50 protein-coding genes and 1 pseudogene are annotated in these 57671 nt (G+C 43.2%); 43 read left to right on the top strand and 8 right to left on the bottom strand.

The window, feature by feature from the left end; all coding sequences use genetic code 11:
* Positions 1-92 precede the first annotated feature (92 nt).
* From KGF65_RS11370 to KGF65_RS11235, 28 genes are all read left to right on the top strand, one after another.
* Positions 93-1166 (top strand): AI-2E family transporter, encoded by a 1074-nt coding sequence (locus KGF65_RS11370; protein ID WP_003639809.1) that lies wholly within the window; start codon positions 93-95, stop codon positions 1164-1166.
* 75 nt (positions 1167-1241) lie between these two features.
* On the top strand, positions 1242-1934 hold the full coding sequence (locus tag KGF65_RS11365) for a 2,3-diphosphoglycerate-dependent phosphoglycerate mutase (protein WP_003639808.1): 693 nt from the start codon (positions 1242-1244) through the stop codon (positions 1932-1934).
* Between the two features lie 248 nt (positions 1935-2182).
* On the top strand, positions 2183-2920 hold the full coding sequence (locus tag KGF65_RS11360) for a class I SAM-dependent methyltransferase (RefSeq protein WP_158296956.1): 738 nt from the start codon (positions 2183-2185) through the stop codon (positions 2918-2920).
* A gap of 200 nt (positions 2921-3120) precedes the next feature.
* Positions 3121-3366, top strand: coding sequence for a hypothetical protein (locus tag KGF65_RS11355; RefSeq protein WP_031267586.1), 246 nt, complete (start codon positions 3121-3123; stop codon positions 3364-3366).
* Positions 3367-3547: 181 nt separating this feature from the next.
* Positions 3548-4312 carry an HAD family hydrolase gene (locus tag KGF65_RS11350; protein WP_216748497.1) on the top strand — a complete coding sequence of 255 codons (765 nt, stop codon included), beginning with the start codon at positions 3548-3550 and terminating at the stop codon, positions 4310-4312.
* Between the two features lie 67 nt (positions 4313-4379).
* Entirely contained in the window at positions 4380-4541 is a 162-nt protein-coding gene (locus tag KGF65_RS11345; protein ID WP_225083042.1) for a hypothetical protein, read from the top strand.
* Positions 4542-5365: 824 nt separating this feature from the next.
* Entirely contained in the window at positions 5366-6361 is a 996-nt protein-coding gene (gene galE / locus KGF65_RS11340) for a UDP-glucose 4-epimerase GalE (protein ID WP_050339830.1), read from the top strand.
* 327 nt (positions 6362-6688) lie between these two features.
* Positions 6689-7924 carry an MFS transporter gene (locus tag KGF65_RS11335; protein WP_101872791.1) on the top strand — a complete coding sequence of 412 codons (1236 nt, stop codon included), beginning with the start codon at positions 6689-6691 and terminating at the stop codon, positions 7922-7924.
* A gap of 4 nt (positions 7925-7928) precedes the next feature.
* Positions 7929-9134: an ATP-grasp domain-containing protein gene (locus KGF65_RS11330; protein WP_181185312.1), complete on the top strand. Its 1206-nt coding sequence runs from the start codon at positions 7929-7931 to the stop codon at positions 9132-9134.
* Between the two features lie 4 nt (positions 9135-9138).
* On the top strand, positions 9139-10344 hold the full coding sequence (locus KGF65_RS11325; RefSeq protein ID WP_216748498.1) for an acetyl-CoA carboxylase biotin carboxylase subunit family protein: 1206 nt from the start codon (positions 9139-9141) through the stop codon (positions 10342-10344).
* A 441-nt stretch (positions 10345-10785) separates the two neighbouring features.
* Entirely contained in the window at positions 10786-11247 is a 462-nt protein-coding gene (locus KGF65_RS11320; RefSeq protein ID WP_216748499.1) for a helix-turn-helix transcriptional regulator, read from the top strand.
* A gap of 463 nt (positions 11248-11710) precedes the next feature.
* A complete protein-coding gene (locus KGF65_RS11315) occupies positions 11711-12283 on the top strand; it encodes a helix-turn-helix transcriptional regulator (protein WP_101872795.1) in 573 nt (190 codons plus the stop codon).
* The gene (locus tag KGF65_RS11310) at positions 12261-12974 is read left to right on the top strand and encodes an ABC transporter ATP-binding protein (RefSeq protein WP_101872796.1); all 714 of its coding nucleotides are present in this window, start codon (positions 12261-12263) and stop codon (positions 12972-12974) included. The genes KGF65_RS11315 and KGF65_RS11310 overlap by 23 nt, the downstream gene beginning before the upstream one ends.
* 5 nt (positions 12975-12979) lie before the next feature.
* Positions 12980-14248: an FtsX-like permease family protein gene (locus tag KGF65_RS11305; protein WP_101872797.1), complete on the top strand. Its 1269-nt coding sequence runs from the start codon at positions 12980-12982 to the stop codon at positions 14246-14248.
* 251 nt (positions 14249-14499) lie between these two features.
* Positions 14500-15258: an aminoglycoside adenylyltransferase domain-containing protein gene (locus KGF65_RS11300; protein WP_225083040.1), complete on the top strand. Its 759-nt coding sequence runs from the start codon at positions 14500-14502 to the stop codon at positions 15256-15258.
* Positions 15259-15702: 444 nt separating this feature from the next.
* Positions 15703-16488, top strand: a complete 786-nt coding sequence (locus tag KGF65_RS11295; protein ID WP_216748500.1) for a glucose-1-dehydrogenase — start codon at positions 15703-15705, stop codon at positions 16486-16488.
* Between the two features lie 123 nt (positions 16489-16611).
* Positions 16612-17463 (top strand): GRP family sugar transporter, encoded by an 852-nt coding sequence (locus tag KGF65_RS11290; RefSeq protein ID WP_105923509.1) that lies wholly within the window; start codon positions 16612-16614, stop codon positions 17461-17463.
* Positions 17464-17488: 25 nt separating this feature from the next.
* Positions 17489-18055: a sugar O-acetyltransferase gene (locus tag KGF65_RS11285; RefSeq protein ID WP_101872798.1), complete on the top strand. Its 567-nt coding sequence runs from the start codon at positions 17489-17491 to the stop codon at positions 18053-18055.
* A gap of 27 nt (positions 18056-18082) precedes the next feature.
* A complete protein-coding gene (locus KGF65_RS11280; protein ID WP_056952613.1) occupies positions 18083-18514 on the top strand; it encodes a cupin domain-containing protein in 432 nt (143 codons plus the stop codon).
* A 44-nt stretch (positions 18515-18558) separates the two neighbouring features.
* Entirely contained in the window at positions 18559-19218 is a 660-nt protein-coding gene (locus tag KGF65_RS11275) for a flavodoxin (protein WP_162937043.1), read from the top strand.
* A 23-nt stretch (positions 19219-19241) separates the two neighbouring features.
* Positions 19242-19889: an NAD(P)H-binding protein gene (locus KGF65_RS11270; protein ID WP_101872800.1), complete on the top strand. Its 648-nt coding sequence runs from the start codon at positions 19242-19244 to the stop codon at positions 19887-19889.
* A gap of 148 nt (positions 19890-20037) precedes the next feature.
* Positions 20038-21621, top strand: a complete 1584-nt coding sequence (locus tag KGF65_RS11265; RefSeq protein ID WP_050339820.1) for a sodium:proton antiporter — start codon at positions 20038-20040, stop codon at positions 21619-21621.
* A 63-nt stretch (positions 21622-21684) separates the two neighbouring features.
* Positions 21685-22731 (top strand): NAD(P)-dependent alcohol dehydrogenase, encoded by a 1047-nt coding sequence (locus KGF65_RS11260; RefSeq protein WP_105923512.1) that lies wholly within the window; start codon positions 21685-21687, stop codon positions 22729-22731.
* 1284 nt (positions 22732-24015) lie between these two features.
* On the top strand, positions 24016-24774 hold the full coding sequence (locus KGF65_RS11255; protein ID WP_101872801.1) for a carboxymuconolactone decarboxylase family protein: 759 nt from the start codon (positions 24016-24018) through the stop codon (positions 24772-24774).
* A 20-nt stretch (positions 24775-24794) separates the two neighbouring features.
* Positions 24795-25634, top strand: a complete 840-nt coding sequence (locus tag KGF65_RS11250; RefSeq protein WP_101872802.1) for an SDR family oxidoreductase — start codon at positions 24795-24797, stop codon at positions 25632-25634.
* Between the two features lie 30 nt (positions 25635-25664).
* Entirely contained in the window at positions 25665-26261 is a 597-nt protein-coding gene (locus tag KGF65_RS11245) for an NAD(P)H-binding protein (RefSeq protein ID WP_088770651.1), read from the top strand.
* A gap of 89 nt (positions 26262-26350) precedes the next feature.
* A complete protein-coding gene (locus tag KGF65_RS11240) occupies positions 26351-27229 on the top strand; it encodes a LysR family transcriptional regulator (protein WP_101872803.1) in 879 nt (292 codons plus the stop codon).
* Positions 27230-27324: 95 nt separating this feature from the next.
* Positions 27325-27696 (top strand): nuclear transport factor 2 family protein, encoded by a 372-nt coding sequence (locus KGF65_RS11235; protein ID WP_088770653.1) that lies wholly within the window; start codon positions 27325-27327, stop codon positions 27694-27696.
* Positions 27697-27897: 201 nt separating this feature from the next.
* Here the strand turns inward: KGF65_RS11235 and KGF65_RS17435 are convergent, their stop codons facing one another.
* The 3 genes from KGF65_RS17435 to KGF65_RS11225 form a co-directional block, all read right to left on the bottom strand.
* Positions 27898-27963, bottom strand: a complete 66-nt coding sequence (locus tag KGF65_RS17435; protein ID WP_367114411.1) for a hypothetical protein — start codon at positions 27961-27963, stop codon at positions 27898-27900.
* Positions 27951-29039, bottom strand: a complete 1089-nt coding sequence (locus KGF65_RS11230; protein WP_216748501.1) for an Ldh family oxidoreductase — start codon at positions 29037-29039, stop codon at positions 27951-27953. Before KGF65_RS11230 ends, KGF65_RS17435 begins: the two co-directional genes overlap by 13 nt.
* A 356-nt stretch (positions 29040-29395) precedes the next feature.
* Positions 29396-30031 (bottom strand): Crp/Fnr family transcriptional regulator, encoded by a 636-nt coding sequence (locus KGF65_RS11225; protein ID WP_101872805.1) that lies wholly within the window; start codon positions 30029-30031, stop codon positions 29396-29398.
* A 95-nt stretch (positions 30032-30126) separates the two neighbouring features.
* On the opposite strand from KGF65_RS11225, the gene KGF65_RS11220 reads away from it, so the two are divergent.
* The 11 genes from KGF65_RS11220 (at position 30127) to KGF65_RS11170 (ending at position 46057) form a co-directional block, all read left to right on the top strand.
* The gene (locus tag KGF65_RS11220) at positions 30127-30924 is read left to right on the top strand and encodes a phloretin hydrolase (protein ID WP_101872806.1); all 798 of its coding nucleotides are present in this window, start codon (positions 30127-30129) and stop codon (positions 30922-30924) included.
* Positions 30925-30939: 15 nt separating this feature from the next.
* Positions 30940-31461 (top strand): DUF1097 domain-containing protein, encoded by a 522-nt coding sequence (locus KGF65_RS11215; RefSeq protein ID WP_216748502.1) that lies wholly within the window; start codon positions 30940-30942, stop codon positions 31459-31461.
* 215 nt (positions 31462-31676) lie between these two features.
* Positions 31677-32000, top strand: coding sequence for a hypothetical protein (locus KGF65_RS11210; RefSeq protein ID WP_101872808.1), 324 nt, complete (start codon positions 31677-31679; stop codon positions 31998-32000).
* A 194-nt stretch (positions 32001-32194) separates the two neighbouring features.
* Positions 32195-32509 (top strand): MazG-like protein, encoded by a 315-nt coding sequence (locus KGF65_RS11205; RefSeq protein WP_101872809.1) that lies wholly within the window; start codon positions 32195-32197, stop codon positions 32507-32509.
* Between the two features lie 387 nt (positions 32510-32896).
* The gene (locus KGF65_RS11200; RefSeq protein WP_101872810.1) at positions 32897-33394 is read left to right on the top strand and encodes a hypothetical protein; all 498 of its coding nucleotides are present in this window, start codon (positions 32897-32899) and stop codon (positions 33392-33394) included.
* Between the two features lie 20 nt (positions 33395-33414).
* The gene (gene celB / locus KGF65_RS11195) at positions 33415-34773 is read left to right on the top strand and encodes a PTS cellobiose transporter subunit IIC (protein ID WP_003639776.1); all 1359 of its coding nucleotides are present in this window, start codon (positions 33415-33417) and stop codon (positions 34771-34773) included.
* A gap of 62 nt (positions 34774-34835) precedes the next feature.
* Positions 34836-36269 carry a 6-phospho-beta-glucosidase gene (locus KGF65_RS11190; protein ID WP_101872812.1) on the top strand — a complete coding sequence of 478 codons (1434 nt, stop codon included), beginning with the start codon at positions 34836-34838 and terminating at the stop codon, positions 36267-36269.
* Between the two features lie 73 nt (positions 36270-36342).
* Complete coding sequence (locus KGF65_RS11185; RefSeq protein ID WP_101872813.1) at positions 36343-37068, top strand: GntR family transcriptional regulator; 726 nt, start codon at positions 36343-36345, stop codon at positions 37066-37068.
* Between the two features lie 256 nt (positions 37069-37324).
* Positions 37325-39475 (top strand): DNA phosphorothioation-dependent restriction protein DptF, encoded by a 2151-nt coding sequence (dptF, locus tag KGF65_RS11180; RefSeq protein WP_216748503.1) that lies wholly within the window; start codon positions 37325-37327, stop codon positions 39473-39475.
* Complete coding sequence (gene dptG / locus KGF65_RS11175; RefSeq protein WP_101872814.1) at positions 39475-40803, top strand: DNA phosphorothioation-dependent restriction protein DptG; 1329 nt, start codon at positions 39475-39477, stop codon at positions 40801-40803. Before dptF ends, dptG begins: the two co-directional genes overlap by 1 nt.
* Positions 40784-46057 (top strand): DUF87 domain-containing protein, encoded by a 5274-nt coding sequence (locus KGF65_RS11170; protein ID WP_181185306.1) that lies wholly within the window; start codon positions 40784-40786, stop codon positions 46055-46057. Before dptG ends, KGF65_RS11170 begins: the two co-directional genes overlap by 20 nt.
* Before the next feature lie 202 nt (positions 46058-46259).
* Here KGF65_RS11170 and KGF65_RS11165 read toward each other — a convergent pair whose 3' ends face one another.
* Positions 46260-47543 (bottom strand): DUF805 domain-containing protein, encoded by a 1284-nt coding sequence (locus tag KGF65_RS11165; RefSeq protein WP_216748504.1) that lies wholly within the window; start codon positions 47541-47543, stop codon positions 46260-46262.
* 479 nt (positions 47544-48022) lie between these two features.
* On the opposite strand from KGF65_RS11165, the gene KGF65_RS11160 reads away from it, so the two are divergent.
* Positions 48023-48244 carry a hypothetical protein gene (locus KGF65_RS11160; RefSeq protein ID WP_225083036.1) on the top strand — a complete coding sequence of 74 codons (222 nt, stop codon included), beginning with the start codon at positions 48023-48025 and terminating at the stop codon, positions 48242-48244.
* A 181-nt stretch (positions 48245-48425) separates the two neighbouring features.
* Here the strand turns inward: KGF65_RS11160 and KGF65_RS11155 are convergent, their stop codons facing one another.
* The 4 genes from KGF65_RS11155 to KGF65_RS11140 form a co-directional block, all read right to left on the bottom strand.
* On the bottom strand, positions 48426-48893 hold the full coding sequence (locus KGF65_RS11155; RefSeq protein WP_105923429.1) for a hypothetical protein: 468 nt from the start codon (positions 48891-48893) through the stop codon (positions 48426-48428).
* A gap of 172 nt (positions 48894-49065) precedes the next feature.
* Positions 49066-49533, bottom strand: coding sequence for a DNA starvation/stationary phase protection protein (locus tag KGF65_RS11150; RefSeq protein ID WP_050339800.1), 468 nt, complete (start codon positions 49531-49533; stop codon positions 49066-49068).
* Positions 49534-49820: 287 nt separating this feature from the next.
* Positions 49821-53333 carry a MucBP domain-containing protein gene (locus tag KGF65_RS11145; protein WP_216748505.1) on the bottom strand — a complete coding sequence of 1171 codons (3513 nt, stop codon included), beginning with the start codon at positions 53331-53333 and terminating at the stop codon, positions 49821-49823.
* A gap of 395 nt (positions 53334-53728) precedes the next feature.
* Entirely contained in the window at positions 53729-55210 is a 1482-nt protein-coding gene (locus tag KGF65_RS11140) for an FAD-dependent oxidoreductase (RefSeq protein ID WP_101872821.1), read from the bottom strand.
* A gap of 170 nt (positions 55211-55380) precedes the next feature.
* Between KGF65_RS11140 and KGF65_RS11135 the strand changes: the two genes are divergently transcribed.
* From KGF65_RS11135 to KGF65_RS11125, 3 genes and pseudogenes are all read left to right on the top strand, one after another.
* Positions 55381-56280 (top strand): LysR family transcriptional regulator, encoded by a 900-nt coding sequence (locus KGF65_RS11135; RefSeq protein ID WP_101872822.1) that lies wholly within the window; start codon positions 55381-55383, stop codon positions 56278-56280.
* A gap of 101 nt (positions 56281-56381) precedes the next feature.
* On the top strand, positions 56382-57206 hold the full coding sequence (gene nudC, locus KGF65_RS11130) for an NAD(+) diphosphatase (RefSeq protein WP_216748506.1): 825 nt from the start codon (positions 56382-56384) through the stop codon (positions 57204-57206).
* A 250-nt stretch (positions 57207-57456) separates the two neighbouring features.
* Positions 57457-57671, top strand: a pseudogene (locus KGF65_RS11125) (sodium:proton antiporter); the annotation flags it as partial.

The following is a 57671-nucleotide window of genomic DNA, read 5'->3' as shown; positions in this document are numbered from 1 at the left end:
GCGTTTTTTATCGGAACGTTACAGCCTTTTGATGTTTATTAGGGCCGCTTTCCGTTAAAATGGACGTATGGGATAGCAGAGGGGTGGATTTTGTGGAATTTTGGTCGCAACTAATTCGAAATGTGCGTTGGCGGCGTGCATTCGTATTAGCGCTGATTGTGTTAACACTGTACTTAGCTTCAAGTATGATGAGTATCATACTATTAACGTTTATCTTTACTTTTTTGGTGACGCGACTCGTTCGGGCCATTCGGCGATGGGTCAAACTACCGCCGACGCTGATCGTGATCGTCATCTATGCGCTCGTGATATTGGGGATTTATTTTGCGGTATCGATCTATTTGCCGCAATTGATCAAGCAGACTTTTTTGACCTTTGAATCGGTCTACCGTTTCTATCAGAATCCGTCACATGACACGAACCAATTGTTGACGTGGGTGACGTCGTATTTCCAAGAATCTGACTTACTTAAACAACTGAAGGGTGGAATCTCAGTTGTTTTCCAGTACATTACCAATATCGGTAACATGGGATTGACGTTCTTCTTGTCCTTTATTCTGAGCTTCTTCTTTACAATTGAAGATCACCAGATGCGGGTCTTTACAAAGCGTTTTTTGACGAGCACGTTTGGCTGGTTCTTCCAGGATGTCTATTTCTTCGCCAAAAAGTTCGTGAACAGCTTTGGCGTCGTCTTGGAAGCACAGTTCCTGATTGCCATCGTGAATACAGTGATTACCGTGGCGTTCATGGCAATCTTGAAAATGCCGCAATTGATTAGTTTAGGTTTGATGATTTTTATTCTCAGCCTGATTCCGGTCGCCGGTGTGATCATCTCAGTCGTCCCACTGAGCCTGATTGCATATTCAGTCGGCGGTTTACGCTACGTTGTCTACATGTTACTGATGATTCTCGTGGTGCACGCGCTGGAAGCCTACGTGTTGAATCCAAAATTCATGTCGAGTCGGACGGAATTACCGATTTTTTACACGTTCGTCGTCTTACTGGTGAGTGAACGCTTATTCGGAGTCTGGGGACTGATTGTCGGTGTGCCGATTTTTAACTTTATTTTAGATATTATCGGTGTGAAACCGGTTCACCGGCCGCGCCCCAATATTAATCTGAAAAAAACGATTACTTTCCACCCGGATTCTGAAAATAAGCACTGATATTGTTTTGATTTTTCGCTTTTTCAGTGTAAAATAGGGTGAGTAAATAACTTAAGAAAGAGGTCATTAACTGCTATGGCAAAATTAGTATTGATTCGTCACGGTCAAAGTGAATGGAACTTATCTAACCAATTTACTGGTTGGGTTGACGTTGATTTAAGCGAAAAGGGTGTTGAAGAAGCTAAGGCTGCTGGTCAAAAAGTTAAAGAAGCAGGCTTACAATTCGATTACGCCTTCACTTCAGTTTTGACTCGTGCCATCAAGACTTTGCACTATGTTCTTGAAGAATCCGACCAACTTTGGATTCCTGAAACCAAGACTTGGCGTTTAAACGAACGTCATTATGGTGCATTACAAGGATTGAACAAGAAGGAAACCGCTGAAAAATACGGTGATGACCAAGTTCATATCTGGCGTCGTTCATACGATGTTTTACCTCCATTATTGAGTGCCGATGATGAAGGTTCAGCTGTTAACGATCGTCGTTACGCTGACTTAGACCCTAACATCGTCCCTGGTGGTGAAAACTTGAAGGTTACCTTGGAACGCGTTATGCCTTTCTGGGAAGACCAAATCGCACCTAAGTTATTAGATGGCAAGAATGTAATCATTGCTGCCCACGGTAACTCATTACGTGCTTTGAGCAAGTATATCGAACAAATCAGTGATGATGATATCATGAACCTTGAAATGGCTACTGGTGAACCAGTTGTCTATGACTTTGATGAAAAGTTAAAGGTTCTTGGCAAGGAAAAGTTAGGCAAATAATTTAAATAGTTATTTACTGATTTTGGAGCACTCCGCTGTCTCAGGGGAGTGCTTTTTTGGGCGCTGAGGTCGGATAACGTGTGATGGGGTTGGCAGTTGGTGGCAAATGGACGCTGAGTGCTGAATTGAAAACTAAACTTTTTGTTTCAGAAAGTAACCGGCCTTATATATTTAGATAAAATCAATTATGATCAATGATGGTGGCGTATTGCTTGAAGGTTTGGGGATTTAAAGGGGGACAAAGCTGGATGAATATTAAAAGGTACGGGGTCGATGCGCCGTTTGCACTACTGATCTATACCGTTTTTGGTGTGGGACTACTGTTGCATGCCTACGTAAATCGGTTGAACTATCCGATTGGCATTGAAATGACGCTAGGAATTATATTATTGTTGGGTGCGTTGATTTTTTTGCATACCACGGCACAAGGGAAGTACCGGTTGTTTGATGAGGCGATGCACCGCTTAAATCTAAAACCGGACAGTCAGGTCTTAGATTTAGGCTGTGGTCGGGGAGCACTATTGACTCGGATTGCACAGCGGTTAGGCCCAGCCGGGAAAGTAACGGGCTTGGATTTGTGGTTGTCGCGGGACCAATCACATAATAAGATGGCCGTGACGCAAAAAAACGTGGAGGACCTTGGCCTAGCCAATCGAGTTGATTTGGTGACTGGGGACATGGCTAAACTAGACTTTCCAAACGCGAGCTTTGATGTGGTAACGTCCAGCTTTGCCATCCATAATATTAAGAATGAACAAGCTCGGATCAATGCTGTCAAGGAAGCCATTCGGGTTCTAAAACCGGGTGGTCATCTGATGATCATTGATACGGGTCGCAATATCAACGAGTACGGTCAGGTCTTTCAAGACGCTGGCTTGCAAATCACCCAGTCAATGAGTTTGGGATTTAACGGTTGGTGGGCGACCCCGCTAACTGATAGTTACGTGGTCGCTGGCAATAAGCCAACAAGTGACACGGCAAAATAGAGATTAAAAAGAGAATAAGAATAATTGTTAATAACACCGCTTATTTGTGGGTAAGTTAATCATTATCTGGGGATAAGCGGTGAAAAAGATGAAAATTGTGGTTAATTAAATTATCCACAGTGCATAACTTTTACGGCATAGAAGTTATCAACAAGTTTGTTAGTAAAGAAGAGAAATTGATTGCGGGGTTAAGTGGAAAAATGAGTGAAGCAACAAGTGAAGTAACACAACGTGAAATGGTTCGGATTATCAGTCAGTTCCGGAAGCAAGGTTTCAAAGGAAACTATCTGAGTTTTCAACATGTCGCTGACGAAGGCGCATCGTACTTCGTTGTGATGGGTGATGAAAATAACGGTAATCAAGGGTTATTTAAGATTGACTTGTTGACTGGTGAAATTGCGTTTCAGTACATGCTGGATGAAGACCATGTCGTAAGTTCAAAATAATAAGTTTCTGGAGACACAATGACCGAGTCTGGTTGTTGTGTCTTTTCTGTTATTAAATTGGCCTTTACTTCATCACCAAAATTAGAGCTAGCCTTTTAACAGCATTATTCGTATAATTATCTTTGTCTATTCCCGCAAAAGATGAGATTGTTGAACATTCACTTAATTTAAGGAGTTAATCATGAATTTTGTTTTTGATATCGATGGTACGTTAAGTTTTGATGGTCGGACTATCGCCCTACCCATTACACAGGCACTAACCTACTTAATTCGAGCGCACCATAAAGTTGTCTTTGCGTCTGCTCGACCAATTCGCGACTTACTTCCCATTATCCCAGAATTTGAGCATCAGCCCTTAATTGGTGGTAATGGTGTTATGACCCGGGTATCAGAAAAGTTATCCGTTCTCCAACCATTACCACCCGCTGCTGTTCAACAATTGAAGCAGCTCATAGAAATTCACCACTTAGATTATGTTATGGATGGCACGTGGAATTATGCCAGTCAAGTTTCTACTGACAATCCAATTTTACGTCAACTTGATCCTCAACGGTTAGCCCAACGCCAACCATTAGCTTCTTTAAATGATCCGGTTAAAGTTATTTTATTAAATCTAGCTCCAGTACTGCGCGCAAGAATCAAGCGATTATTAATAACACTAGATCTAGTCGTCATTGAACATAGTGGTGAAGGAAGCTTGGACATCACTGCCCAAGGAATTAATAAGGCCCACGCTTTGGCTGATATTGGCTTTGAACACTATATTGCTTTTGGCAATGATGAAAATGATCGAACCATGTTAGGTTGTGCCCGGCAAGCAGTTTGGGTTACTAGTAAACCCGAATTAGCACCCGTCCCCCAAGCCATAATATGCCCCCCAGATGCTGAATCCATAGCAGCACTAATTTCAAACTTAAGTGATAGAAACGACTGCCATGTTGAATAGAGCAGTAATCCCTTAAACACTTATTCATTGTTTTGACTGAAAAAGCAACAGAAGTAACACAAGTGAAATGATTCGAATTATTGGCTTGTTCCGGAAGCAAGGATTTAAAGGTAATTACCTTAGTTTCCAGCACGTCGTTGATGAAGTGGCCACATATTTCGTTGTCATGGGTGACGAGAACAATTGGAATCAAGGGCTATTTAAAGCCAACCTGTTGACTGTTTTTTGAAGCACTTCGCTGTCTTATGAAGTGCTTTTTTTGCACAGTCGTTTCGATAGCTGATTCCCTGTAACCTGTCGTTTGTTAAGCGTTCGGTTGTTAGATTTGAGCAGTAATTAAATGTGAATTCTATTTCAGAAAATGCGTGGTAAATATAAGAATGATGTCTATGTAATCGGTTATTTGGAGCTTGCCATAGCGATTGCGAAGCCCGCATTTTATAAGTCCTGAGTGCATTTTAATATTTATTTATCTTTTTTGAGCATTCATGAAAAGCGGGAATTTAACATTCTTATGTGCAAGAGTTATAAAATGGCAAAATCCTAAAACATCCGCTGACAGCCTTTACAGATGGTGGAAGTTGCATCATCATCTTATATTCATGTTGCTATCGAGCTGCTCTGACCAGTTAAAGTCATTGGTTTACTCTACTTGCTGTTTTGATATGGAAAGCAAAAGTGGCTCTCAGACAATCAGGCACGTTCCATAGTTCATCGGGAAAAGTACGTGACAATCTCCTCAGGATGACATATTTACTTGATAATTTTTTCATGAATATATAAAAAATGTTGTTAAAACGTTGATGTGACAGGGCTTCTAAATTGTTGACAAGGGCTACTTGTTTCCGATAAAGTTATCGTGTCATAAAGAAAATGACGAAGGCCAAACGATTCTGCACACCGAGGAGAGGCGAGAATTCGGCATGGAAATAAACAACCCACAGCCGCTACGAGGAAAGCAACCGGTCTTAGTTAGTACAGTGCTGAATGACGTGTAAGTGCAGAAGTTCCGTGTGAACTGACAGAATTTTTTGACAATTTGGGGGAGAAAAAATGGCAATTTTAGTGTTAGGTGGCGCCGGATATATCGGCTCTCACACTGTTGATTATTTAGTGGAAAAGGGGAACAAGGTTGTTGTTATTGACAATCTTGTGACAGGACATCAGGAAGCAGTTCATCCAGATGCAACCTTTTATCGCGGCGATGTACGGGATAAAGCGTTCCTGGACAATGTATTTGATGAAGAAGACATCACTGGTGTAATCCACTTTGCAGCTTTTTCAGTTGTTCCAGAGTCGATGGTCAAACCGTTAAAGTATTTTAACAATAACACGGTTGGTATGATCACGTTGCTGGAAGTCATGCAAGCGCATGGTGTTAAGCGAATTGTATTCTCTTCAACCGCTTCAACATATGGGACACCTGAGCGTATCCCGGTGGCCGAGAGTGATGTTCAAAAGCCGATTAATCCTTATGGGGCAAGCAAGCTCATGATGGAAGAAATTATGCATTGGGCTGATATCGCCTATGGCATTAAATTTGTTGCATTGCGCTACTTCAATGTTGCTGGTGCCAAATTAGATGGCAGTATTGGAGAAGACCATGGCCCTGAGACTCATCTGGTTCCAATTATTATGCAAGTCGCACAGGGGACGCGCCCAGAATTACAAATTTTTGGCGATGATTACGACACGGCTGACGGAACCAATGTACGTGACTATGTTCATGTCATTGATTTGGCGGATGCACATATGTTGGCGTTGAATTATTTGAATGAAGGAAACGACAGTACGGCCTTTAATCTCGGTTCTTCAACTGGCTTTTCTAATCGGCAAATTTTAGAAGCTGCACGTGAGGTTACTGGACGCGAAATTCCTGCTAAAATTGGTCCGCGGCGGGCAGGGGATCCAGATACATTAGTTGCGGCCAGCAGTAAGGCCCGGGATGTATTAAAATGGACACCACGTTATGATGATGTTCATGAAATTATTCGGTCCTCATGGCTTTGGACGCAGAAGCACCCACAGGGATACTCAGATTTTGAATAGATAAATTGTTGGCGCATTATTCAGTTGAACGATGAATGATGCGCCTTTTTAGTTACAGCAATAGCCCCAAACAATAAGTGATACTACCCCATTAATAATCAAAGTAAAGCCCCCACGGCACCAATTAAATACTCACATTGAATCAGACAAGTACGGCTAAGTAACTGACGTAAGGTAACCCCCGGCGCCATTTGACAAAGAAAATCGGGCGAGGTACGATAGCTACATAAAAAAATGATTAGTTTGTAGTTAAAAATAGATTAATATAAGCTGAGTTGGGCTGGTGATTTTCTAAAAAAGGCTTTCGTCGTTTAAAGTGGGTGAGTCATGCATAATATTTTTGCGAAGTACCTAAACAAAAGTGTGTTTTATTATTTATCGGGAACATTCATCAATAATATTGGCAACGGGATCTTTACCCTGATTACCAGTAAAATCATTTATGATCAGACTAATTCCGTTGCGATGATTGGGTTGATCATTATTATTCAAAATGTGATTGCCAGTTCCTTTAACCTCATCGCCGGTCACATTGCGGACCAACTGAGCGCGAAGAAAATTTCAATGATTGCGGACATTGTGCAAGGCGCCGCTGTCTTAATCAGTTTGCTGTTGATCAACACCAGATTCCGGTTGGCGGCACTATTGACGACCATGATTCTCATTAACTTAGCACTGCCATTTTTCCGAGCGGCCAATTTTAAAAATGTTGCTGAAATCAAACGTGGCTCGCTTGAATTGTCATCCCTGAATGCGATCAGGAGCTCCTTGAATCAAGGTGGGCAGTTGATTGGTGTCGCACTCGCCACACCGTTTATCTACTATAGTTGGTATGAGAGCGCGTTACTGATTAATATGATTACTTTCTTCATTTCGGCCTGCTGTACCGCCCGGATTGAAGTTGTGATTGCTAACGATGTCGAGGCGACCGTCCAAACGGCGAACGATAATCTTATTAAAGACTGGATCGTGTTTATCGGCTTCCTGAAGCGGAACTGGGTTATTCTAGTCGTCCTAATTTTTACCATCTTCGATTATCTCGCGGTGAACGTTGTCAACCTGATGGAAATCAAATATAGCACCAAAGTTTTACATAACGTTGCGTGGATGGGCATGATGGATGGCTTTTTTGCGGTCGGTTCAATGCTGTCATTTCTGATTGTCGGTAGATTAAGTCAACGCTGGAATTTCAACGTTCTGATTTGGCTGGGGCTATTCGTACAAGGCATCGGGTTTATTATTTTATCCCAGACCAGTAGCGTGTGGCTCACGATGGCGATGATGTGGCTCATTGGGTTATTCAATGGGACGTCGATCACCTTTTTCCAAACTAGTTTGCAACTTAACCTTGAGACCAAGATTCATGGTAAAATTTCTAGTTTTCGGGATATTTTGGTCTCACTATCGACCATCGTTTTGATTCCACTGTTTTCAAAGGCCATCGATTATTCAGTGTTGCAAGGCCTGTTGCTATTAGGGATGGTCTTGATTGGTGTGACGGTGGTGCTAGTCATTGTTGCTCAGGGTGCCAAGTTTAAACAGCTCAAAATTAATGGGAGGTAGCGCGATGAATTATGTGTTAGTGGGTAAGAGTGTGGTGATTGCGCGGAAAATCCATCAGGTGAGTCCACAAAGCAACCTCCTGATTGTTGACGAACAAAGCAACTTAAGCGAAATTTCGATGCCTGCAGAAATCCAAGCGGCACATTATGTTGAAATTGCCTATCAGAATGAACCACAGATTGACCAGCTTGTCGCGCAATTGAATGGCAGGTCGGTTGATGCCATCATTCCGGTATTTGAACGTACCGTGACTTTGGCCAATCAGTTGGCGGCCGCAATGCAGCGGCCTAGAATTGGTGATCTGGGGGCAAAACTGTTTCGAAATAAGCTGGCGTTGCGTTCTTTTTGTCAGGATTTGCCGATTAATCAACCTGCGTATCAACAAGTGACTTCCATTGAACAACTTCAAACCTTCTTCAAGGCGCATGGCGCAATGATTTTGAAACCAACGATGCTGGCCGGTTCATTGGGTGTCGTTAAGATCACCGATGAAGCTCAGTTGGCATCAGAATTTGCATTTTGCCAGCAAATTGCTGAAGACGCCGATGAACCAGTCGCCTTGATGGCTGAGGAAATGATTACGGGTGCCGAATATTCATGCGAGTACGTGGTGCAATCCGGCCACGTTATTTTTCAGAATCTGACTAAGAAATTCAAATTTCATAACGACTTTTTTGTGGAATCCGGACATCTTGTGCCGGCCATCGTCAACGGTCAGTTACGACAAGCTATTTATCAAATGATGGATTGTTTGGTGAATGCAGCCGAGATAGACACCGCCGTTTTACACGCTGAATGGCTCGTTACCGCTGACAACCAGCCCTACTTAGTGGAATGCGCGGGGCGTCGGCCTGGAGATCGAATTGTGGACTTGATCACTGCGGCGTATGGGGACGATTTTCTATGGAAATACTGTCAATTATTAGCTGGACAATCCGTCTCATTTAACGCGACTACCCGTAATTTTGCGAGTCAAACTTATTTTGATGCGCAACCAGGCGTCGTTGTGAACATTGAACACGAAGCTGCGCTGGACCCGTATCCACATCAGTTAGCCGTGTCAGTCGGGGATTCAGTGCCGGTCTTTAGCGATTCGGAAAAACGCTTGGGATACGTCATTATTAGTGATTCCGATTTCTTCCGCTTAGAAGACTTACGGCACGAGTTACTTGCGACGTTTAAAATCGTGACGGAAAAGAAGGCGGATTAGCATAATGAGAGTTGGTATTATTAACCGGGTCCCGTTAGTTTGTGCGCCATTTAATCAATGGACGCCTCAGGGGGCGGATGTGACCCTAATTTCACGTTATCCCGTAGCGGCGGCTGACCGCACTAATTTGAAAAAGGTGATCGTGTTTGCAGACTATGATAATGACCTCAAATTAACAGCGCTCGTCGCCCGACTGCATCAGGAACAGCCATTTGATCGCTTGATTACGCTATCGGAGTTCGATATTTTGCGTGTTGCGAAAATTCGCAGCCTGCTTCACATTCCCGGGCAAGACTATTTTAGTGGCACCTTGTATCGTGACAAAATAACCATGAAACAGTTCGCACAGCTTAAAGGACTGAATGTGCCACGCTTTGCACGGGTCACGACGCTGGATGAGGTCCAGGCATTCGTCGCTGAATTTGGCACACCAACCATTTTGAAACCCAGTCAGCAGGCGGGTTCCAAAGATGTGCAGGTGCTGAACACGCTCGATGAAGCGACCACTCGTAACGTCACTCAGGCGTTGGGCACTTACGGCGAAATGGACTTGGAGCAATTTATTCAAGGCGATTTGTATCATGTTGACGGCATTATTAATCAAGGTCAACTGCAGTTTGTCTCCGTCTCACAGTACCTCAATGACTGTGGCGACAGTACGACTTTGAATCAAAAAGCGCGCACGTTTGCGGATTTCACCATTTCTGAAGATTCGTCAGCGTTTAAAACTTTAAAGGACGCTGCACAACAGTTACTCCGGGCACCGCAACTTGATTATGGTACTGTCCATCTGGAATTTATTTTAGATGCCACCCAACGTGCCTTTTTCGTTGAAATGGGGAGTCGCACTGGTGGCTTGATGATTACGAATGCAATTCAGCATAAATACGGGTTAGTCATGAATGAGGCTGCTTATAAGTTGCAAGCGGGATTCAATTATCAGTTAAGCCCGCAACCACCGATGACGGAGGCCGGCTTCCTAACAGTCTTACCGCAAAATGGGCGCTTGGTGAAGTTTAATGTTGCGCCATTACGCCCAGAAGTCCAGCATATCGAGACTCACTTTGAGATTGGTCGGGAATACGATGAGATGGATGAATCCACTGATTACATCGCGATGGTTCAATTTGATGCACCGAATGATGATGCGATGCAACATAAAATTGAAAAGATAAATCGGATCATCAAGCACAATTTAGTTTGGGGATAACCGAGCGTTAACTGGTGTTGTTCGGTTGGTAGCCCAAATAGAGTGAACTCACTAGTATCACCGAGTGACTGGAACAGACATGATATTTCAAAGCCTTACTGAGCCGTTTAAAGACGACTCGGTAAGGCTTTTAATATGCAGCAAGGGGTAAAATTACTACTTTTTGCGCATCGTAAACTTTTTGCCTTTGCATTGAGCATTTAGTATGTAGAAAATAATAGTAACTTTATGATTAGCCGTCTTTATACACGAATCGTCAAATCAAGTGCACCATATCTGAAATGAGAACACAGAAGATATTGGTGTATACCTTTACTATATTCGCGAATATGCTTTGTGAAAGGAAATAAAGCTTCAGCGTAATCTTTTACAGTAGATTGGGGTTGAAGTATTGAAAACATGGCAGGGGGTTGATATTGTAGCCTCAAGAGGGTGTTAACAATGGTAGAAATACAAGATAATGAAATCATTACGAATCATTTAAAAGAAATATTAGACGAAAGACATATTTCAATAAAGACTTTCGTTGATTATGCTGTCAGGAGTGGAATATCACGATCTGCGATTTATAAAATTGCAGCTAATACACATTATAATATGCAAGAAATCACGGTTCACAAACTCCAGAGGCTTCTGGGTGTCTCATATGAAAAACTGATTTCGTGGGCTCCAAATATGAGTACATATTTTAACGATAATCCACGTGGCTTTACGCAAGAAAATTTAGAAATATTAAGTCATGAAATGCGGGATATTGGCATTCAGCTACACTATCAAGTGTATTCTCGAAAGGAGTCAATGAACGTCACTACTATGTATGCCCAAAATCGGCGGATATATCTTGATGGTAACTTTCGAATAGATACCAGTGGACTACCTGAACTTATGGCTAACCAGTTTTGACGTTGTTAATAATCGAATGGACACGTCACCTATTGAACTAGAAAAATTTCATTCGCAGTTGTTACAACGAACAATTACTTTTGCACGTAAAATAGGCATATATCAGATTAATTATTCGGTATGTAAGAGTATTCTCATTTGTTGTTCTCAAAAGCGGCTTTGTGTATCGCCTGAACAACTTCTTAATATCTGTCATAAGTTAGGATTCAAGGAATCTAGTGAGAGTTATGGGGAAGAGCGGTTTCAGACCAACTTCGTAAAGGTGGTTGCTAAGTAACTAACTTAATTGATTTGAAATTGTCTAGGCTTTAACTTAGAAGTAAATTCTGCGCTTGAATTGGAATTAGTGTTGATATCACTTTGAAATACCGCTACATCAATGGTGTTGGGGAACCTATCAAATAAATTGTTAGCTATTCAACGCATAAAGTGGGTAAATGAAATTAGTCAGGGGGGAAGCCTAATGGGAGATTCAATTGGACACCGAATTAAAAGTAAGCGATTAGAACTGAAGTTAACACAAAATCAAGTTGCGGAAAAGTTATTTGTCACGCAGCAGACTGTTGCTAGGTGGGAAAATGGAAAGCATACGTTACCAGTGAAGGCTGTTCAGGATTTGAGTGAACTATTTGATGTACCGACAGCTTATTTTTTCGGTGAGGACCAAGTTATTATGCGCCGGTTTAACTTTTTCGCGTTTGTTGGTAGTGTTTTAGTTAACTTCATCTTGTTTTGGCTGATTGCAGCTACATTGTTGACAGTTTTATTGGCGTTATGGGCTATGTTGGGAGCTGGTTTAGTAGCACCAATCGTAGTGATTTGGCAGTTTATTATTGGTGTGCATATCTTTAGTGTCGGACGATTAATAATTAGCTGTTGCATGTTGTTAGTATCGCTAGCAACTATGCCAATTGCTTGGAAGATTGCTTGCTATATGGGGCGTATCCTAAGAGCCTATTATCGATATAATGTGAATTCAATTGTGTATGAGGTTGTGCCAAAGGAGGTCAGACATGATCATTGCGAAGAAGATTAGTAAGCAAATTCAGCTTGCAAGTCATAGTGTAGAAATCTTGCACGAAACAACAATTTGTGCTCGGCCCGGTGAATTTCTCAGTATTATTGGTCCTTCTGGCTCTGGAAAAACAACTTTACTAAATTGTCTATCGGGATTGATGATGCCATCGTCTGGTGAAGTTTACATTGATGGACAATGCATTCAACGCTTATCTGCAGGAAAGTTGGCGCAATTGAGGCGAACGGTGATTAGTACGATTTTTCAATCATATAATTTATTACCAGCGTTAAATGTTTTAGATAATGTAGTATTACCTTTACGTTTGAATCATCAACGAATAAGTAAATCCGAAGTTAAGACGTTATTAAATGGGCTGAACTTTAAGGCTGATTTAAATCAATTTCCTAACCAACTATCGGGTGGGGAACAACAAAAAGTCGCTATTGCTCGAACTTTAGTGATGCATGCGCAAGTGATTTTTGCGGATGAACCAACCGGTGCGCTCGATTTAATCTCTCGACAAGTGATATTTCAGCAGTTAAGAGCACTAGCTGAGCAAGGTGTCTGTATCATCATGGTGACCCATGATGTTGAACAGGCAGCGCATACAGATCGTGCACTAATTTTAAATGACGGGCGTATTATTTCTGAGGTTAAGCACCCGTCAGTTGATCAGCTCTTTGCCCAGATGGATACAATACGGGGGTGACAACCATGCTGTTATTGAGTGCTCATCAGTTTCAATATTCTTGGAAATCTTGGATGACGGGTAGTTTTATTTTTATCATTGCGGGATGGCTGATTGGGTTTTGTTTGACAGGAATTGATACGCTAAAGCATGTGACGTTTGCCTCGCATATCGATCCATTACCATTGTTTGCTATGCCTTTAGTTTTTGGTGGAATGACGTTACTATTTGTCTTGAGTGAAGTCATTCGGCTGGTTATGCGTGAGCTTGCTGATGAATACCAATTATGGGTTATTTTGGGTGCTAATCGTAACCAACTAGCGCTTTTAATTGCAATACAGATGGGATTGACAGCTTTCTTGAGCAGTTGGGCCGGTTACGGATTGTCAATATTAAGTATAAATCCGTTATATGAGCTTTTGCAGTTTTACATTGATCACAGGTGGTTTCCGAGCGTAGCGTTTGAAATATCCGTCAAGATTGGGTTGGTAACGTGCTTAATTGTAACTGGAATTGCGGTTTTATCTGGCTTAATCAACACGAAACGATTGTTGTGGAGACGCCATCGACGGATTGTCAATTTGCTTGCATTCGTCATATCGTTAGTTGGACTGGGTATAGCGAATTACCAAGTGATGGTAACTAGTACGCAAGAAAATAATGGTGGTGTCTTTCTTGTGTTGTTATTCTGGCTGATTCTGGTTCAAATCCAGATTGGCAAACAATTACTAAGGTATATTTCTAAAAAAATTATGAAACTAATACCAACTGGCTTATTCAAAGTAGCTAGTTGCCAGGCGATAAAGGGAGCTAATATTAGTGTCCCAATATTGGCGTTACAATCCTTAATTTACGGACTAATAGTGTTACTTTACGGATTTGGTGGAACTGGTGGTCAAGATCTCAAAAACGTCATCGTTTCGTTCATTGTTTATGTGGGGGCACCAGGATTGTTAGTGATTGCCAATGTTATTTCTGTCGCGATGCTAAGTGGCCGACAACAAACGAAAAACATCCAACAATTAAAGCAATTAGGATTTAGCTTTCGAATGCTGTTACAGGAACGGAGCTGGGAATGCTGTTTCCAAACGATACCCTTTTTAATAGTGGCGTTGGTGACTAATACTACCTTGTACAGGGTCTTGTTACTACTGGCATGGCGCACGCATGTTACAGTACAAATGGGTTTTATGGTGGCGATTTGGCTGCCGGTTGGGGTTTCGATGCTAACCTGGCTATTGCTAACAATGATTGCATGGAAAGAAGTTTTTACTAGGTATGAGATGAGTCGGTAGTTGTATTGCACAAAATATTGCTTCAGTTAATTGAGACGTGTATTTGGTGGATAGAATTCTGAAATGAAGAGATATTTGCGTATCGTCTTGAGTCAATCCTATTTATTTAGAGTCTTATGTTGACCATTCTTGATACTGTTGATAGTTTTTAAGAGTTCAACTAAAAATTGGATTTGCGTTGATTTAATTAATAGTATCCTATTGTTATGCAGAAATATGGCGTAATCAACAAAATGGAAGGAGACGGTCATGTGCAACGAACGCAGCAGCTTTTAACTACTTTAGTAACTAGTTACACCCAGCTATTAGGTCCCAATTTAGTCGGAATCTATTTACACGGTTCATACGTACTCGGTTCCTATAATGAGGATGTTAGTGATTTGGATTACGTTGTCGTGGTGCGTCACGCGTTGACTGCCACGAACAAACGGGAGTTGATGAGCGTTACTTTGCACAAACTATGGCCATTAGCACCCAAAAAAGGGTTAGAATTTCACGTTATGGTCCAATCGGCGTTGCGACCGTTTCAAACGCCAATTCCCTTTGATTTTCATTTTTCAAAATACCATTATCAAGATTACGTTCAATCACCAAATCAGTATATACAAACGATGCATGGGACTGATCCCGACCTAGCAGCCCACTTAACAATTATGAATCACTATGGTCAAGTCTTAACCGGGCCGGCCATTGCGGAAGTGTTTAGTCCAATTCCACCTGCTGTTTACTGGCAGGCTTTAGTTTTTGATATTGCCGATGCTCAGACCGATATAACAGTTGATCCGGTGTACGTGACATTAAATTTATGTCGGGTTTTAGCTTACCAACGGTCGGGACTGATTCTGTCAAAAAGTGGGGGTGGTCAATGGGGATTAGCCCACCTAGATTTGCGGTGGCAGCCATTAATCAACGCCGCCCTCCAAACGTACAGTGGCAACCTGCCGTCAATTCGATTTGATTCGAGTGATTTAACAAATTTTGCCACCATGGCTCTAACCACGATTTTATAGAAAACTGGTGAAACATGTCGTAAAGTGAACCCCCTTAGTTGGAGTAACTCCAAACTAAGGGGGTTCACTTCACTGTTTTTCTGACTACGGTCTACGCTGCTTCGATTTGTATCTTGCTTAAGTAGTTTTCAGACGAATCCTAGTGTCACCTATCACCGAGTGACTGGAACAGACATGATGCTTCAAAGCCTTACCGAGCCGTTTAAAGACGGACTCGGTAAGGCTTTTAATGTGGGCTGAAAATCAGTAACAATCGCGTCGCCAGGTCTATCAACGATGATTCTAACTTTCTAGCATAGGAGTGTACGGCCATTTTTATGATTGATAAGTAAAACTTATGAAAAGACGACGTTTTTGGAATTGGTCGATTATCATTTTGCTTGTAAGATATCACTTGTAAATTAAATCAAAAACAAGTGAAGTTAGAAAAGGAGATTTAAAACGATGTATGAAGATTTAAAAGGTAAAACAGCTGTCATTACTGGTGGTTCTAAAGGAATTGGTCATGCCATCGCTGAAAGGTTTGGCCAAGAGGGCATGAACGTTGTGATTAACTATAACAGTGATCCAGCTGGTGCTGAATCAGCGGTAGCAAGCGTTGAAAATAAAGGCGGTCATGCTGTTGCAGTTCAAGCTGATATTAGTACTGAGCTAGGGGTGCAGTCTTTATTAGATGCTGCGGTTGAGAATTTTGGTGATTTGGATGTCTGGATCAATAATGCGGGGATGGAGATTAAATCACCGACCCATGGGTTAAGCTTAGATGCTTGGAATAAAGTGACAGCAATTGATCAAACCGGTGTGTTCTTGGGTTCACGAATTGCTTTGGCCTATTTTAAGAAGCACGGTAAGGCGGGCAATATTATTAATATGTCTTCTGTTCATGAACGGATTCCTTGGCCAACTTTTGCGAGCTATGCGGCAGCTAAGGGCAGCGTTAAACTTTTTACCCAAACTATCGCTATGGAATATGCAAAGGATAATATTCGGGTCAATGCGATTGGACCCGGTGCAATCAATACACCAATTAACGCGCAAAAATTTGCCGACAAGGCGCAATATGATCAGACCGTAAAAATGGTTCCGATGGATCGAATTGGTGATCCGGAAGAAGTTGCTGCTGGTGCTGCTTGGTTGGCCTCTAACGAATCGAGTTATGTTACGGGGATTACCCTCTTTATTGATGGTGGGATGACCCTATACCCCGCTTTCAAAGATGGTCAAGGTTAAATCTGATTTTTAGAAGTTGGCAGACATGGCTGTGTGCTTCAGCGTATCACGAGTGTCTTATGAGTGATTCAACGTTAACTGGAGATTGAGAGAATAATTTAGGTGTGAAGGGTGTGAAAAGTTATGGGAATTTTATTAGCGTTGATCCCCGCAATTGGCTGGGGAATTCAACCTTTAATTGCACGGAAAGTTGGCGGCACGCCCGCTAACCAGATTGTTGGGACGGGATTGGGCGCCTTACTGATTGGTCTAATTATTTGGCTAATCAACGGGAGCGTCTCTGGGACTGCTTTTTGGCTCAGCTTTGGCGCCGGCTTCTTATGGTCATTGGGTCAAGTTGGTCAGTATATTTCATTTACACATCTTGGTGTGACCCGGACAATGCCAATTTCGACTGGGCTACAAATTATCGGAACGTCATTGATTGGCGTTTTGGCTTTCGGCGAATGGCCAGGAAACACTGCCAAACTCATTGGCGCAGTTGCAATTTTGCTGGTGATTATTGGTGTGGCGCTTACCGCAATTACTGATCACAAAGGTCAAGGCGCGACGTCAATTGGATATGGGCTGTCGATCTTAGTTCCGACTACCATTGGCTATTGGGCCTATGGTGCATTACCGAAGATGATTCATGCAGCTGGAATTCAGTTGTTTTTCCCGGAAATGTTAGGAATCTTCGTCGGTTCACTAATATATGCGCTAGTTAGAACTAAGGGCGCCGCTTTAGGTCAAAAAGAGACCTGGCAAAATGGGTTCATCGGAATTGTCTTTGGTATTTCATCATTGGCTTATATTTTTGCTGCACAATCAGCAGGTGTCGCGACTGCTTTTGTGATTACGCAGTTAAACGTCGTCGTTTCGACGCTGGGTGCAATGTTGCTTTTACATGAAGGCAAAAGTCATCGCGAACTGAGATATACGCTGGTTGGCCTTGGGCTGATTGTGATTGGCAGCATGATGACAGCGACTTTATAAGCTGAGTAATTGGAGATTATAAACTATGAGTATTTTTGATGATTTAAGAGCTGGTCAAATGATTAATATTGGTAATTCGCAATACCAAAAAGAAGTTCATGGCGAAATTGACCGCTGTAATGACCTTTGTCATGAAATCAATGCGACGATGCCTAGTGATCGAGAGCGGCTTGTGGAATTAGAAAATAAATTATTACATGGCCAGATACACGACGGGACGTTTTTTACACCACCAATGTTTATTGACTGTGGCAATCAGGTCCATCTTGGGCAGAATGTTTACGCCAATCATAATTTGACGATGATGTCGTTGGGCACCATTACCATTGATGATGGTGTCATGATGGGGCCCGGAGTGGGTTTGTTTACGGTCAATCATGATCCGGCTGATATTCGGAACGTTACGACCAAAGAAATTCATATTAAAAAGAACGCGTGGCTTGGCGCTCGCGTCAACGTTGCCCCCGGTGTAACGATTGGTGAAAATGCCATCATCGGTACGGGCGCCGTTGTTACAAAGGATATTCCTGACAATGCGGTTGCAGTGGGTGTCCCAGCTAAGGTGATCAAGTATAACAAAGTACAACACTAACCAATCATTTTTAGGAGGTTGTGAGAGATGGATGAAACTGAATTTAATATCGCAAACATTTATGGTCGTGGAGAAGCCAACACTGCTTTTGCGCAATACTTTTCTGGGCGGTCCTTTTTAAACCCAATCACTGAGCCCGGAAAGTCGACGCTTTTCATTGCTAACGTCACTTTTGAACCGGGATGTCGCAATAATTGGCATATTCATCATGCCACTGAGGGTGGTGGACAGATTCTGCTGTGTGTTGCCGGTGAAGGCTGGTATCAGGAAGCAGGGCAACCCGCACAAAGTCTCAAACCTGGGGACAAAGTGATTATCCCTGCTAATGTGAAGCATTGGCATGGCGCTAAGGCGAATAGCTGGTTTAGCCACATTGCAATTGAAGTCCCTGGTAAAAATACGAGTAATGAGTGGCTGGAAGCCGTCAGTGATGAAGCTTACAATCAACTCGCAAAGTAAGCCACAGCCATGCGGATGATTTTTAGGTGAAGGGGCAGGTTGGATTGAAAAATAAGAAAAGTGTCATTGCCGGTTTGATTGTTTTAGCAGCGTTATTTTTTATCGGGGTCCGCGTTTATCAACTTCAAAATGATCACAATCAAACGGATCGTGTGGACAAAGTAGCGCAGCATCCTCGGAAACAGACAAGTCAAGCAAACCGAACAATTGTTGTGTTCTTTTCCCGTGCGGGTCAAAATTATCCGAATCGCGATTTAAAGGTTGGCGATACGAACCAAATTGCCAATCTTATCACGCAGCAAACTGGTGCGAAACAATATCGGATTGTTCCAAAACAAGCCTATCCGTATAATTACCAAGCAACCGTGAAGCGGGCGACTAGGGAACAGAATGAAAATGCACGTCCGAAAATTAAAAATAAGTTACCTAATTTTAAAAAATATGACACCATTTTTCTAGGTTATCCAATTTGGGATGCCCATTTACCAATGATTTTGCATACCTTTATGGCCTCCGCACAATTGAACGGTAAAATAATCATCCCATTCTCAACTAACGCGGGTTCAGGCTGGTCGGATTCACTAACGATGCTGCGAAAACAGTATCCACAAGCGACGTTTAAAAAGGGTCTTTCAATTCAGGGTAGTGACGTTAAGTATTCCCATGCAAAAATTGAAAAATGGTTGAATCGTCTCGGATATTAAGCACATGGAAGGAAGGTCAAATAATGAAAAAAGTTTTAATTTTAGGCGCAAATGGGCAAATTGCCAAAATCGTAGAAAAGCGTGTTTTAAATGAACAGTCAGATGTTCAGCTGACTTTATTTTTACGAAATAGTCAGCGATTGAACGACTTAGCTACTAATCCCCGTGTGACGCTAGTTGATGGCGATATCACAGATTTTGATGCGGTTAAGCGCGCGATGGCAGGGCAAGACATCGTGTACATTGCCATGGTGGATCATACGGCAAATAACCGTATTACGAATAATGTCATTAAAGCCGCCAAAAATCAGGGTGTTAATCGTATTATTGAGTCAAGTTTACTCGGCTTATACAATGAAGTTCTTGGTGAATTTGGCCGTTGGAATTACCAAATGGTCAAGGATGGCCTTGCAGCTGCAATTAATGCGGATAAATTATTAGCACAGTCTGGCATCACGTATACAACGTTACGATTTCCATGGTTAAATGACCGTCATGAGATCAAATATCAGCTGACACACCGCAACGAGACCTACATTGGTGTATCTGGTTCACGGCAAAGCATGGCGGACGTCATTGTGAAAATCATTTCTGATCCAGCTTATCTCAGTAATGATAGTGTTGGTATCGCAGACGCTGACACTCAGGGAGAAACTCGACCAGTCTACTAGGCTGCGACAAGCTGGCCCTAAAGCAAGTAAAATACCGCGTACTGAATTGAAATCAAACTTATCGCCATTTTAATCATGTGAATTTGATTGACAGTATGCACACTCAGATCAAAGTTCGCTTGAACAATTAGATTAGGTGGTTAGAGTTATGTCAATGTTTATCGCGTTGTTTGTTGTGTTAGTCGCAGTTGCAGTTAGTGAATTGATTGCGCGACTATTACCACGAATTTCTAGTACGTATTTTAATTTACTGTTTGGTATCATACTGGCTGCTTGGCCCATGACTAGCCGGTATATCCCTGAATTTGATAATGAGTTTTTTATGATCGTTATCTTGGCACCACTACTTTTCTTTGAAGGACAACGCACCCAAATTCTTCAAGTACAGCAACGGTTGAAGCAAATTATCGGGACCGCGGGTATCCTGGCGATTATTTCAGCGGTCGTCATCACAATGATTTTACCAAACTTGTTCAACATGACATTCCCCTTAGCGTTGATCATGGTCGCAATCAGTACGCCTACCGACGCAACTGCACTAGAATCAGTTATTGGCGGACGAGCATTTCCACGAAGCAGCCACGAACAGTTAACACTAGAATCGCTGTTTAATGATGCGACTGGGTTAGTTTTATTACAGGCGGGCATCATCTGGTGGCAAACTGGACACTTTAATTTTCTGCAAAATGCGGGCACCCTATTATACGCTGCAGGTGGCGGGGCGTTAATTGGCTTTATGATTGCGTTACTGTTTATGGTGATTCGCCAATGGCTATTACGGACGAGCATCAACGCAATTTACGCACAAAATTTAGTCTATTTGCTTACCCCCATCATCATTTATATTTTGGCGGAAGCAATTGGTGTTTCAGGAATTATTGCGGTCGTCATTGCGGGATTAGTTAATAATAGTGAGGCTAATCGCAGTCGGTTCTCGTCACCGCGCCAAATGCATTTGGGATTGAATTTGGTCAACTTTTTGACTAGCATCTTGAACGGCATGGTCTTTGTCATTCTGGGCCTAAATCTTGAACGCATTTTTACGAGCCAATATTTTATTCATAACAATAATTGGCAGTGGCTGATGATCGGCGTAACCGTGTATCTTGGATTATTAGTTTGTCGATTGCTTTACGCAAAATACAAAGTTGGTGACCATTCTTGGCGATCAGCTGGCCTATTTTCTTTAGGTGGTGTTCACGCTACGGTGACTTTAGCCATGACTTTTTCATTACGTGGGACGCTAGCAACTAATCTGTATAATCAGGTTATTTTAGTTGAAGTCGTTGTCATTATTTTAAGCATGGTCACCGCCACAGTCGTGTTCAATCTGAAGTTACCGGTAGATTTTGACGCGCGCAACCGACCAAGTAGACAACGTGAGATTCGGGATGAAATGGTCAAGTCCGGAATTGAGCGCGTAAAGAAGATGGACTTGGATCCGGCTGTACGGGCGCTGGTGATGTACGACTTACAAGATCAGATTCGAAGTAACACGTTACGGTCGTTTTTTAAACAGTGGCACGGTGTGAGTCAGCATCAAGAAAAAATCAACGTTTTACAAAGTGTGGACCAACGACGAGCCCTCATGCATGCTTTCAATGAAGAGCGCCGTTATTTACACTCATTAGCATTGACGCACCAAATTCCGAGTGATGAAATTTATGATTTATACAGTGAAGTACTCTTGGCAGAGTCTTTGGTATTAGATCCAAAAAGTCGGCTAATCTAATAATCAGTCGCGCTAAATCTCTAGATTAGAATTGAATTTTTTCTAAAAGAAAGGATATTAAATATGACACAACCAGTTAAAGCATTACAAGCCAGAACAAAGGGAGACTTTTCGGCTTTTGAGCAGACTATCATTCAGCGACGTGATCTTCGTCAAGATGATGTCGCAATTGAGATTAAATATTGTGGCATCTGTCACAGTGATGTGAGCATGGTTCAATGGCAGGGCGCCCATTTTCCAATGGTACCTGGCCATGAGATTTCAGGTATCGTGACTGCTGTAGGTAGTGACGTTAAGGACTTCAAGCCAGGTGATCGCGTTGGCGTGGGTTGCTTTGTAAATTCCTGTGGCAAGTGTGCGGCATGTCGAGCCGGCCGTGAACAGTTCTGTGAAAAAGGGACGGTCATTGTATTTGATTCAGAAGACGATGATGGGACCATTACGCAAGGCGGTTATTCACAAGCAATCGTTGTAAAGGATCACTTTGTCTTGCATATTCCTGACGAACTGTCATTGGCCGACGCTGCGCCATTATTGTGTGCGGGTATCACGACTTATAATCCGATGAAACAGTACCAAATTGGGGCTGGTAGCAAAGTTGCCGTTATTGGCTTAGGCGGATTAGGACATATTGCCGTTCAATTTGCAGCCAAAATGGGTGCCGATGTTACCGTACTTGGGCATTCTGAAAGTAAAAGAGAAGAAGCACAACAATTCGGTGCGACAAGTTACGAAATTTTACGTGATCCGGCGGACTTTGCGCCGTTGGCAGGACAGTATGATTTTATTTTGAATACGGTCGCCGTTGATCTGAATATTGGTGACTATTTACCATTATTGAAATTTAATGGGACGCTTTGTTACGTCGGCATTCCAAGTGATGAGATCCATTTCAACTTGTTCTCGATGTTTGGTAACCAGGCCAATATTACGGCATCCAACGTTGGTGGAATTGCGTTAACCCAAGAAATGCTTGATTTTGCAGCTAAAAATCATATTAAACCCCAAATTGAAATGATTAGGATTGATGATGTCGCTGACGCGTATCAGAACATTCTTGATAGTAAGGTCCATTACCGGTATGTCATTGATATGGCAACCTTGAAATAAAGGCATTGTTCTGGTCGTACAGAATCTTTTGCAGCAGAAATAGGACTGTTGGCACATTGCGCTAGTTAATTTTGCATGAATACTGATTAAATCATGCCAATTTCTAGGTTCAAAAGCTACCAGCTGAAACCCGCTGGAAAAGGTGCGAATTAGCGTAAACGTGCAGTGGTATCATCGTCCCACGCCGGCTTCCAGGCATTCTGGTCAATGGCCGGAACGTGGTGGACACAGATTTAAGCCGAAGCCCACGTCTTAAATACTGGTCTTTCACTAACCAAGCACAAACCGCTTGCTAAGTGAAATTTCACCACTTGGCCTTGCCAGAATACCTTCCAGCCGGGACAGTATTCGAAAGGCAGACATGTGCGAACCCAACTTTTGACGAACTGATCGTTGGTTGTTAGTCAACAATCAATTCAAGGTTCAGCTGTAAGACTCGCTTCGATGATCTCCCAGCTATCCTAATTTTAAGCATCAGTATTGAACATTGGCGAATATTTTTCATCAACAAAGATGCCTAAATCTCGAATTGGAATCAAACGGTAAATTTACTGTCTAACTGTAAGTCTAGTTTCAATCGAGTCAGCAATAATCTGCAGGCAAACATACCAATATTCCAATTCCACAAATCATTATCTATACTAGTTAAACGTTTGTCTCAAGGACCAGTCCCTCATACTCAATGCTCAATTGTACCAAGGTAGGCGGTCGTTCATCTGCCATTCGAGCGGGTTCCCGACCGGAGGGGCTGGCTGACAATGCTCAAGGGCGAAGTTCTTCTTGTCCGGGCGGGTTTCCCGGGCTAGAAGAAGACTCGTATTTGAAATTGCGCAGTGATCTTCTGCGTGAGTTCAAATCGATGTCCGCCCTGTTCCAGCGTTGTCAGCCAGCCCCGGAGGTCGGATTAGAAAGCTCTCGGCAGACGAACAGCAAACCAACTAATCGGCATGATTTAATCAGCTCTAATGCTAAAGAATAGCTAGCACAACGCGTATCATTCACTAGTATCACTGAGTTACTGGAACAGACATGATACTTAAAAGCCTTACCGAGCCGTTTAAAGACGACTCGGTAAGGCTTTTAATGTGGCCGCAAATCAGTAACAATCGCGTCGCCAGGTCTATCAACGATGAGCTTAACCTGCTAGCCATACACATGCCTTATGATTGATAAGTAAAACTTATCGATGAGATGTGTTATCGGAATTGGTCGATTGTCATTTTGTTTGTAAGATAGTACTTGTAAATGAGTTAGCAGCAACATGATAAAGGAAGGTATCCAGTAATGGCAATTAGTAAAACTGCGCAAGCAAATCACAAAGAATTGTTTCCAGATCTGAAGTCGACGTTAAAAGTCACGGACCCGGAATTCATTGAAGTTTTCGACAATTTTAACTTTGACGAAGTCCTGCAACATCAAAACTTGGACTTGAAGTTGCGGATGAAAATTACTTTGGCGGCGTTGATTGCGATGCAATCCGTTAATGAATATCAGGCGATGCTCAATGGTGCGCTGAACGTTGGTGTGACACCGGTCGAAGTTAAAGAAATCGTTTATCAAGCCACCGCATATGTTGGTCTTGGAAAGGTCTTTGACTTCTTACATGCCACCAACGCTGTCTTTACAGAACGGCATATTTCACTCCCGATTGAAGGGCAATCAACGACCACACCAGCAACTCGGTATGAAAAGGGATTGGAAACCGTTCGGCAGCTCGCCGGTGACGCCGTTGATAAGATGCAGGAGAATTTACCGGAAAACGAAAAGCACTTTGCAACGTTCTTGGCTGACAATTGTTTCGGCGATTATTATACCCGCAAAGGTCTGGATGCCAAGACGCGGGAACTGATTACTTTTGCAATGCTGATTTCGCTGGGCGGTGCGGACCCACAAGTTAAAGGACACATTCGCAATAACGTGACGGTGGGTAATGATAAGAACACACTATTGTCCACCATTACGGTATTATTGCCATTTATTGGCTACCCAAGAACGTTAACGGCGTTGAATTTATTAAACGAAATTATTCCAGAAAATAACTAAGGACAAGGAGAAATATAATTATGACGAAAAAAACATGGTTGATTACGGGTGTTAGCAGCGGTTTTGGTCGGGCAATGACGGCGCAGTTATTGGCAGCGGGCAATACCGTGATTGGGACGGTTCGAAATACGGCTAAAGTTCAAGATTTAATTGATCAGTATCCGGATACTTTTATTTGTGAAATCCTAGATGTCATGGATGTCCCGGCGATTCATGAATTGGTCAACCGAGTTGCGACTGAACATTCAATCGATGTTTTAGTTAATAACGCGGGTTACGGGCTCTTCGGTGCGGCTGAAGAGTTGAGTGACGCAGATATTGATAAAATTTTGGCGACCGACTTAACGGGTTCGATTCAAATGATTCGCTCAGTCTTGCCATTTATGCGCAAGCAACAACATGGCCAAATCATCCAGATTTCATCCTATGGTGGTCAGGTTGCCTTTGCGGGTAATTCGATGTATCACGCCGCAAAGTTTGGTATTGAAGGCTTCTGTGAATCCGTGGCGCAAGAGGTCGCACCATTTAACATTGGCATGACGATCGTTGAACCCGGTGGCGCTCGGACTGAATTCCGGTACGGTAGTGCGCATGTTGCCAATTTGATGAAGGAATATGATGAAAATCCAGCGCACGCTTTCATGAAGATGCTTGACCCAGCAAATGGCTTGGCACCCGGCGATCCAGCTCGAATGGCTGCTCGCATTATCGAAAGTGTTGATCAACCTGACACGCCGTTGCATATGGTCTTAGGATCACAAGCGTTGGCAAGCACGATTGCCACTATTGAAAAGCGGTTGGCGGAATATCAAACTGAAAAGGAACTGGCAGCGTCAACTGATTTTCCAGCTGGCGAATAAGTTAAAGCAGTAGAAATGAGGAGAAAAATCATGAAAAAAGTTTTAATTATTGGTGCAACCGGTACGATTGGCAGTGCAGTGCGAGAAACTTTGTTAAACGAAACTGATAATCAGTTAACGTTATTTGCAAGAAGTGCTAGTCGGTTAAAGGCCGGTGAACGTGAAACGGTGATTGCTGGCGATGTGACCAACGATCGCGATTTGGACCAGGCCATTGCCGGACAAGACGTTGTTTTTGTTGCCTTAAGCGGCGCCTTAGGTCGATTTGCAAACAAGATCGTGGCCGCAATGGACCGAAACGATGTTGCGCGGTTATTATTTATTACTTCCATGGGCATTTATGATGAAATCCCGGCTTCGATTGGTGCGAGTGGCAATCTGAGTCATAATTCAATGCTGAAGTCTTACCGGGAGGCGGCCGATATCGTTGAAGGTTCCGACTTGAACTATACGGTGATTCGTCCAGGTTGGTTCACCGGTGGCCCAGTTGATTATGAAATCACGAAGAAGGGTGAACCCTTTGGCGGCCATGACGTCTCTATCAGTTCAATCGCTGATTTTGTGAAGAATGCCGTTGCGGATGACAACTACTATTCACATGATAGCGTTGGTTTAAATTCAAAATAAGCATGATAAGGTCATTAGTTCAGCTAGTGGCCTTTTTCTGTGGCATAATAAATTTAATAGTAAACGTCATAAAAGTTGAGGTGTCGTCAATGTTTCAACAAATGCAGTATTTCATCGCAATCGTCAAGAATCATAGTTTTACACAAGCGGCGGTGGACTGCCATATTTCACAATCAGCCATTTCGCAACAGATGAAGGAACTTGAAAATCGCTTGGGCATCACCCTCATCAAGCGGAAGGGGCGCAGCTTTGAAGTCACTGAAGCGGGGCAATATTTTTATATCCACAGCCAGGATATTTTAGCCGATGTCGATCAACTCGTTGAGAACACGATTAAAATCGAAAAGAATGATGAAGCTGAATTACGAGTGGGTTATCTCAGAAGTTTTGGGACTACCGAATTCTTGCAGACGGTGTCTGAGTTCACACAGGAATTCCCCAAGGTTAAGATCAAAATTAGTAGTGGCACCCATGAAGATCTCTATGAATTATTACGAACAGGCCAGATTGATTTGGATTTGTCGGATCAGCGACGCGCGTTATCTAATGAGTACCAGAATGAATTCTTGACGGCGAGTGGCTTTATGGTTGCTGTTAATCATTCGTTACCAGTAGATACTGACAAAATTGAAATTGCTGATTTAGTTGATCTTCCTTGTATACTGATTATTGATGGCACCCAACAAGCAGCGGAAGAAGCATACTATCGGGATGTTCTGGGCGTTAGAAGCGAGTTTGTCCGTGCCCAGAATTATGATGAAGCCCAGATGCTGATTGCGTCTAATCAAGGGTATTTGATTATTAATCAGCGGATGCAATCACAATTAGACCAAGAGATTGTCAAGATGCTGCCCTTGTTCAAGGGTAATCGTAACCTGGTTCAAAACTACTATGCTTATTGGCAAGCGGATAATTCAGGATATTATATCGAGACATTCGCGGAATTATTGAAACAGAATTTTGCATAAGCTAAACTTATCGAATGTCCGTCAAAGTGAAATAGCTTTAAGCTGGAAATTTCGTTATCATTTTCCCTGTAAATAAGACAAGGGATGTGGAAGATATGACAGACGAAGAAGCAATCGTACAATTATATCGGGATGAAAATAAAGCGATGGTCAATAAAAATCTCAATAAATTAAATGAAATTTTGGCAGATGACATGCATTTGACCCACATGACCGGCTACGTTCAGCCTAAGTTTGAATGGATTGACCAAATTCAGAATGATGAGATGCAGTACCTTTCTTCTAAAGAAGATGCGATCAAGGCTATCCAAATTAACGGTAATCAGGCTAGTTTAATCGGCCAGAACCGGGTTCAAGCTAAAATCTGGGGTGGCGGTGCCAATACGTGGCCGTTGCAAATGCAGGTCTTCTATAAAAAACAAGCAGGCAAGTGGCTGATTACAGACCAAGTGGCTAGTACGTATTAGGCTTGAGCGCGGCTGGTTGCTCGTCCTCCTATTTTTGGCAGTTTGCACGCCGACTAGGTAAAGTTTTTGTAGCGATCGCAAAAAATACAGTGGCCGCGGAAATGGCTTTTTGGCATCGGCCAATGGCAGTAATCGCCACCGTGTCAAAATTCTCATCACCGCCGGATGCTACCGGTCAAAAATAAACCAGCAACTGCCCCGTCACTGAATTTCCAGGACAGGCAGTTGCTGGTTTTTGTCTAATACAAGTTTAGTTAGGCCACGTATTGCGCGTAGTCGATACCTAGTCGTTTGGCGATGCCAACGACTTCTGCGAGCGTCTTATCGTCAATTTCGATACCGTTAACTGAGCGGTCTTGGTACGCAGCGGCTTCCTTGTCACCGGCGACGATGACTGGTTTACCAGGAACGGATGGCAGGTCGCGGATGGCTTGTAAGTAAGCTGAGAACTTGTCGATGATGGCGTCCTTATCACCGAAGATTGACGGGTCGATGGCGATAAAGCTCTGACATGGACCCACGGAAAGGTCGTCTGGTGTAATTTCGTTGGAAGTGTTGCCTAGGGAAAGAATCGCGGTGAACACTTCGACGATGACACCGAGGCCAAAGCCCTTGTGGCTACCAGTATCTTCGGTGACACCACCTAATGGCGCCAAACCAACATTGGAATCTAAATCACGCAGGGCGTCCAAGTATTCGGTGTCGTCATGCCGATTGACGGGCGTTTCGCCATCCTTTGCGACCCATAAGGCCGGTAAATCTTTGCCTAATTTACGGTAAACTTCAATTTTACCTTGTGGCACGGTGGTCGTCGCCGCGTCGAAGATAAACGTGTTCGGTTGGGCGGGCATCGCAAAGGCAATTGGATTGGTGCCGACTAAAGCCTTCGTGGCGTGAGTGGGTAACATCGCTGAACGTGAATTACACGATGATAGGCCAATCAAGCCTTCTTCGGCCGCCATGTTGGCGTAATACCCGGCAATGCCGTAATGACCGGAGTTACGAGTCGTGACCATGCCAATGCCGTGTTGTTTTGCTTTTTCGATGGCAAGGCGCATGCTATAAATCCCGTTTAACTGCCCCAAGCCAAAGTGAGCGTCAACGACCGCACTCACATCGGTTTCTTTGACCACTTCTGGACGATTATGTACACGAATTTTACCATTGCGAATGAAGCCGTCGTACATGATCATTCGTTGGACCCCATGGGATTCAATGCCAATTAAGTCTGTGTAAATCAACATGTGGGCCACTTCTTGACTTTCTTCCTCGGAAAAGCCGTAACCTTTGTAAATATTGTAAATCAGTTGTTCAATTTTCTTGCTATCGTATCGTTTTACCATTATCGTCACCACGTTATTTGAATTAGATTTAAGGATTAACTCAGTTATTAAAATATACAGATAACATCGATTTAATTTTAATAATTTGTTAATCATATACTAATTAAAAACGTTATCACGCCACAAGTCAAGCTTGGGTTGTAGAAAGGCATATCCTAGTGCTATCCGGGTTCATACAGATAAACCTAATCTAGATGGGGTAGCGGTGAATATTGCGAAAGAGCCGTTTTAAGCGAAGTTGTCGCGAGGATAGTGTCTAAATAAGCCAGTCAGACGCAGTGACCCGTTTTGGGTGCTCGTCTGACTGGCTTAAATTTTAATCTTTTAGAAAAACTAGGGCACGCGATTGCCGGTGGTTAGTCTAAGTACGTGTTGAGTGCTTCAGGATTTAACACCGTGATGCCGGCGCCTGAGACTTGGACGATGTTGGCTTCTTTGAGCTTCTTAATATTCCGCGACATATTGGTAGGGTTCAACGCAATCAGCCGGGCAAGATTCTTCTGACGGATTGGAATCAAATTATCACTCGGGTGGTGTTCATCCAGATAGTAATTCAGAAAAGTGACGAGACGTTGCATGCCTGATGAAGTAATCAATTGGCTAATATCATTTAGATAATAGTTCATGTGTTTGAGATAACTCTGGTTGAGTTGCTTGGCGAAAGCGCGATGCTGCTCGGCGTAGTTAGCGAGTAGTGTGTTGTCATAACCCCATAGGGTACTGGGTTGGACGAAGCGGAAAATCAACTCATCTTTTGTCGGCATTGATGCCGAAAATAGTGGCGGAAATAATGTTTGCGGACCATAGGCGACCAATGCGTGGGCTTCGCCATCCGGCAACAATAGGATTTCAACGACTCGTCCGGAAACGATGAAGAAAGTTTGATTGGTCAGCGAGATTTCCTCATTTGCAGCAATCATTTTCTGGGTGTGCGGTAGTTTTAGTAAGTCGTCTTCAAAATCTTGGTAATCCTGTTGAATAAAAAATTCCATGTTAAATAATTCCCCCAACAATTGTCTTAAGATAATTTTTAATACCTGCCACCGGGTTAAACTAAGTCTTGTAATTTGATAGGAGGAACTTAATTATGACAGAAAAATTCACACAAAATATCCCTGCTAACGCGGCAACGTTGCCGTACTATAAGTATTATTTACAAGACATGGCGAAAGTCGATCCAACTGCACGAAAGAAGATGGTGCAAGCCCCAATCAATCCAAAAGATGCGACCCCGGTGCAAGACCGTAATGATTTATTGAAGCCAGGTTACTTGAAGACTGAGGTCGGTTATTGCCAAATGCCGGATGGGACCGCGTTCATGGCAAACCACTTGAAAATGCCGAACGTGACAGCAGAAATGTTACATTGGTGGTTTGCTTGGCATGGCCTAGAATCAATGCGCTACGTCATTTGGAATAAGGATGATCATTACGATGTCGTCGTCAAAAATGGGACTGAGGCGCAACTGAAGGACCAATCAATTCCGATGGCCGAACGAATTTACGGTGTTTCTCATACAGTTACCGAAGATACTGGTTTTGGCCCTGAAAAAATCGATATTAATTTCAAAAACCCGGTCGATTTGGGCTATGACCCACAACTGCTGGCGCAAAGCGATTCAGATATTGTGGCGGCCGCCAATGGTGAGACGGCCCTGATGTTACACGTGGTTCGCCCCGTCGATGGTGGGATTGAATTACGCAGTCGCTTCTGGCTAGGCTGGAATGTCGACCTGCAAACGCATGAACCTGTTCGTGTAATTCCTGATGATGCCAAAATCGACGGTGAAGTTGCCAAACGGCTCGGGTTGCATAACATCAAGGAAATGACCAACCTAGCTCAAATTTTACCAAGTCTTTACGCTGAAAACAAAGATAAGTTCTAAATCGGCGGGTGGTGAATGACAATCAAAACTAGCAGTCAACACGTGATTCAAACGGTGACGACAGCCATCTTCATTGCCGTTATCCCGCCATTGTGGGCGGTGCTGAGCCCCAAATTTGGGGTCGAGACTGGCGCTGTGGCGCTAATTTCTGCCGGCCTGTTCACTGCAAAAGGAAATGACCCTAAGAAAGCCTTGCCGATTATTTTAGGCTTGTTGATTGGGATTCCTTGGGGGATGGTGGCACTGAAGCTGACGGCGTTGCCGGGTAGTCCATCCATGAATCAATTTTTAAGTCTCTGCATCTTGGGCGCAGTCAGTGTTTTAGTCTGTGGCTTAACGGTCGTGGGCCGGTTCGTGGATGCGACGGCTTGGCTATCCGGCTTGGCGATTACGATTCTGGTCTTAGGTCATGAAACGATGACCAGCTGGCATTGGCTGCCGCTACAGCTAGCCTTGTCCATGCTTGTCGGTGTGTACTTAATTGGCGTCGGTGGTGTCGTCTTCAATAATTGGTTCATGAAACATGATAATAAGTAAAATTGATGTGCTGGCTTCAGCGGATGACTTAGTTCATCCGCTGAGGCTTTTTGCTTGTGATGTAGTACTGCCACTGATTAGTCATCGTTGCAAGCAACTGGCCGTCATCGCGTACTGATTTGCACACTAACCAACGTTTGGCCCGTACACACCACAATGGTAGAATAAAAGTCTACGATGGTACAAACATTGGACAGAATGGGGGAAAACGTCAAATGAAAGCTTATCGACGCGTCCAAATAATCACAGGAGGCTATTTAGCGGTCTATCTCGCTGCACTTTATTTATCAACCGGTGTACATACCGGATTTAAGTTGGATAGTGATCAATTGATTGGGTATGTGACTTGTGGTATTTTGGCCGGTTTACTGGGGGTATCGGCAGTGGTGAAGACAGGGTTACAGCGAAAAATCTGCGCGCTATTACTATTATTGTGTTGCGGGACGCTGTTGCTTTTCGCACGCTATAGCGTGATTGGCTTCAATGAAGCATTTTGGTATTTTATTGGGGTGGTTTATTTGTTACCGGTGGTTATATAGGTTGATGTGGTTGAATTTATGTTTGCGGGTGCTCGGGAAAGTGCGGATGAGCAAGGCTGATTGATTGAAGTTGGTTAAGAACAAGACTACTTGATCCATTACCGGACTGATTTACGTTATGAAAATTCAAAAATCCGTTCCAAGCAATAGGATGAAGCACCTATTCAAGATAAAAACGAATTGAGGTTAATGATTTGGAAATCAAAGAAGTTGCACAACGCTCAGCAAAGATTCGTGAACAATATCATCAATTGGAAATGAAGCAAGACGGCCATCCGTGGACCACTGAGCAAGATGCACTGGCCTTCTTGACGGATGCAGCGTTAGTTGGTCGGCAAGTCATGGCTCATCAAGGTAGCTGGCCAGATGGTCAAGACCAGCAGTTACTTGCGGACAAAATTGGTGAATCAATCTGGTGGTTAAGCGTCTTGGCTGATGCAAATGAGGTTGATTTGGACCAAGCGGTGACAAAATTTTTGAACGATAAGGCGTCACAGCTTAAGGCATAGAGCGACAGCTGTTGGGACGGATAGGCTGGTTGGGGACGCAAGGTGTTATCGGTGATTTATTTGGCGGCTAATCAATCGTCGCGACATGGGCTAACCGTCATAGCAGCAGATACAGTGTTCCATAAAGGGCTTAGTGATTTCATTGAAATTGCTAGGCTTTTTTTAATTTGCATTATCCGAGCGCTAAGTCATTGCTATTATTTTTCGCATGCCTTGTGTCCAAAATGGTGGTGGCAGGCCACTTACATGAATGTTACCAGTTTAGAACAGGTGACAAAGAGGTACTAATTTAAATAAAGCGTTTACAATACCACAAATATCTGCTATGATTTAGTCATTCGAATGAGTGTCATTCGAATGACTAAACGTTGAAAGGAGTGTGACAAGATGACGTCACCTAAAAACAGCAATCCTGAGGCAACGGCGAACCGCCGGACACTGAGCCTGACGAGCATGTATTTTAATCGCTTTTTATTATTTCGATATGTAACCGCTATCTTTTTCTTTGTTAATCTCTATTGGGCGATTATCTTATTTGGTTCTGGTTCAGCAGCTGGCTTATTACCGACTGCCTTATTAATTGGGGCGGGTGTCGTAATAGTCGAACAGGTTAGTAAATTTTGGAAACATACCAATCAACTGACACTGACCCGCTGGTTCTATTGGGTGCAAATACTTGCCAACGCCATCGTGGCTGTAGGCGCGGTGTTTGGTCAATTGAAAGTGTTCTATCCATTTCTCAACCAGACGAGCTTACCGTGGGTACTTAGTTTGTTAGGACTAGGAATGTTGGTCGGGGGTCTCTTGGAGTACCGGGCGTTCCTAATTGCGCATGACAAGGATCGTTATGTGCAACATATTCGGCAATTTGCTGCAAACATATAAGGATTAGGATGTGAATTTTAATGGATGATACAAATAACAAAATGTTTCAGTTCCTGAACAACCATTTGATGGGACCGATGGGAAAGTTGGCCCAGTTCAGAATCGTCCGCGCCGTTATGGCCGCTGGGATGGCAACCATTCCATTTACGATCGTTGGGTCGATGTTCTTGATCGTCAGTGTGTTACCACAAAGTTTTCCAGCGTTAGCCGGCTTCTTTGCGGTTTCATTTGATAAGATCACGCCGCTATACATGCTTGCAAATACGGCGACGATGGGAATCTTGTCACTCTACTTCTGTTTAGTGTTTGGGTATGAATATACGAAGATTCAAGCACAAGAAGAAAAAATCGAGGTCAATCCGCTAAACGGGGCTTTGATTTCAATGATGGCCTTTTTCATGTGCTTGCCCGAATTAGTATTCAAGGGCGGCGCCATGACGTTAATCAACGTGTTCAATAAGAATTCTAAGATTATTGATGGTTGGGAAATGAGTGGTGGCGTTACTCGGCTTGGGACGACCGGGATTTTTACGGCTATCATCATGTCAATTATTGCTGTAAAGATTTATACGACTTGTGTGAAACGTAACTGGACCATCAAGATGCCTGAAACGGTGCCAGCTGGGGTTGCACGTTCATTTACGGCTCTGATTCCAACGGCTTTAATTGCACTTACTGTGATTGTCATCAACGGATTATTAATTTTGATGGGTACAGATATTTATAAAATCGTTGCGATTCCATTCGGGTTCGTAACAAACTTGACGAATACTTGGATTGGGTTGCTAGTCGTGTACTTTATCATGCATGCACTCTGGTTAGTCGGGATTCACGGGGCCACGATCGTGACGTCATTCTTAACCCCAATCGTGCTCTCCAACATGGTCAGCAATGCCAAGGGGGCTAACATTCCGTTCGCCGGCGAATTCAATAACTGTTTCGTCACAATCGGTGGTTCTGGTGCAACCCTCGGGATGGTCGTATTCATTGCGTTCTTTGCCAAATCAGCACAATTAGGAGCACTGGGTAAAGCTAGTATCGTGCCTGCATTTTTCAACATTAACGAACCAATTTTGTTCGGGATGCCAGTTGTTTATAATCCTTACACGGCGATTCCATTCTTCTTGGCACCAATGTCATCGATGTCAGTAGCTTACTTCGCCATCAAGTTCCACATGGTCAACCCACCGATTGCCCAAGTTGCATGGCCAACACCAGTTGGTTTATCAGGCTTCTTAGGCTCAGGTGGTGACTGGCGCGCCGCTGTCTTAGCTGTTGTGTGTGCTTTGATTGCGTTCGTGATTTGGTTCCCATTCATCAAGTTCTACGACAACAAACTTTACTTGCAAGAACAAAATGGAACGGCACAAACTGATTAATCATCACTTATCAGTCACGATTCCAATTCGTGGCTGATTTTTTTAAGAGAGGAAGTTTTAACATGAGTAAATTACCAGATGGATTTTTATGGGGTGGCGCGGTCGCTGCCCATCAATTTGAAGGCGGCTGGGACCAGGATGGTAAGGGCCTGAGTATCGCGGATGTCATGACTGCGGGTAGTAATACGCAGGCTCGGGAGATTACGGATGGTGTGATTCAGGGCAAAAATTACCCTAATCATGAGGCGATTGATTTTTATAATCGTTACCATGAAGATGTCCAATTGTTCGCTGATTTGGGTTTGAACTGTTTCCGGACTAGTATCGCCTGGACGCGAATCTTTCCAAATGGGGATGACGCCGAACCCAACGAAGCGGGATTGAAATTTTATGACCGGCTATTCGACGATTTACTAGCGCACCATATTGAACCCGTGATCACCTTATCTCATTTTGAAATGCCATATCACTTAGTTGAAGCGTATGGTGGTTGGCGCAATCGGAAATTGATCCGGTTGTTTGTCAAATTCGCCAAAGTAGTCTTCGAGCGCTATCGAGACAAGGTCAAGTATTGGATGACTTTTAACGAAATCAATAACCAGACTGGGTTAAATGAATGGGGATTATTCACTAATTCTGGCATCAAGGTCGCGGCGGATGAAGATGCCGAAACGGTGATGTACCAAGCTGCACATTACGAGGCAGTTGCCAGTGCCCTGGTCGTCAAGATGGGACATGAGATCAATCCGGACTTCAAGATTGGTTGCATGATGGCGATGGGCCCGACCTATCCGGCAACCCCCGCACCTAAGGACGTGATGAAAGCCGAACGGACGATGCAAGCGGGTTACTGGTTGGCGGATGTGCAGTGTAAAGGAAAGTACCCGAATTGGCTAAAACGTTATTTTGAACGGCACCACCTCGCGTTAGATATGACGCAGGCTGACATGGACATTTTAGCAGCGGGAACCGTAGATTACATCGGTTTTTCATACTACGCCTCCCACGTAACTAAGGCGACGGCCGACGAACCGGATGATTTCATGACACCCGGTCAGAATCCGGAGGTGAAGAATTCGGCTTTGGAACGTTCAGATTGGGGCTGGGAAATCGATCCAATCGGGCTCCGTTATGCATTGAACTGGTTCAGTGACCGTTATGACCTACCACTGTTCATCGTTGAAAATGGCCTGGGTGCCTTTGATAAACGTGCGGCTGACGGCAGAATTCATGATGATTATCGGATCGATTATCTGCGCAAACATATCGAACAAATGGAATTAGCCGTTGACGTTGATGGCGTTCAACTGATGGGATACACACCATGGGGCTTCATTGACCTCGTGTCTGCAGGGACCGGTCAGATGGATAAGCGCTATGGCCTGATTTATGTGGATAAAAATGATGCTGGGCAAGGCACATTGAAACGTGAAAAGAAGCTATCGTTTGACTGGTTCAAAAAAGTAATTGCCACTAACGGCGCTGATTTGAGCTAATACGATATAATAGTCACATAATGTTAACGTACGCCAACATTGGGGTACGTTTTTCAGGTGAGGAGGCCGAACCATGGCACATTTAGATACGGATCAGTTGGTTCAAACGATTCTGGCCGATATTCAGGCGGGCCAATTAGCGGATGAACAGCGCAAGTTACCGGCCGAACCAGTATTAATGGAACGGTATCAAGTGACGCGCTATACATTGCGCCAAGCATTAAAACAGTTAAGTACGATGGGTTACACGTACCAGATGCATGGCATTGGGACCTTTGTCAGACAGCAACAGACCAATAATTCAATTGCGCTACAGCACGACGGCGGGCTTTCGGAAGCTGCCGCGCGCGCTGGACTCAAACTAGCGACTCGCAAGGCCACAATGGCAACAATTACGGTGGCGGACGCTGACTTTTTGCCGGAAACGGGTCAATTCACTCAGGACGAAGAACTAATTGATATTCGACGTTTTCGCGAATTGGATGGGCAACCCTATCTGTTGGAGCATTCGTACTATCTAAAATCGATTGTAGATGCGATTCCAGAAGAAGCCCTATACGGCTCGTTGTTTAACTATTTTGAGCAACAACGCGATGTCAACGTCGGCTTCATTGATCAATTATTGATGAGTGAGCCACTACCCGCCATTGCGGGAGAATTCATGAAACTACCGGCTGGTGCCCCTAGTCTGGTAGTCAAAGATGAAACTTATCTGACAACTGGTAAAATGCTGGCATTTTCAAAACAATATTATGATTATCGACGCGCCCGGTTATTCATGGTGAAGAAGATTCGCTGAGGTGGCTGTTGATCTGTTGCGGGGATTACATAGGTGGGAGCCTGGTAATCCTTGTTTTTGTGTGGGGAGGGTGATGTTATAAGATGAAAATATAATAGCTTTTATGATGTTGATTTGGATATTGGCAAATATAGTCGAATAAGAGTGATTTAGTTAAGTTATTTTACCTCCAAATAAGATATAATTAACTTTGTATAAGTAAATAATGAACGATAATTATTGATATTTAGTAATGATTAAATGCGGGGGAAGTAAAATGCACTTTTGTCCAAATTGTGGTGTAAAAATAACAAATAAGGTCAACTTTTGTCCAAACTGTGGACAAAAATTAAATTCTATTGTCGAAACGACGGTAAGCACGACAAAATCAGAAAATGAAAGTGATAATCGTGCAGTTGTAGGAGAGAAAAAAGTTCAGCACAAATTTGTATCAGGTTCCCATGATGAACCATCTCGGGAGCAACGACTATTGAATGACCAATTAAGCAGAGCTTTGAAAACTTTATATTCCATATTATTAAGCACCTTTGATGCTCCACGTAGCAATGGTACGTTAGAACAAAACTTTGGACGAATTCGAGTTCGAAGTTCAGATAAAATTAAAGGGTATGATTCAGATGAATTAGCTAAGCGTGTGGAGCCACTCTGCCGACCCAATTATGTGGCAACTTCGGCAGATGTCCAATTCATTCAAGAATTAATGAAAAAATATAAAAATTATTTTCAGAAAAGTAAGCTTGAAAATATCTTAAATATGTTATCAGGACAATCAAGTACGGCGATTGTTGATGATAAACATTTAAATCGCGTTCAAGAATATTTACATGTGGACCGTGGCAATTTAGAGCAAGACTTTCATGATGTATTGATGCAGTTCAATAATCAACGCGGAAAGCTGGCGTTTTTGGTTGGAAATGTGGGTGATGGAAAATCCCACTTAATTGGGTATATGAAGTCACAGTACCCAGATATTTTTAGTCTGAACAAAATAAATATTCATTACGATGCAACTGAAAGTTTTGACCCTCAAAAGACAGCGATGGACACACTAATGGAATTATTACAGCCGTTTTCTGATAATTATGTGGAGAATAATCGTGAAAATTGGGTCGTTGCCATTAATATGGGTATTTTGGTGAACCTAATCAACCGAATGAAAGCATCTGGACAATTTACTAAGCTATTGTCATTTTTGGCTGAGACGGGAATTACAGAACAATCGTCAAGTCTCCATATAACTAAGAACGACTTTTTTGAATTACTGTCGTTTCGTTCTTATCCTGTATTTCAAATTGATGAAACCGGGGTCAACAGTGCTTTTTATGATGAGCTATTCAGCAAAGTCACAGTGCAGTCTGAAAGTAATCCATTCTATAATGCATATCTTGAAGATAAAGAAAAACACATTGTCCATCTGACACACCATAATTATGAATTCTTTAGTAACAAAAACACACAGAAAGCTTTGAAATACTTATTAATCAAGGTGCAAGTAGAATCTAAAGTGATCATTTCCACCCGAGCGTTATTGGAATTGATTCATGATATCCTGATTCCGGCTAAATTAGAAGAGCATCAAGTGATAAATTATGAAGGATCATTACCATACTTGTTATTTGCAGGTTTTGGCGACTCACCGTTAATTAAGAAAATCAACGAATTTGATCCAATTGATTTTCAAAATGATCAGATTGAACGGCTGACAACTAAAGTCTATAGTTCGCAGCGGCAACTGAGTGATTTAGCGCACGATGTTTTAGACCGTGATGATCTTCAGAATATCCAATGGTTGTGGAGTTACATTAGTGAGGAAAGTGGAGATCCTAGTGGAAAAATCGATTTTAGTGAAAAAGTTGGATTGTTGATCCGGATTAAATATTTGGTTGATTATCAGGATGCTGCATTTAATGATCAGTATTACCTAGATTATTTGAAACTAATAAGAGATGCCAGAGAAAATGGACAACGAGCTGAGTCAGTACGACAATTATACAAGCTTATCAAGGCGTTTGTCTATCAGTGGTGCGGCAGTCCAAAGAGTGATTTTGTTTATACTTTTATTAACGAAGAGAAAAAGTTTGGGATTGCAATTCCATTTGATATGAACTTTACAGGTGTTACAGTAGTTGGAAATAATGTCGTTTTGAGTCTTAAAAATTCGGATGTTAACACAAGCTACTCGTTGTCCGTCGATTATGATTTATTCAAGCTGATTGAAACAGTGAATCAGGGGTATTTATTGAAGAATAAGGATAAGCGGCAATTTGTTAATGTTGCTAATTTCATTGAGAATATTATTAAGAGCAATCGAGCAGTCAAGGAAACTGTGATTGGAAATATTGAAACTAAGGAATTTTATCGTCTGACGGATGATGGCTTTGAAGTCGAAATGGAGGCTATGAATTAATGAATAACTTGGTGTCTGAGCTTGGTCGTGCACTGAATTTTGATAAAACATTGAAGTATAAGCATGATATCAGTACTTGGTTGCTACCGTTTTATACAAGAAATCCGGAGCGAGTAAAATTCACTGAAGGGTTTGGGGCCATTGTAGGAGTAATTGCCCGACAACTAAATGGTGAAAGCGTGGAAATGATTCAGAAACCTTTCGCACTGACGTCGACTTCTTTGGAGACCACTGTCGATACTGGAAAAGTGGCCGAGCTGTTTGATCGGAGTAATTATCAACAAATGCAAAGTGCTAAGTTACTACAGTATCAGCCACTATCAACGGATCAACAAAGCAAAGGTGAAATTAGGCTAGGCCTTTTTCTGATTCAACTGTTGAAACTACAGGATAACCAAGACTTTGTGAATGCATTTAAGGCCGAGCAACCGTTTAATTTGTATGAAAAGATTCTATACGAATCGTTAGCGAACTCGGATGAACATACTCAGGGAACTGATATGGTCTTTACTTTTTATGATCATGAATGGTTTAGTAAATGTTTTTCTAGAGATATTCAACATTTCTTAACGAACAAAGACTATTTTTATCAACACATCGATGAGCTACTAGAATTTTATTATTTCACGTATGTTATTCAATTAATCAGCCGTATTAGTGACGCAACAGAGCAAGAAACAATTATACCGCTCTATTTTACGTTGGAAAATGAACCTGTGTCGCAATCACGACTTTCGATTCAGCAAGGTTATCAATTAGTCTATCAGCACGGACAAGATTTATTAGTTGATATGGATGTTTTAAATTATTTGAATACGTTAATTCCAGCTGATAGTTTTTATTGGAAATCACAAATTTTAGATGAAGCGTTCAAATATCGTATCGAATTAATGGATAATTTGAAACAATTTATAGAAGCATATCGCGAACAAGTTCCAGAGGGAAAGTTAGATGATATCGAGTTTAATTATACAAGTTTGTCGTCTGCAATTAGTACACTGAGAATGATTCTAGAAAAACAAAAAGGTGCTCCAGATTCACGATACGCCAAGTCGTTGGACGAGATTGCGCAACAAGGATATATTCGACAGCATGGTCGTCTAGGACGTGTTTTCTCGTTAAGTAATCAGACTGTATTGATGTTAACAGCGGCAATAGTTGGAAACCATAAGATGTTGTTAAAAGATGTTTTCAATGAGTTGCAACAACGCGGTGTCTATTTTGATCGCTTAAGTAGGGAAAGAGTCATTAGATTGTTTGAACGTGTCAATGTTTTGGAAAAACTGAGTGATAGCGGGGATGCACAATATGTTAAGGGAATACTATAAATTTTTAGGCAATCGGCTGATTGATTGGAGTCAAACAATCGCTATACAGGCCGGAGACAGATATGTCTTAAACTTTGAGAATGATGATCAAGTAAGACAATTTATGAGTGTCTTATCTGAATTTAATGGCATTCATAATTTTTATCTAATGACTGAGCGGTCTGGTCCTAATGCGCTGGCATTTGACATAGATCCAGATAGTCATATGCAACTAGTTGTTGTTTCCACAGTTGAGGTGACCCCTGATTATTTAGTTAATTTGAGAAATAGAATTGGACAACAGCAAGGTGTTTGGGAAAATACGGCGCTATTGTTTGTTTCAAATAAAGTTTTGGATAGTATCAATAGCGGTGCTAAGGACATCGGGCGTCAAGGAGGACCTTTTAATACGGGCGCGCTTAAACGTAATGTGCAAGCTACTGTCGATAAGAGTGAAAAACTCAGTAAAGACGATAAAGATGTTCTGAAATTTATGGTGAAAACTATTTATGATGGTGAACAAGAGCTTACGTTAATGGATTTTGCCGATGTGTACGGCATTATCGAAAAAGGTGAGTTGTCTGATTCTGACTACATTCAAATGGGGTATTTTCAAGATCAAGATTTAGCCACATATTCATCTAAGGAAGAACGCTTAGCGGAAAATCATGCTGATTACGTGAATATTAGCTTGGCACATGGCTTTGGCGATGTACGTTCTCGAATTACTAAGATTGTTGATGGTGAGAAGCTCATCAGTGATTTATCTGGCAATAATTGGCAATCTGTTAACTATAAGCAAATTTTGGCAGGAAAAGAACGGTTAAAGCAGAATAAGAAAATCAGTTTAGTGTATGATGCAGAAATAATGCAGGGAATCAACGAAGACATGCTAATTTGGGATCGTCCAAAAGGAACTAGCAAAGCTGGGCAACGAACACGTTATATTATCGTGTTTAATGATAAACACCAAAACAAATTAACGGTTAAATTCCCCTTCGACGCTACAGTTCAAGATAAATGGATTACTCAGTCCAAAATCAATCATAAGCACTATACGGTTGGAACACATAAGAATCAGTTAGTGGTTGACTTTTCTGATTTGAAAACTAATGAACCTGAAAGTGTCAAAGTGCGATATCGACACCATGATATTGGTAGTCTAGGCTTTACTTTTAATATACTGATATTACCCTTTACTGACAACAAAATATTGGGGTTGCGCCCATATTACAGAGTTAAAGTTAAAGGGGAGAAAAAGGCTAACTTAGAGATACCGAGTGATATGGACGAACTGATTTTGGGCTCCGGGATTCAATCTAACAAATTGAATGTTGATAAAACAAGCCAACTTGATAATCTGATGCTCGGTCCAAATGATCAATTAAAGGCCGATCTCAGTCAATTATCGCTTGATGATGATAACGAAAGCTTTACAGTGACACTAGGTAGTGTTCCACTCAATTTTAATGTTTTTGATAATGATGATAATAAAATTCAGCCTAAAAGTGCGTTAGATATTGAACGTTATCGTCGTGAACATTCATATGATGGTCATTATCAGAATCAGCGAATCATTTTTGGTAGTGAAATCAATAGTGTTTTTAACAATCAGAAAACTTTTTTTGATTTAGAAGAGAAACAAATTAATACTGAAACACTGATTGAAGATGGTGCTGAAATTTCAGCGCAATTGACAGAGAAGTATCGGCATTTATTTAGTGTTTTGAAGAAACGTACGACATTGATGAGCTTAATTAATTGGGATCAAGAGGTCATTGAGAGTGTACGTGATATTTTGACTGAAGTCGAACAAGAAATTACACATACTGAAGACGGTGTAGAGTTACCTACAGAAGTCCGCAACATAAGCCGAATCGGTGAACATTGGAACAGTAGCCATGAAGTTAGTTATTCCCCCCTCAATCCGATGCAATTAAGCTATCAGCTTCAGGTGGAAAGCGATGTTCATGATGAAAAACTCTCCAGAACCTTAGAGCAGAAGTTATCCCCAATCCATCTGGTACCGTTTTTGAAACGCAATCAACTTAATTATCGTGCGTTTACCTCGGAAAATGCGCCACGGTGGTTGTGCTATTCAGAAAACAATAGATCAAAGTTCAGTCGGGTTTCGCAAGCAATTATTACAGAACGACTCAAAGATTTTAAGAAGCATTTCAATTACTTGTTTGATATTAATCCTCAGAGTACTTATAATATCAAGTTTGTTAATGTTACTGATGAAAAGCCGTTAATTAAGAGTTTAGTTGATTATTTGTATTCGGAAATTGAACAAGTAACTAAACGTCGACAGTCTATCAATGAAATCAATCCAGTTAATGTTTATATGTTACGCGCTAGCCACGATGCCGTTAATTCCGACTTTAATGGATTTTATCAATTGAGTAACCGTGATGAATTTGCTGACTTCTTCACTGAACCATTGAAGAAAAATAAAGAAGTTTCCGATGAAGAAGTTCTTGAGCTAATGAAAGAAAAAATCAATGTCTTTTATGATTTTGAACCAGACGAAGGCTTCCACATTACTTTCTATCAATTTGCAAATGAATTAACATTAGATGGTGCCGATAGGTCAAATCTAGAGATGAACTATTCTTTAAATGGTGTCATTGGTGGTACAGAGTACACCAGCATTCAAGACAGTTTAAAAGATGGATTTGGAACTAAGGGGCTAAATGATGGTGATAGTGCTCAAGTGGTTCATTTTGCAGAAGCCTGGAACGAGTTATTGGTGGCGACGGCGCAGAAGCATGTTGCGATGACCCATGGTATGACGTTGACGAATAGTATTGAAGAAGTGGATAGTCGTGATTTTCAAGCTCAATTTGATAAAAGTAATTGGGTAACAGTATTAAATCCAGAAGTGAAATTGGATTATTTTAATAAGTTAAGTCAAGATATTTATGTCATTCATTATACAGACTATACGAATTCAGTAAATTATGAGTCAATCACATTAACAAAGCAAGTCGATCAGTATCGCACAATTTTATCTGAGAATTTGCCACAGAATATCAAGCAACGTAATAGTAGTTCGTATATTGATAATGTTATTAAGACATTTAATATGATCAATGGTGAGTGGTTATTGCGTTTAGTCAGTCATAGGCAGCAGAAAACGACAGTCAAAGAAAAACTGAGCATTCTGGCAGTCTCAAAAGAAATGTTGGGCATCCTTCAGCGGGATGATGTAATCTGGGTACCATTGTCCTTAGAAGAAATATTACGTGTTTCTGGATCATTTGTCGGTGAAAGTCGTTCTGATGCAATCTTTAGTGCAAAAAGCCTCGGAGCCAAAGGTAAAATATCTGATGACTTGTTATTCATGGGATTAAAGGAAGATGGCACTCATTATGATGTGATGTTCTTGCCGACCGAAGTTAAGGTTGGTGTGAATCCCAGTACAGTTATTGATAAAGCAATTGAGCAAGTTCAGCATACCGCTGCAGTCTTGAATGAGACATTAGTAAAACAACAGAATTTTAAAGCAAAGTTCTACTTAGACTTTTTCATGAAACTATACTTTGCAAATGCTGCAAAGTTATACTCCAACGGTGAGATGGACTTGACTAGTTTTAATGGACTGATGTATGCCAAACAGCGGATTGTCCAAGGAGACATTGAAGTAAACCAATCAATGTTGAGTTGCTACCATAACAAATTCATCTTCTCATTGAAGACAGGTTATACGAACCGGCAAATTCGAATTATGGACGATTATACTTCGGTTGAAGTACCGGAAGATGATGCCTTTTCATTTGCTGGTCAAGAGACACAATGGATAATTGATGAGATTCAAAATAATCACTTCGGTTTTGATCAACATCGGTTATTAACAAATGAAATGCTAATTAATGATATTGAAACTAAAAGTATACAAGCCGAGCAGACTGAAGTGCATACGGAAAATGATGAAGCAGTACCAGATTCCGACAATGGAGAAGTGGAAGCAAATGAAATGACAGAAGCAGAAGCGCTTAGTTATCCCGGCAAGCACACTACGCTTCAAACTGTTGGTGATGTCTTCGAACCTGAGGGTAATGAGGTGTCACCAAATGAAAGTCAATCACATGTTTCTGCTAAGGACGAAGACACATATAATAAATTGGACGAGGAAAATGATATGTTGGATGAGAAAGAAGAAAATGAGGCAACTCGTCGTATTCGTATTGGAACAATTGATGGTTCTACTAGTAAAGTGTACTGGGAGTATGGAAGTGATAAGCTAGCAAATCGACATATGCTGATTACTGGTAAATCAGGTCAAGGAAAGACATATTTCATTCAGACACTGTTGCTAGAGTTTTCAAAGGCAAAAATCGATACAGTGGTTATTGATTATACAGATAGTTACATGCCTGATCAACTAGACCCGACATTTAAAGAAAACGTCAATCAAATTAACCAGCATATTGTGCTTGCTGACGGGTTACCGATTAACCCATTTGCGCCACAGCGATTTGATATTGGCACTTATCACAAATTGGAGGACGCATCTGGCATTGCACAACGAGTTGCTGAGGTTTTAGATTTTGTCTTTAGTCTAGGCATTCAGCAAAAAAGTCGATTAGTCACTGTCATGACTAGTGGCCTTGAGGGCAATCCTAACTATACGTTTGCAACGTTGAAAAAGACGCTTCTGGATAGCGGCGAATCAATTGATACTAAGTTGTATGGAAGACTGCAAGCGTTACTGATGAGAGATCCGTTCACATACAAAGAGAATTTTGACTGGTCAAATTATTTTGGAACGACAGGGAAAACTAATATTATTCAACTAAGCGGTTATCCAGCTTCATTACAAAATGCAATGATTGAATTTCTATTATGGGATCTTATTAATTATGCCAAGCTTAATTCTGACAAAAAGTTAATTTATCCAATCTTTTTAGACGAGGTTCAGAATTTAAACTTTGATAAGGATTCTCCAACTGTTAAGATCCTACGAGAAGGTCGGAAATTTGGGTTCTCAGGATTATTTGCGACACAGTCTTTGAGTAGTATTAAAGGCGAAGTGGATGCAATTTATAACGCTGCAGAGCAGGTTCATTTCCTGCCTCCCGAGAGTCAAACTAAAGCAGTTGCAAAAATCCTAAGCTCCGATCGAGCTGAGCAGAATAAATTTGAACAAGAATTGACAACTTTGAAGAAAGGTCAGTGTGTCGTCAGCGGACCAGGATTAGTTGAAAAAGGCGACTTAGCTAAACAAGTGAACGTTGTGAAAATTGATGATTTAGCATCACGTTTAAGCTAGTCCATAATTATTTAGCGCAGCTTGAAAGTTGCCTCTTCTTACTTTTTGGTAATTTGAAATTGTTTTAGATGCGAAAGGTAACCTATAAAAAATCCCCCGAGTCGAATTTTCAACTCAGGGGATTTTTTCGCTTTCAGTACCACCACAACGCCAGCAAATTACAACTCACATCGCAATCCGCAACGCATCTAGGTACTAAAAATTAATTCAAATTAAGTGTCGCATCGTAGGTCTTAAAGTCGTTGTCATCATCGTAATCATCCGTATCGTAGCTGGCGTCCCATTTGAGGCGGATGCTGGTAATGTCTTTGACGCTGGATAATTTTGATAATTCAAAATATAAATTACCGTCAGTATCCGTGCCGCTGTTTAAGTCGCCATCGAAGTCGTCACTATCCATGTCAGCGTTGACCTGTTGGCCATCGTTGGTGCTGAGCTTGGCCTGGGTTGGGTAGGCTGAAATGTCGCGACCAGCGTGGATACTCATGTGAACTTTAACAACACCGTTAAAGTCACGTTTGTCACTGCCGCTACCGATGGTGTAGGCCCCGTCAGTTTTATAAACTGTAACCTTATCGATTTTGAAGGTAGAACCTGTCCAACTACTATCGCTGTATGAGGTGTTATAAGTTTTTTGATCAGAAATATCAATGTCGTCATCACCAACGGTAATACTGTCAGTGTCAGAACTTGAGTCTGATTCCGAATCAGTGTCTGAATCGGTGTCCGTACTATCACTATCACTGTCGTCGTAACTGTCACTATCCGTATAGCTGTCGTCAGAATCACTCGTCGAATCGGAATTGGACGTCGTTGTCAGCGCAGAATCAACGGCATTGTCACGTGCGACGATATTTACTGAACCGGCGTACAGGAGTGTGAATAAGACGAGTAGGCACCAAGTCCACCATTTGTGCGTCCATGGCTTGGGCTGACTAGCAAAACGATCGAAGCGTTCGCCAGCTGGTTTTGACCGTTGGCACATGAAAACGATGATCAAGATTGGTCCGACGATTGGAATCAGTGAGAACCATAAGTAATGTGCCGAACGATTGGAGTCGTGCAGCCGCCGAGCACCTGCAGTGAACTGCATCACTGAAATCCAGCACATGAGCGCTGAATAGATGAGTAGCAGCACCGCTTGAAGCACATTCACGTGCGCCGCAAATGCCGGAAAACTATAGACTTTGAGGCCAAGCGTGAACGTCAAAATCAAGGCGATGAGCATTAAATCCAAGTAGAGCCACCAATATTGTGGGCGGGTGATGCGCTGTGACCAAGTAAAGGTTTGTTTCATTCCCAGCTTGAGTGCTGTCCACATGTTGTCGTGTTCCGGTGGCGTCGGCTGCTTGCCGGTTGTCGTGTTCCCATCAGTTTGCGTTTCAGCGGTTGCGGCCGTCTTTTGATCCGCACCACAGAATGAGCAGAACGTTGCGTTTGCGGGAATTTCCTTCCCACAATTAATACAGAACTTTGTTTCGTTCATCGGTGTTCCTCCTAGAATTGACACATCGGGCGAAATAATATGAATAAAATTGATACTCGAAAATTGTTAAAATTATGAAAGATTTACCGAGCAAAACCAATCATAGCATAACAACTAATAATTTTTAACAAAAAATTCATATTTTCTTCTTATTTTTGTCAAACAGTCATATACGAAATGATGACTGGGTTAAAACAATGTGGTGAGGCCGTGGATCTGGTAGCAATCAAGACCCAATTGCCGTCTTGACAACTTTATTTAAATGAACTTGCGAGTTGACCTCACGTTAGTTAGGCATCATAAGAAAGACGCTGGGCCTTGATGGCAGCAAAATATTACCGTTAAAAGCGAGGTTAAAGCCCTAGTTATCGGCGCTGATGGTATAATTGAAGCAACAAATAAAAGTTGACACTCAAGTCATACGGTAAATTAAAATAATCATAAAAATGATGCGGACTGTCGACGAGGGGGAAACCATAATGAAGACCAGTATGCTGTTACAACTGCTGTTCAGTTTGCTTTTCATTGGTTTGGGCTGTTATCAATTAATTGCGTCTCGGCGCTATTTTCGGCAGGTGAAGTTACATGGTAATGCCGAAACATCACCGTTCGCAGCGATGGGCGTTTGGACAAGTTTCGTGATGGGAATTATTTTTATTATCGTGGGGATCGTGGCTGGCTTTGGACTAGCCATTAATTGAATTTAATATTAAGTACGACAAAAAAGGATCGGTAATTTGCAAATTATCGATCCTTTTTAAATTGTGGTGTCGTGCGACTGATCTGACAGACCGCGAGTCTGAATACACTTGAGCGCCGTTTTCAGATGAAAAGCGGAACAATCAAGCGAGTCGATACTGGAGAGCTACTGGCAATGACGGATTACCAGCCACCATTTTGGGGTTGCAGGTCATCCGTGAGCAGGCTGGAAAGCCTTAGCAGACTGGCATCATCAGGCTTTGTTTTCTTAGCATTCAACTCGTGGTCACGAATGGTCTTGCTTAGAATTTTGGCAACGGTGCGATTCATGTTTTGGATGACGACAAACGGCTTAGCTTTCGTCCGGTACTGCTCAAAAAGTTGTCTATCCAGTGACCATTGAAGCCATAACTGTTCCAACATAGCCCAAAAATCAGCTCCTACTTGCGCCTGCTCAGTGGAACTCTTGATGACGACGTGTAACGAGCAGCCATCATTGTTAAAAACGATAAATTTATTTTTTTGAATTGTTGATATATGCCACGAAAATAGGGGATTAACGACCGCGGTCTGGGCCGCCGTTTCGGGATCGGATACTTTTGGAAAATTTTTAAATAGTGATTTGGCTTTGGTTGCGATATCTAAATACAATTCGAATTCCTCCTGATAGATGGAATGTTTAGTACCATCACAGCATTTTAAGGACGCTGTTAGGAAAATTAGCTGAATCAACAATTAAGTCCGGGCTAAATAAACAACGTGCACCGCGAATCATATCGCAGTGCACGTTGTCAGTCTTAGCTAAAATTTTGAACGAGTAGGTCTATTCGTCGATTTTTGGTGCTGACCCAAGCTCAGCCTGAATCATCCAAATCTTCTTTTCAATCGCGGTTTTGAGACCAATGAAAATATCTTGGGTACTGAAGTCCTTTTCAACGTCCGACACTTCAATGCCGTGCTGGTAAAGGTCTTCCAAGTAACGATAGCCATCAACTAAGTGTGCCAGCCGTTCTGGCGTCGTCTTATCCCAAGTGCCAGGCCAATCTTTGATCTTAGTGTTATCGGCCATTTCTTTAAGGGTGGAGTAAGGGTTGCCGTCCAATGCAATCAGACGTTCAGAAATGACATCGAGCTGACTGTCGATTTCTTCCATAAATTCATCCATCAGTGGGTGCAACTTCAAAAAGTTAGGCCCGCGCATGTACCAGTGCGTTTGGTGAATAATCATCGACATCTGACTTAAATCGGCGACAAGTTGATTCAATACTTCTTTGGTTTTCGCATATTTCATTATTTTGATCTCCTTTCGTATAGGTTTATTATAGCTGAACTAATTGTTAATCGAAAACATTATACACTGGTAAAATGGTTTATTTGCGATTTAGATCAGCGTGTGATTGAAGGGGGGAAATGAGTTTGAATCAGTAATCTCGGACCCATCGCACAACGGGGGTAACCGAATGAGTGTTGGCGCGATGTCACCCTAGCAAACCTGATTGGATGAGTCCGATATTCCAATCGCAACTAAAAACGGCCACTACATTGAGTGGTCGTTTTGATTTCTAATCAGTAATAAATTTATTCCCGCTTCTTGAACTTAGCAGCGAGACCTAACCAGCCTAAACCGGTGAACAACGCGGCAAGTAAACCAGCAAGCGTTGCGGTGTGTTCGGTCTGCTCGCTAGTTTGTGGCAACTGGCCAGCTTTCTGAGCAGCGGCTGTCGCAGGGGATTCGGGTAATTCTGGCTGTGCGAGTGCGCTGGCTGGTACGATTGGCGCTGAAGCTGTGTGGCTCGTTGGTGTTGATTGCGGCGCACTAGTCCCTTGTGCAACAGGGGCGGTTGACGCCGAATTGCCTGGATGCGGTGTCAAATTAGGAAGTGGCATCGGCCCTGGTAATGGTGCCGGTCCTGGTTGTTGCGGCGCCGGACTCGGTTGCGGTGCCGGCTCTGGCTGTGGCGTTGGCTCTGGCTGTGGCGTTGGATTTGGCTGCGGTGCCGGCTCTGGCTGTGGTGTTGGATTTGGTTGCGGCGCTGGATTTGGTTCCGGCCCTGGTTCCGGACTTGGCGCGGGCGTCTCTGGGACGCTTGGTTCCGGCGTGTAAACGTAGATCACGTGCTGGGCGGTCGTTCCAAAGGTACCAGTCGTGGAACCCATAACTTTGCTGAAGATGTAACCCGGAATCGTTAGTTGTTCCGTTTGATAGTTTTGACCGAATAATCCAGACAAAACGACATCGGCGTGGAGCGACTTGCCATCAGCGTCTCGATAGCTAACCGTGACAGGATGAACGGCCAATTCCTTGTAAACGTAAACGACAGTCTGTGGTTCCTTAGTGAAGACGCCGGATGCATTATGGGGAGCCTTGACGAGTTCATACCCTGGAATCTCAAGCACTTCAGTCTGATAAGCCGCACCAATTTCACCAGTATGGGTGACGTCCGGTTTCAACGTCTGCCCATTTTCATCTTGGTAACTAGCAGTAACTGGTTGCGGAATCTGCTTGCCATAAACGTAAACGACGGTCTGCGGTTCCTTAGTGAAGACACCAGACGCATTGCCGTTAGTCTTAACTAAGTCATAGCCCGGGATCTCGAGTGCTTCGGTCTGATAAGCCGCACCAATTTCGCCAGTGTGGGTGACGTCGGGTTTCAGCGTCTGCCCATTTTCATCCTGGTAACTAGCAGTAACGGGCTGTGGAATCTGCTTGGTATAAACGTAGACCACGTGTTGCGGTTCGCTGCTAAAGGTCCCGGTCGCATTGGTCGGCGTTTTGGTGAGGTCGTAGCCAGCAATTTCTAGTGGCTGCGTCGCGTATGGATCGCCCGCAAAGCCGTTACAAGTTGTATCGGGCTTCAACGTTTGGCCTTGTTCGTCTTGGTAACTGACGGTGACCGGGGCACCAGCCGTCTTTTCATAGACATAAGTGACTGCTTGTGGTTCAGCGCTGAATGTCCCTTGAGGTGCGCCCTGGGTATCCACGTGCGTGTAGTTGGTGATTTCAGCTGGCGTACTTTGATAATCTTCGCCGACCAGGCCCGTCAATTGCTCTGCGTCTCGTAAGCTGGCACCGCTACGATCCACATGCTGGATGGTGACGGGTGCTGCTTTGGCTGCGAGAACGTACGGTTGAAAGACGTGGAACACAGGCGTGCTGCCCTCCATCCCTTGCGCGACGAGGTAGAAATTTTTCTCATTTGGGACCACGTTGAGCGTGACGCCATTTGTCGCGAATTGGCCGTTGGCGTCGCCGGTAAAACCAGGAATCTGTGGGACCAGCTGATTAAACGTTAGGCCGCCTTGTTCAGCGGGCACCACGTTGCTGAGGTCACCACTGACAGCCTTATCCGCACCGTTGAAGTAAAAACGGTAGTAGAAGCCGCCATCATTCGGCGCAAACCGTACGGGACTCAGAATTGCCGCTTGTGATTTCAGTGCCGCCTGTTGCCCATTCGGTAAGTAAAAATGGTTTTGCAAAGTTGCGCTGGCGGTATTTTGGTCGACGTAGCGTAGTGGTTCCAAAATCGTTTGGCCGCCATAGGTCGTTCGCGTTAGATTTGGAAGATCTTTGAAAACGGACAGATCCGCAATGTTGTTATAGGCAACTTCCAATTCCTTAAGGTTAGTCAGATGAGCAATCGGCGATAAGTCGCTGACGCGGTTATGTTGAATGTTCAGCGATGTTAATTTGGTCAGCCCACTCAACGGCGAAATGTCGGTAACGTCGCCGTTATAGTAACCACCAGGTGCATTAAGGCCACTGTTTAGCCAAATTGACGTCAAATTGGTAGCGTACTGCAAGCCTTCCAACGAGTAGGCCGTGTGCCCATCAATATACGTATCTTTGCCATGAAACGTGGTTAATAATTGCATATCAGCCTGAGTAATATCATTAACGGAATTAAACTGATGGTCGGGGAGCTTGAGTGCTTGTAATTCACTTAAAACGGCCAATTGAAGGCGTTTGTTAGGCATCCATGTGTCGATACTTTCAGTTGGTGCGGCCGTAGAAGTCGGGTTCGTGCTGGCGGCACTGGTTGCGGCAGTTTCGGAGCTGGCCGCCGCTGAAGCAGCTTCAGCACTCGCTTCCGACGCATCTTCAGAATAGGTGCTAGCCGCGATGCTGTTAACGGCACTAGTGATTTGAAAGGCGCTGGTCACTGCCGGCGCTGCCGATGATCCGGGAACGCTAGTTGAGCCAGTCGCACTAGTCGCGCCCGTTGAACTAGGTGTGCTAGTTGAGTAGGCTCCTCCGGTCGAACCAGCAGCGCTAGTCGTTCCAGTTGAACCAGTAACAGCCGAACCGGCAGCTGAGCTAGGTGCACCAGCACTTGCTGCACTAGCTACTTCGGAAACGGCGCTGGCCGCGATACTGTTGACGGCGCTAGTGATTAAGTTAGGCGCAGCGGTACTACCGGTACTTGGTGTTGCAGCCGCGGATAGCGCAAGGGCTGAGCTAGCGGCGTTACTTTCAGCGGCAGACGTACCATTACTTTTGAGTGTTATACTTGTGCTGCTTGCCGGACTACTGGTCGTACTAAGTGGTGCCAGGCTAGTTGGTGCTTCAGCGCTCGTGCCGGTCTTATCACTGGTTCCAGAACTGGTGGCAGCGGATGCAATCGAGCCAGCTGGTACACCGCTACTAGTCGGCGTGCCGACATTGTTAGACGTCGGCGCAGTGGAATTAATCGCCATCGAAGTGACCGGACTTGCGGCTGGCTGAGGTGTTTCCGTGCTATTTGACGCGCCTGAAGAAGCGCTTGTCGGCGTTTTTGAACTGGCGGTTTGCTGGCTTGTACTTGACGTGAGACTGGCAGACGCAGCCGATGCCGGTGATACCGTTGGCTGCGTTTCGGTCGTTGCTTTTGCGCCACTATTTGCCGGGTTAGTTGGTGTTAGAACGGCTTGGCTACCCGCTAGTGGACTGGCGCTAGCGACTTGTTGGGTTACCGGGGCCGTCGATGTTGGGGCGTCAGTGGCAGCGAATGCTTGTTGGTTCGTTAAAATAAGGCTTGCCAGTAGCGTGGCGGCAATGCCCGTGACGAGATGCCATTTTGGCGGGTTCGCCATAATAATCTTTTGCTTATTCAAAATAATGACACTCCTTTTTGATGATAAGAATTCAATTCGGCTAAATTGTAGCACCGCTCAGAACAATGGTCTATCTGCTGATAAACATGGAAAAACTAGGTTTAATCTTAAGTGGTCATGCAAAATTGACGGGCAATATATGGATAAAACGGGGATTTTGTAGGCGGTTTCATCAGCTGGCACATTGCGTTAGTTGTCATGCACCTTAAGAAGTGTTAGTCAGTGCGATGAAAGTAATTGGTTTTTAAAGGCCATAATGATTGTAATGACTTGGTTTGTAAACCTGACTAAGTGGAAAATAAATGCAGTTAGCGATAAGTCTGCTAGCTACATGAGAAGACAAATAAAGACGCGCTTTTGAAAAGCACGTCTTGTGATGGCCTGTTTTAAATTTATTAGTCAGTTACAGCCACATCGTTGTTCAGATAAGTGACGGCATTACGACCCGAGTTTCGACCGGAGTAAAAGGCATAGCCGACACAGGTTCCTGGCATATTTGGCCCATAAGTATCACCCGTGAGACCCGCAGCATCATTTCCGGCGGCGTATAGACCTGGAATTGGCGTTCCTTCAGTGTCGAGCACTTCGTTAGCCGTTGTTACTTTTAGGCCACCCATCGTGCAAAATGCACCGACGTTCAATTCGAAACCGTAAAACGGCCCTTGGTCAACCTTGACTAGGTAGGCGGGATCCTTCCCAAATTCGTCATCCTGGCCGTTATCGCAATATTGATTGTAAGTTTGAATGGATCGAGTGACTTGGTCAACCGGTAAGTGCATTTTGGCCGCTAATTCTTCGATGGTCTTCGCTTTGAAAACGAAGGGCTTATTTGCCGCAACGGCAGCATCGATTTCAGCTTGTAACTTGGTCATCTTTTCGCCCCGACGAACGTAGACGCCCAGCCCCATGAAGTTTCCGTCACGAGCCATCCGGTCAATAACACCTTGGTCAAGAATGCTAAAGACCTGGTTTTGTGTATACAGGGCATTCCCAGCGTATGAAAAATTATAAACGACGGCTTCATCGACAAAGCGTTCACCATGTTCGTTTAGCCATAGTAAGGGCTGTTGACCAGCGGCAGTTTCCATTTGCGAAGCCATGTATTTAAATGAAGGTTCGCTCGGGTCTTTTAAATAGCCGCCGAATAACATAGCCATGCCGGTACCGTATTGTTGTGCACCAGCCTGCCAAGCAAGTCGTAAGCCGTCACCAGTCCCTTTGCCAGAACTGACTGGAATTAAGCGGCTCGTGTCATAGTGAGTCAAGTTTTGCATCATCTCGGGGTTGTTCAAATAACCACCGGTCGCCAGGATGACGGCATGTGTCTCGACAAGTTGAGTTTCATTGGTGGCCGCGTTTTGAATCGTGACACCGTTGATCGCCCCATTATCAGCTTGGTGCAAGTCGATGGCGGTGGTTGAGGTCAGTAATTCGACGCCCAGTGCCAAGACTTTGGGTTGAAGGGCGTCATGTAAAACAACCTGGCCCATGCCTTTATAGATATGCCAAGTTGCTTCACCAGCGCCCATCGCCTGAACGCCTTCGTATTCGACACCCTGGTCCTTCAGCCATTGCACCGTGTCAGCACTATCGTCTAGATATTGGCGCCAAATACGTGAATCAGCGCGATACTTGGAATAGTCGACTTCTTCCTTCAAGACCTCGGTGGCTGAAACGTGAATGTGTTGCGCTTGCTGTAAATATGAGTCAACCGCAAATAATCCCTCAGTGTAGTTACTACTACCGCCAGTATGCCGACCTTTTTCAAGTAGTAGGACGGTCGCGCCATGTTGTGCCGCTTCCAGAGCAGCAGCGGTTCCGGCAGCACCAGTACCCACAACGACAATGTCATATGAAGTCAGTTTTGTTAACGTCATATCAATTCCTCCAGACAGATTTTATATTGATTAGCCATTTGACGGTCGAATTCACCATTACTATAATGAAGTAACCGCTAACACACCCTCATCATAACGGGTGATTAGCCGTAAACAAACGGACAATTTAGTTCGTCAGGCGAACAAAGTGTTCGGATGGAGTTGACATTATGGATTTTGACCGCTTACAGACTTTTTTACGCGTCGTACAATATGGTAGCTTTCAGCAAGTCGCCGCCCGTGAATATCGGTCTCAACGTGCGGTGTCTAAGCAGATGACGCAACTTGAACATGAATTACAGGTCACCTTATTTCAAAGAGGTCATAATCGCATCAGCTTGACCCCTCAAGGGCGGTTATTTTGGGCCTCGGCACAGGATATTGTGAATAACTATACGGCGGCGTTGACGGAACTACGCGAATTTGATGCACCCACCAAACGACTCCTGCGAGTTGGCTACTTTTCAGCTTTTGAACAACCACTGTTACTGCGGGCGTTATACGCATTAAAAAAGCGGTGGCCCGACAGTCAATTTGTTGTGCGACAGGGGAGTAATGAACATCTGACGCAGCAAGTAGTGGATGGCTCGCTCGATTTGGCGTTGTCGATTAGCTATGGTCGACCAGCTGTCGCAGCGGCAACCAAACTACAAGCAGTATCGATTTATCATAATCAAATGGTGATGGGGGTCAGCCGCTTGAATCCTTTGAGCAAGTTAGAAGAGCTACCACAACAGGCATTAACGACGCTGCCCATTTTGTATTACAGTCCAGAAAGTTCGACGTTTTTGTTAGAAAGCTTCTTGGCCAGCGCACCTTTTATCCAAGATTACGAGCAAATTCGCCGGGTCACGAGCGCTGAACAAATGCATCTGTTGGTGGCGCTCAATCAGGCGGTGGCATTTTATCCCGCGGGACTCATCTCGGCTAAACATGATGAACAAGTCGCCTATCTGCCGATTGAAGGGGACAACCTGCAGGATTACGATATTGTTGCCTTGACTCAACCGGGACAGCAGCCACCACTGCTGAAGGCATTGATGCAGCAGTTCTCTCAGACGAAGCTTTAAGAACGTTTACAAGGACGAATTCCTGTAAAACCCCACCGATTTCGTTATAATAAAACCATTGTTTTAAAATTAATGATTTTATATAGGAAAGTGGGCCCAACATGTTTCAAGATATTCAACCGCACGTTTTAAAAAATCAAAATGAGCAGCAACGTTCACTGCGTCCTGGCGATTACATCTTAATTGGCCGCCAGCAGCAAGTCTTACTACAAGATGGCACGCTACCTAAGTATGAAGCAGTGGCGCAGGATTGGCAGTTTGATGCGGACCAGTATCAGTACTTACTGGCAGTCGACGAAGCCGCTTTTTTCTGGGTGGATGTGACCGCAACGGCAACCAATCAGTATACCGTGGGTTCAACGAAACAGTTCCGCGATTTAAAACCAGCCTGGTTGGCATTTAGTAGTGCGACTGCCGCCCACTTGGCCTGGTGGTATGATACGAATCGGTTTTGTGGGCACTGTGGGCAACCGTTGCATCCTGGGAGCGCGGAACGGTCACTAGTTTGCGCTGCGTGTGGTCAGACAATCTATCCCACGATTATGCCAGCGATTATCGTCGGTGTCACGAACGGGGACAAATTACTGATGACGAAGTTCCTGTCCGGCTACAATTATTATTCGCTGATTTCTGGCTATAACGAGATTGGTGAGACCTTTGAAGACACGGTTCGGCGTGAGGTCTTTGAAGAAGTTGGGTTGGAAGTTCACAACTTGCGTTACTTTGGGAGTCAACCGTGGGCGCCATCGCATTCCTTATTAGCGGGGTACTTTGCGGATTTGAACGAAAACGTGGCGATTGACTTGGAAACTGACGAATTGGCTAAGGCCCAGTGGTTCCAACGTGATCAGATTCCGCACAACGACCAAAATACGAGTTTGACGTGGACGATGATTGAAGCGTTCCGGCATCATCAGGAAAAGTAAGCCTGTGATTGGATAAAAGCATAACATAATTAGAAATTTGATATTAGCGCGTTAAGTCATGGGCGGCTTGACGCGCTAATTTTTTGGATTTAGTTTGGCGGGTATTTGTTCCAACAATAATAATCGGCTGGTGGCTGTCGAATCAATGTAAGCCGTGTGAGTTGTAGGGGTTGCTTTTACTTTACATGCCAAATTAAAGCGGCAATAATCAATGTTAGTTATTTTAATAAAAAAAGGGGTGAGAACAAAAATGACACTACTTATTTCAACTAGCATATTGGTGGTTGCGGCGATGGTCAGTATTGTGATCAACCGTCGCTGGTTACCACGACTTTCAGTGAATTATGTCAGTATGCTAGTTGGTGCCGTGATTGCCGTAATTCCGCTATTAAACGGCCTGGTAGAACGGTTCAATTCGGAGATTTTTATTGGACTGATTGTCGCACCACTACTGTATTTTGAAGG

Origin of the sequence: Lactiplantibacillus sp. 30.2.29, from assembly GCF_018991255.1 — a bacterium.
Taxonomy (GTDB): Bacteria; Bacillota; Bacilli; order Lactobacillales; family Lactobacillaceae; genus Lactiplantibacillus; species Lactiplantibacillus pentosus.
The sequence above is the reverse complement of the archived record's forward strand: the minus strand, read 5'-3'. Positions and strand labels throughout refer to the sequence as shown.

Bases quoted from the DNA above. Each gene is read 5' to 3' on its own strand.
- KGF65_RS11360 (WP_158296956.1), top strand. From the start codon at position 2,183: ATGAATATTAAAAGGTACGGGGTCGATGCGCCGTTTGCACTACTGATC.
- KGF65_RS11190 (WP_101872812.1), top strand. From the start codon at position 34,836: ATGAGTAAATTACCAGATGGATTTTTATGGGGTGGCGCGGTCGCTGCC.
- KGF65_RS11350 (WP_216748497.1), top strand. From the start codon at position 3,548: ATGAATTTTGTTTTTGATATCGATGGTACGTTAAGTTTTGATGGTCGG.
- KGF65_RS11200 (WP_101872810.1), top strand. From the start codon at position 32,897: ATGACGTCACCTAAAAACAGCAATCCTGAGGCAACGGCGAACCGCCGG.
- KGF65_RS11140 (WP_101872821.1), bottom strand. From the start codon at position 55,210: ATGACGTTAACAAAACTGACTTCATATGACATTGTCGTTGTGGGTACT.
- KGF65_RS11250 (WP_101872802.1), top strand. From the start codon at position 24,795: ATGACGAAAAAAACATGGTTGATTACGGGTGTTAGCAGCGGTTTTGGT.
- nudC (WP_216748506.1), top strand. From the start codon at position 56,382: ATGTTTCAAGATATTCAACCGCACGTTTTAAAAAATCAAAATGAGCAG.
- KGF65_RS11210 (WP_101872808.1), top strand. From the start codon at position 31,677: ATGAAAGCTTATCGACGCGTCCAAATAATCACAGGAGGCTATTTAGCG.
- KGF65_RS11270 (WP_101872800.1), top strand. From the start codon at position 19,242: ATGAAAAAAGTTTTAATTTTAGGCGCAAATGGGCAAATTGCCAAAATC.
- KGF65_RS11255 (WP_101872801.1), top strand. From the start codon at position 24,016: ATGGCAATTAGTAAAACTGCGCAAGCAAATCACAAAGAATTGTTTCCA.
- KGF65_RS11265 (WP_050339820.1), top strand. From the start codon at position 20,038: ATGTCAATGTTTATCGCGTTGTTTGTTGTGTTAGTCGCAGTTGCAGTT.
- KGF65_RS11215 (WP_216748502.1), top strand. From the start codon at position 30,940: ATGACAATCAAAACTAGCAGTCAACACGTGATTCAAACGGTGACGACA.
- KGF65_RS11225 (WP_101872805.1), bottom strand. From the start codon at position 30,031: ATGGAATTTTTTATTCAACAGGATTACCAAGATTTTGAAGACGACTTA.
- KGF65_RS11285 (WP_101872798.1), top strand. From the start codon at position 17,489: ATGAGTATTTTTGATGATTTAAGAGCTGGTCAAATGATTAATATTGGT.
- galE (WP_050339830.1), top strand. From the start codon at position 5,366: ATGGCAATTTTAGTGTTAGGTGGCGCCGGATATATCGGCTCTCACACT.
- KGF65_RS11230 (WP_216748501.1), bottom strand. From the start codon at position 29,039: ATGGTAAAACGATACGATAGCAAGAAAATTGAACAACTGATTTACAAT.
- KGF65_RS11150 (WP_050339800.1), bottom strand. From the start codon at position 49,533: ATGAAATATGCGAAAACCAAAGAAGTATTGAATCAACTTGTCGCCGAT.
- KGF65_RS11220 (WP_101872806.1), top strand. From the start codon at position 30,127: ATGACAGAAAAATTCACACAAAATATCCCTGCTAACGCGGCAACGTTG.
- KGF65_RS11325 (WP_216748498.1), top strand. From the start codon at position 9,139: ATGAGAGTTGGTATTATTAACCGGGTCCCGTTAGTTTGTGCGCCATTT.
- KGF65_RS11305 (WP_101872797.1), top strand. From the start codon at position 12,980: ATGCTGTTATTGAGTGCTCATCAGTTTCAATATTCTTGGAAATCTTGG.
- KGF65_RS11135 (WP_101872822.1), top strand. From the start codon at position 55,381: ATGGATTTTGACCGCTTACAGACTTTTTTACGCGTCGTACAATATGGT.
- dptF (WP_216748503.1), top strand. From the start codon at position 37,325: ATGCACTTTTGTCCAAATTGTGGTGTAAAAATAACAAATAAGGTCAAC.
- KGF65_RS11335 (WP_101872791.1), top strand. From the start codon at position 6,689: ATGCATAATATTTTTGCGAAGTACCTAAACAAAAGTGTGTTTTATTAT.
- KGF65_RS11365 (WP_003639808.1), top strand. From the start codon at position 1,242: ATGGCAAAATTAGTATTGATTCGTCACGGTCAAAGTGAATGGAACTTA.
- KGF65_RS11280 (WP_056952613.1), top strand. From the start codon at position 18,083: ATGGATGAAACTGAATTTAATATCGCAAACATTTATGGTCGTGGAGAA.
- KGF65_RS11235 (WP_088770653.1), top strand. From the start codon at position 27,325: ATGACAGACGAAGAAGCAATCGTACAATTATATCGGGATGAAAATAAA.
- celB (WP_003639776.1), top strand. From the start codon at position 33,415: ATGGATGATACAAATAACAAAATGTTTCAGTTCCTGAACAACCATTTG.
- KGF65_RS11260 (WP_105923512.1), top strand. From the start codon at position 21,685: ATGACACAACCAGTTAAAGCATTACAAGCCAGAACAAAGGGAGACTTT.
- KGF65_RS11165 (WP_216748504.1), bottom strand. From the start codon at position 47,543: ATGAACGAAACAAAGTTCTGTATTAATTGTGGGAAGGAAATTCCCGCA.
- KGF65_RS11170 (WP_181185306.1), top strand. From the start codon at position 40,784: ATGTTAAGGGAATACTATAAATTTTTAGGCAATCGGCTGATTGATTGG.
- KGF65_RS11310 (WP_101872796.1), top strand. From the start codon at position 12,261: ATGATCATTGCGAAGAAGATTAGTAAGCAAATTCAGCTTGCAAGTCAT.
- dptG (WP_101872814.1), top strand. From the start codon at position 39,475: ATGAATAACTTGGTGTCTGAGCTTGGTCGTGCACTGAATTTTGATAAA.
- KGF65_RS11245 (WP_088770651.1), top strand. From the start codon at position 25,665: ATGAAAAAAGTTTTAATTATTGGTGCAACCGGTACGATTGGCAGTGCA.
- KGF65_RS11315 (WP_101872795.1), top strand. From the start codon at position 11,711: ATGGGAGATTCAATTGGACACCGAATTAAAAGTAAGCGATTAGAACTG.
- KGF65_RS11355 (WP_031267586.1), top strand. From the start codon at position 3,121: ATGAGTGAAGCAACAAGTGAAGTAACACAACGTGAAATGGTTCGGATT.
- KGF65_RS11320 (WP_216748499.1), top strand. From the start codon at position 10,786: ATGGTAGAAATACAAGATAATGAAATCATTACGAATCATTTAAAAGAA.
- KGF65_RS11240 (WP_101872803.1), top strand. From the start codon at position 26,351: ATGTTTCAACAAATGCAGTATTTCATCGCAATCGTCAAGAATCATAGT.
- KGF65_RS11345 (WP_225083042.1), top strand. From the start codon at position 4,380: ATGATTCGAATTATTGGCTTGTTCCGGAAGCAAGGATTTAAAGGTAAT.
- KGF65_RS11185 (WP_101872813.1), top strand. From the start codon at position 36,343: ATGGCACATTTAGATACGGATCAGTTGGTTCAAACGATTCTGGCCGAT.
- KGF65_RS11295 (WP_216748500.1), top strand. From the start codon at position 15,703: ATGTATGAAGATTTAAAAGGTAAAACAGCTGTCATTACTGGTGGTTCT.
- KGF65_RS11290 (WP_105923509.1), top strand. From the start codon at position 16,612: ATGGGAATTTTATTAGCGTTGATCCCCGCAATTGGCTGGGGAATTCAA.
- KGF65_RS11160 (WP_225083036.1), top strand. From the start codon at position 48,023: ATGAAGACCAGTATGCTGTTACAACTGCTGTTCAGTTTGCTTTTCATT.
- KGF65_RS11330 (WP_181185312.1), top strand. From the start codon at position 7,929: ATGAATTATGTGTTAGTGGGTAAGAGTGTGGTGATTGCGCGGAAAATC.